The organism is Butyricicoccus porcorum (assembly GCF_002157465.1).
GTDB classification, from domain to species: Bacteria; Bacillota; Clostridia; order Oscillospirales; family Butyricicoccaceae; genus Butyricicoccus_A; species Butyricicoccus_A porcorum.
Genome location: NZ_NHOC01000005.1, coordinates 457,948 through 508,915 on the forward strand (window position 1 = coordinate 457,948; position 50,968 = coordinate 508,915).

Sequence of the window (50,968 nt, forward strand, 5' to 3'; positions counted from 1 at the left end):
TATAAACGATTCCTGGAGGGGGATTGCAACGATATGAACACACCTGCCGATATCTGGAAGGTCGTGCTGACGCTGCTGGAAAAACGGCTCCAGCCTGTCACCATCGACGCCTGGTTCGACGACCTGACCGCCGTTGAATTCAAAGACGACACTCTGCTCCTGCATACGCCGGACAAATTCAAAAAAGAAATCATCGACCAGCGCTACCTGAGCATCATCAAAGACGCACTACGCGATCTGTTTTCCGCTGACATCGATGTCATCATCACGACGGGCGAAGCACCTGCACCGATTGCACACAGCAATTATCCGGAGGACGAGTATACCTTTGAACAATTCATCGTCGGCTCATCCAACAAATTCGCACACGCCGCTGCGACCGCCGTCGCCAATAATCCGGCCAAAAACTACAACCCACTGTTTATTTACGGCCAGTCCGGTCTGGGAAAAACCCACCTTCTGTACGCCATCGCCTCCGTCGTGCGCCGCGACCATCCGTCATTCCGCATCGTCTATATCAAAGGCGAAGACTTCACCAACGAATTGATTAACGCCATCGGCGAAGGTCAGGTACAGGAATTCCGTGACAAATACCGCCTCGCAGATCTGTTCCTCGTCGACGATATCCAGTTCGTCGCAGGCAAAGACCGCACACAGGAGGAATTTTTCCACACCTTCAACGCATTATATGAAGCACACAAACAAATTGTCCTGACCTCAGACCGTCCGCCTAAGGAAATCCATACACTCGAAGACCGCCTGAAAACCCGCTTTGAATGGGGTCTTCTGGCAGACATCCAACCGCCGGACTACGAAACACGCATGGCCATCATCCATGTCAAGGCCGATTCGCTCGGCGTACACCTGCCGGATGAAGTCGTCGATTACATCGCAAAAACCATCACCTCCAACGTGCGGCAGCTGGAAGGCACCGTCAAAAAAATCAAGGCACTGCACGACCTGATGGAACGCGATATCGATCTCAGCCTCGCAAAAGAAGCCGTCACCGACATCTTCAAAGAAAATCCCGGCCTGAATCCAACACCGGAAATGATTATCCGCGAAGTCTCCCGCTATTACTGCATCCCGGTCGAAAAGCTACAGGGCAGCGGCCGCTCCAAAGATATGGTCCTCCCGCGACAGGTCGCCATGTACCTCGTGCGCGAAATGACCGACTACTCGCTGCCGGAAATCGGCAAGGTCTTCTCGCGCGACCACACGACTGTACTGCATTCCATCAACAAAATCGAAAATTACCTCAAGGAAACCAGCGAGATGGACAACATCATCAAAACGCTGAAGGCAAACATCCGCGGGTAACTGCATATCATCTGCATACTGCCTGCATAATTATTCAAATAAACATGCAGCTCAACCGGCGGAAATCCGTCATTTTCATCCACAAGTTCCTGTGTACTGTGGATGCACGACCTGTGGAAAACTTTTTATCCCCATCGTTTTCCAAAATTGCGCCCGAGTTTTCCACAGCTGGCTGAGGACGCCAAAATCCCCATCAGACGGGCATTTCAGCGGGTTTTCCACAGTTTCCCCGCCCCTACTACTATTACTAAAATATACTATTCTATTTTGTTAGATAGATCGATATAACTCATCAGACGTCCGATGTCCTTCCGTCATCCCAAGGTCATCAGATGTCATGTAAAAAAATTCGTTTGTTTTTCAAGGAGGCATTCCCATGCAATTCTCATGTGAAAAGTCCATTCTTCAGGAAGCCATCACAACAGCATCGCGCGCAGTCAGCAGCAAAAGCTCCATCGCGCTGCTGGAAGGCCTGCTCATCACCGCCGAAGGCGACGGTCATCTGACGCTGTGCGGCTACAATATGTCTATGGGAATCCGAGCCAACATCAGCGCCATGGTTTCCAAACCGGGCTCTGCCGTGCTCAACGCGCGCCTGTTCGGCGATATGATCCGCAAGCTGCCGGACGATGTTGTCTTCGTCGAAACCAACGACAACCTGCTCACCACCGTCCGGTGCGGCAAAGCGGTCTTCAATCTTGTGGCGTCTGACGCCAAAGAATTTCCGCAGCTGCCGGAGGTGGAAACCAGCAAAACACCGATCACATTGCCGCAGCATATGCTGAAATCCATGATCTCCCAGACCATTTTTGCGGTGTCTGACAACGAGACCAAGCCGGTACTCACCGGCTGCCTGTTTGAGCTGGAAGGCCAGCAGCTGAATGTCGCCGCTGTCGACGGCTACCGCCTGAGTGTACGCCGTGAAACGCTGGACAGCCCGGCAGAAGAAAACACCAAATTTGTCGTACCGGGCACGGCTCTGCGCGAAGTCGAGCGCATTCTCACTGAAACCGATGAAATAGCAGAAATTTATCCCGATGCGCGCCATATCCTGTTCCGTATCGGTGATACCGTCCTGATTACGCGCCTGCTGGAGGGCGAATTCCTCAATTACCGCGCGGCAATTCCGGCGGATGCCTCCGCAGTCATCACAGCTGATGTCCGGCAGCTGATTACCAGCATTGAACGCGTTTCGCTGATTGTCTCGGAAAAGCTCAAAAATCCGGTTCGCATGGAATTTGACGGCGATCTGCTCAAGCTGAGCTGTATCACTGCCATCGGCAAGTCCTATGATGAATACCAGTACAGCGGCGAAGTCGAGCATCTGGAAATCGGCTTCAACAACCGCTATCTGCTGGATGCGCTGCGCGCCTGCCCGAGCGATACGGTCAGAATTTCGCTCAAGGGCAGCCTGAACCCGATTGTCTTCACACCGGAAGAGGGCGATGCGTTCACATATCTCGTCCTGCCGGTTCGCCTGAAGGCAGAATAAGTTCCCATTGGCACCCGTTTGGGCTGCTTTTGACTGAATTTTTTCACTGGAAGGCCCAAAGGGAAAGACCCCGCGCCGGGTCTCTCCCTTTGGAATCCCTCTCTGGCGCCAAAGACCCAAAGGTTCTTTGGAATCTCCTTTTGTGAGCCGCGCCAAAATGAGCAGACACCACATATTTTGACGCGGCTGCGCTGCATGTCCCAACGGGATGGGGGACGGTGCATGCCGTTTCGACTGCTTTCCCGGTGGGCATATGCGGAATGATTTGCGCACGCCAACGGCTGTTTCGGACGATTGTATCCGTCGGGGCGGAGGGCGTCCGCACAATCTGGCTGCTTCTCGCAGGGATGCAATTCCTGTATCAAGTTGGCAGAGTTTCTGCTTCAGAGCGGGAAGCGCCGGTGTACGTCCCCACGCAAACGCGCTGTATCTATCATATGGAAAAAAGGAAACACGATAAATATGGAAGAAATTGAAATTACAACGGAATATATCAAGGCGGATGCCTTTCTGAAATTCGCGGGCGTGTGCGCGACAGGCGGACAGGCCAAGTGGATGATTGAAGAGGGGCAGGTTTCGGTCAATGGCGAAGTGTGCACCCAGCGCGGCAAAAAGCTGCACCGCGGCGACACGATTTCCATCGTCGGCGGCCCGACGTTCCGTATTGTATGAACATCGAACATCTGACCCTGCGCGATTTTCGCAACTATGCATCGGCGGAGCTGCCGCTCGCGCCCGGTGTCAATGTCTTCTGCGGAGAAAATGCACAGGGGAAAACCAACATTCTGGAGGCGGTCGGCCTGCTGTCCACGATGCGGCTGTTCCGTTCGGGGCAGAAACGCGATGCCATCCGTTTCGGCGCGCCGCAGGCGGAAGCAGAAGCGCAGTTTTTCGCGGAAAAGCGGGATATGACCATCCGCGCGGTCATTCCGTCCAGCGGGCGCGTCCAGCTGACGGTCAACGGTGTGCGGCAGAAACGGTTGTCTGACGGCGCGGGCATTCTGCGCTCCGTCCTGTTTTGTCCGGAGGATCTGATGCTGATCCGTGAAGGTGCCGCCGCCCGGCGGCGGTTTATGGACATCGCCCTCAGCCAGCTGCGGCCGAATTACGCACGCTACCTGGCGGAGTACGCGCGCCTGCACGAAAACAAAATCCGCATTCTGAAGGATTCCGAAGAGAAGCCTTCACTGCTTGACACGCTGGACGATTTTTCTTTCAGAATGTCCATGATAGGCGGACATATTGTGCGGTACCGCGCGTATTATCTGCGCGCGTTGATGCAGAAGGCGCGCGGCATCCACGCCTCGATTTCCGGCAGGGACGAACAGCTGGACTATGTCTACCGCACGGTTTCCACTGTGACCGACCCGTTTGCGTCTGCGAAAGACATCGGCACACAGCTGTGGGAGCATGCCTGCACGCACCGCGCCGCGGAAATTGCGGCAAAAAGCTGCCTGTCCGGCCCGCACAAAGACGATCTGGAGCTGACCATCGGCGGGAAAAGTGCAAAAGCCTTTGGGTCACAGGGACAGGTGCGCACCTGTGCATTGTCGCTCAAGCTGGCAGAGCGCGACATGTTTTTTGACGACAGCGGGGAATACCCGGTGCTGCTGCTCGACGATGTGCTCAGCGAGCTGGACGCAAAGCGGCAGGATTTCGTGCTCAACCGCATTGAAAACGGGCAGGTGCTCATCACGTGCTGTGAGCCGGAAAAGCTCGCACAGGTGGAGGGCGGCCGGCTGTTTGCTGTCGAAAATGGGACGGTGCGCGAAACGGGATAAGCACTGCCGGCGGGACAGCACAAGACACACCCCGACAAAACACAACAGATTTCGGCGAAACCGGCGGGAAAATCCGCGGTTTCGCCGTTTGTTTTTCCACGGGCGCGGGCGGTTTCGCAGAACTGCCGGTTTTGACGCAAAAAAGTAAGGAAAAAACGGCAAATGATTCAAAAATATTTGCAGAAATACGTGCAAAACTTCGCAAAAAGTGCTATAATAAATATCAGGACGCGGGTATGATTCCCGCGGCAGAAACGGCTGCGCGGAGACGGTATGATTCCGCGCAGCGGGAAGGCGGCTTTGCATGTATCTTCATCTCGGACAGGACGTGATCGTCCATACCGATTCCATTCTGGGGATTTACGACATGGATACCGCTACCTGGTCAAAGCACACCCGTGCCTTTATGTCCGCCATGGAGCGGTCCGGCAATGTGGTGCCGCTGTTTGAAGACCTCCCCAAGTCGTGCATTCTGTGCGAGGAGGGCGGCGTGCCGACGCTGTACCTCTCCCAGCTTTCCACCGCCACGCTGCTCAAGCGCAGCGGGCAGACCATACCGGAATAGACCGTTTTTTCATTCTTTTTGGAAGCAGGCAATCCCGTCGGACAAGCGGGATTGTTTCTTTCCGACTGAATTTTTTCCGACAGCAGCCGAAACCGGCGGCCGGCGCTGTCCAGACCTTCCACATCTGTGGCTTTTAACCGGCCCGCCGGAGAAATGGAACGATACTATATGAGCATGAGCGAAGAGATTCTCGACCTGACCGTCAAGGAAGCGTATGACGAAAACCAGATTCAGGTACTCGAAGGTCTGGAGGCCGTGCGCAAGCGCCCGGGCATGTATATCGGCTCGACGTCCGCACGCGGCCTGCATCATCTGGTGTATGAAATCGTCGATAACTCCATCGACGAGGCGCTGGCAGGCTACTGTACCCATATCGAGGTCACGCTTGAGCCGGACAGCGTGGTTTCCGTGCGCGACAACGGACGCGGCATCCCGGTCGGCATTCATCCGCAGATGGGCATTCCGACGCTGGAGGTTGTCCTGACCGTGCTGCATGCGGGCGGCAAGTTCGGCGGCGACGGCTACAAGGTCTCCGGCGGCCTGCATGGCGTCGGCTCGTCTGTCGTCAATGCGCTGTCCGAATGGCTGGAAGCGACGGTCTATGACGGCGAAAACAAATATTCCATGAAGTTTGCGCGCGGCAAGACGATTTCCCCGATGCGTTCCACGCCGTGCAGGCATGAGACCGGCACGACCATCCGCTTCAAGGCGGATGACCAGATTTTTGAAACGCTGGATTACGACTACGAAATTCTGGAAAACCGGTTGCAGGAGCAGGCGTTCCTCAATGGCGGCATCCGGATCACGCTGCGCGATGAGCGCGACCCGGACGACGATGTGCGCGAGGAGGTCATGCATTACGAGGGCGGCATCAAGCAGTTCGTCACATACTTAAACCGCAACAAGACGCCGCTGCATGCTGAACCGATCTATGTCGAGGGTTCGCGCGACGATTCCATGGCAGAAGTTGCCATGCAGTATACCGACGGCTACAATGAAAACCTGCTGTCGTTTGCCAACAACATCAACACGACGGAGGGCGGCACACATGAAACCGGCTTCAAGTCGGCGCTCACCAAGGTCATCAACGACTATGCCCGCAAGTTTGGCTTCCTCAAGGACAACGACAAGAATTTCTCCGGCGACGATGTGCGCGAGGGCCTGACCGCTGTCATTTCGGTCAAGCTGCGCGAGGCACAATTTGAGGGTCAGACCAAGACCAAGCTGGGCAATTCCGACATGCGCAATCTCGTCGAGACCATGCTGAGCGAAAAGCTGACAATTTTCTTTGAGGAAAACCCGTCGGTTGCAAAATCCATCATCGACAAGGCACAGACTGCGTCGCGCGCACGCGAGGCGGCGCGCAAGGCGCGTGAGCTGACGCGCCGCAAGAGCGCACTGGAATCCGGTTCGCTGCCGGGCAAGCTGGCGGACTGTCAGGAGCGCGACCCGCGCCTGACGGAAATTTATATCGTCGAGGGCGATTCCGCAGGCGGCTCCGCAAAGGAAGGCCGTGACCGCCGCTATCAGGCGATCCTGCCGCTGTGGGGCAAAATGCTGAACGTCGAAAAGGCGCGTCTGGATAAGGTTTACGGCAACGACAAGCTGACCCCGATGATTACCGCCTTCGGCGCGGGCTTCGGCGAGGATTTTGATCCGTCCAAGCTGCGCTACGGCAAAATCATTCTGATGGCGGATGCCGATGTCGATGGCAGCCATATCCGTACGTTGCTGCTGACGTTCTTCTTCCGGTATATGCGCCCGCTGATCGAACAGGGGCATGTCTATATCGCACAGCCGCCGCTGTTCAAGAACACCAAGGGCAAGACCGTGCGCTATACCTACACCGAGCAGGAACAGACTGCCGTGCTCGCGGAGATGGGACAGGGCGTCGATATCCAGCGCTACAAAGGTCTGGGCGAGATGGACCCGGAACAGCTGTGGGAGACCACGATGAACCCGGAAAACCGCACATTGCTTCAGGTCACGCTGGAGGATGCGTCGATGGCGGACGAAATCTTCACGCTGCTGATGGGCGAGAAGGTTGAGCCGCGCCGTGAATTCATCCAGAAAAACGCGAAATATGTGACCAATCTGGATATCTGATCGGTTAAAACGATAAAAGCAACTGATTCCGTTTTGCACTCTCAGCCCGCAAAATGAAATGGGCGTCAAAACGTTTGGCGTCAATTGGTTTTTGGCGCCCCCTCACGCTGGCGCAGGGCGGGAGAGATGCAAGGGAGGGTGCGCCCAAGCACCCTCCTTTGCGCCCTCCTATGAAGGGATACCGGAAAGGGAAGATGCTTCGGGCGGAAACAGAACAGCGCGGAGGAACGCTATGGATGATATCAAAAGACAACGCGTAAAGGCAGCCATGGAAACGCTGATGGCTGCGCATGATGAGCTGGTTGACCTGATGCCGGCAAAGAAGAAAAAAGCCTCAGAGGAGGATGCCATGCTGGGCGATGCAATGGATTCACTGGAGGAATCGATTTCCTGCCTGATGGAGCTGCTGGAAGAAGAGGTATAAAACTGTGAGTATTAGCTTTGAAAATCAGAAGATTATCCCGGTCGATCTCGAACGGGAAATGAAAAAATCGTACATCGATTATGCGATGTCCGTTATTGTCGGCCGTGCGCTGCCGGATGCGCGCGACGGTCTCAAGCCGGTACACCGCCGCATTCTGTACGCGATGTACGAAGACCACCTGACCTGTGACCGCCCCTATCGAAAGTCGGCGACTACTGTCGGTAACGTGCTCGGCCGGTATCATCCGCACGGCGATGCATCGGTTTACGATGCTCTTGTGCGCATGGCACAGCCGTTTTCCCTGCGCTATCCGATGATCGACGGTCACGGCAACTTCGGTTCCATCGACGGCGACCCTCCGGCAGCATATCGTTACACGGAGGCGCGCATGAGCAAGATGGCGGCCTATATGATGACCGACATCGAGAAGGAAACGGTCGATTTCATGCCGAACTTCGACGACAACCGCAAGGAGCCGAAGGTTCTGCCGTCCCGTTTCCCGGGCATGCTGGTCAATGGCTCGTCCGGTATCGCCGTCGGCATGGCAACCAATATGCCGCCCCACAACCTGACGGAGGTCATCAACGGCATCTGCTATGTCATCGACAACCCGGATGCACAGATGGAGGATATCTGTCAGTACATCAAGGGCCCGGATTTCCCGACCGGCGGCATTATCATGGGCCGCAGCGGGATCCGCGCGGCATATGCAACCGGACGCGGCAAAATCAAGGTGCGTGCCCGCACGGAAATTGAGGAGATGCACAACGGCCGTCAGCGCATTGTTGTCACGGAAATTCCGTATATGGTCAACAAGGCGCGTCTGGTGGAATCCATCGCCGACCTCGTCAAAAACAAGCGTGTGGAGGGCATTTCCGACCTGCGCGACGAATCCGACCGCGAGGGCATGCGCATTGTCGTCGAGCTCAAGCGGGAAGCAAATGCACAGGTCGTGCTCAACCAGCTGTTTAATTATACGCAGCTACAGGACACATTTTCGGTCAACAATCTGGCGCTGGTCAACAACCAGCCGCGCACGCTCAATCTGCGCGAGCTGATTGACCAGTATATCGAATTCCAGCGCGAGGTCATTGAGCGCCGCACGCGCTTTGACCTGAACAAGGCGGAGGGTCGTGCTCATATCCTCGAAGGCCTCAAGGTCGCAACCGACAACATTGACCGCATTATCGAAATTATCCGCGCATCGGCCAACGAGAGCGAAGCAAAAACCAACCTGATGGCAGAGCCTTTTATCATCAATCAGATTGCCCTGCTCGGCATTGTGGGCGGCAAGGAGAACTTTGAATTCCATCTGGATGAGCCGCAGGCACAGGCGATTGTCAACATGCGCCTCGGCCGCCTGTCCGGTCTGGAGCGTCAGAAGATCAACGACGAATACGACGAAATCGAATCGAAAATTCGCGGCTTAATGGAAGTTCTTGCGAGCCGCCATAACATGCTGGAAATCGTCAAAAAGGAACTGGTTGAGATCCGTGACAAATTCGGCGATGAACGCCGCACGCAGATCGAAGCAGTGGACAACGAAATCGATATCGAAGACCTGATTGAACGCGAGGACTGCACGTATACACTGACCCATTGCGGCTATATCAAGCGCACCACGACGGATACCTATCGTTCGCAGCGCCGCGGCGGGCGCGGTGTCAGCGCCATGGCGACGCGCGAGGAGGATTTTGCGGAAATTCTGTTCACTGCCTCGTCGCATGACAACATTCTGTTCTTCAGCAGTCTCGGAAAGGTCTACCGTCTGAAGGGCTATCAGATTCCGGAGACCAGCCGCACGGCAAAGGGAACCAATGTCGTCAATCTGCTCGCACTGGAAAACGGCGAGACCGTTTCCGCGATGTTCGCCATCAGCGACTATGACGAATCGCATTATCTGTTCTTCACGACGGAACAGGGTACCGTCAAGCGCGTCGCGCTGTCCGAACTGAAAAATATCCGCAAGGCGGGTCTGCGCGCGCTGTCGCTCAATGAGGGCGATCGTCTGGTTGACGTCCGCCTGACTGACGGCACACAGAATATGCTGATTGTCACGGCAAAGGGTCATGCGATCTGCTTCGATGAGAATGAAGTGCGTGCAATGGGACGTTCGGCAGTCGGTGTGCGCGGCATTACGCTGGAGGAAGGCGACCGCGTTATCGGCGGCGTCCGTGCACGTCCGGAGGGGGAAGTGCTCACCGTCACGGAAAACGGCTATGGCAAGCGCACCCCGGTCGGCGATTTCAGCATTCATCACCGCGGCGGCCGCGGCATTCTCGCGCATGCACTGAATGATAAGACCGGCAACATTGCGGGCACCGCAGTGGTTGACCTCGACAACGATGTCATGATTATCACCGATGACGGCGTACTCATCCGCACGGCAGTGGAGGATATCCGTCAGTGCGGCAGAAATACGCAGGGGGTCATTGTCATGCGTACCGGCGACGATGTTCATGTCAACGCCATCACACGGATTCAGAAGGAAGAGGACGAAGATCCCGCAGACATCGAAAATCCGGAAGAAACATCCGAAGCAGAGGTTGAACATGGCGGAGAACAAGAATAAACATGTCATAATTTACACCGATGGCGCCTGTTCCGGGAATCCCGGGCCAGGCGGCTTCGGTATTATCCTGCAATACGGTGAGCACCGCAAGGAAATCAGCAAGGGCTTTCCGGAGACAACAAACAACCGCATGGAGCTGCTCGGTGTGATTACCGCATTGGAGGCGCTGAAAACCCCGTGCACGGTCGATCTGTATTCCGACAGCAAATATGTCATCGATGCAATTCAGAAGGGCTGGGCGGTCAAATGGCGGAGCAAAAACTGGATGCGCACGCCAAAGGAGCCTGCCAAAAACCCGGATCTGTGGGAGCGCCTGCTGAACCTGCTGGAGGTGCACGACGTCACGTTCCATTGGGTCAAGGGACATGCGCAGAACGAGAACAACAACCGTTGTGACGAGCTTGCTGTCAACGCCTGGAAGCAATTCAAGTAATAACATTTCGTATATCTAAAAATATATATACGAATAGGAATATATTTATGTATAAATATATTTTAATTATACAGATAGTATAAATTTTAAGCGCCGGTTCACCGGCAGAATTTTCCCCGAAACGAGGAACACCACATGCGCCACACGGACAAATTATGGGACGGTTTTTCCCTGATTCAGGACGACCGCTTTTTTAAGCTGGGACAGGACAGCATGCTGCTGTCCGCGTTTGCGTCCCCACCGCCGCGGGCGAAGGTGCTCGATCTGGGCTGCGGCAACGGTGCGCTCGGCGTGCTGTTGTGCGCACGCTATCCGGGTCTCGATGTGACCGGATTGGAAATCCAGCCGGAGGTGGCGGAGCTGGCACAGGAAAATGTTGTATGGAATCGGTTGGATGCACGCATGCGCATTGTCTGCGGCGACCTGAAGCAGTATAAGCAGCTGTTTCCGACCGGTGCGTTTGAATATATCATCTGTAACCCGCCGTATTTTTCACAGGACAGCGGCTATGCGGCGAAAGGGAAAAACCGGCATACCGCGCGGCAGGAAACCGAATGCAGCGCGGCGGATGCCGTGCGGGCAGCGGCATATTTTGTCAAATACGGCGGGCGCGTCGCTTTTGTCTACCGTCCGGAACGCGTCTGTGAACTGATTTTTGACATGAAACAGTGCGGTCTGGAGCCGAAACGCCTGCGATTTGTGCACCAGCATGCCAAAGCTGTTCCATCGGCTGTCTTGGTGGAGGCGCGGCGCGGCAGTGCGCCGGGCGTGCAGGTACTGCCCCCGCTGCTTGTCTGCGGCGAGGATGGCACACAGACAGAGGAATACCGCATGATTTACCACAGGGAGGAATTTTGATATGGGCACCGGAACGCTCTATCTGGTCGGCACACCGATCGGAAATCTGGAAGATCTGACATACCGCGCCGTGCGCATATTGAAAGAGGCGGATTTTGTCGCGGCGGAGGATACGCGCGTCAGCGGAAAACTGCTGCATTATCTGGAAATCAGCAAGCCGCTGGTCAGCTATCATGAGCACAACCGCAAACAGCGCGGGCCGGAGCTGGTACAGCGCATGCTGGCCGGTGAAACCTGTGCACTTGTAACCGATGCGGGCATGCCTGCGGTCAGCGATCCGGGCGAAGACCTTGCAAATCTGTGCCATGAAGCGGGCATTCCGGTCATTCCGGTACCGGGTGCATGTGCGGCGGTCTGTGCCCTTGCGCAGAGCGGTCTTCCGTCAGGGAAATGGTGCTTTGAGGGCTTTTTGCCGCCGACAGGCAAGCAGCGCCGCGAACGGCTCGAGGTTTTGAAAACTGAGCCGCGCACCTGTATTGTCTATGAAGCGCCGCATCGCCTGCGCATGACGCTGCGCGACCTCGCTGAGACATTGGGTGACCGCCGCGTGAGCCTGGCGCGTGAGCTGACCAAGCTGCATGAGGAATGCCTGCGCATGACACTGCCGGAGGCAGCGGCATATTACGAGGAACAGGAACCGCGCGGCGAGTATGTTCTCGTCATCGAAGGAGCGCAGGACAATCCAGAACAGTCCGCTGCCAACCAGATGGCACAGGCGATTCAGCTGACAGAGGAGCTGACCGCTGCCGGACTGACCCTGCGCGACGCGGTCAAGCAGGCCGCAAAGCAGACCGGCGCGCGCAAAAACCAGCTGTATCAGACCATGTTGGCGCGCGAAAAGGGCGAGTAACGCAAAATACCTGTAAAAAACGCAGAAAAAAGCACTCCGAATGTTCGGAGTGCTTTTTGGTTTGTCAGAATATTGATTGCTCAGGCATCTGCCTTCCACAGGCCGTGCAGATTGCAGTAAGCGTAAGCAGAAACGACAGAATCACCGTCAGCCAGAGCAAAAACAGCCTTCGGCTCGCTGCCCGGCTGGAGGGTCTTGCGCTGGTTGCCCTGCGTGGTATGGATGGAAATCCACTCGATGAAGTGTTCCGGCAGCATCGGATGATCGACAGAGCCGACGGAAACGGTCACAGTATTGCCGTCAATGGCGATAACCGGTACATGCTTCTCCTGTGCGGCGTCAACCGAACCCGGTACGAGCTCCGTCATTTTCTGACCGCAGCACATAACCGGAACACCTTTATCTTCTACCATTGCGATCATGTTGCCGCAATGCTCACAGACAAAATAACGCTGTTCCATATGTCCTCCTTACTGTGCAGTGAAGTTGTCCTTATCCAGGCCGCAGATCGGGCAGACCCAATCAGCCGGAAGATCTTCAAATGCGGTGCCCGGAGCTACACCGTTATCCGGATCGCCCTTGGCCGGGTCATATTCGTAGCCACATACACACTTATAGATTGCCATAATCATTTTCTCCTTTCCCAAATGGGGAATGTGTTTTTCAACAACCCCAGTATATCATAAAAAAATGAAAATGAAACCCGTTTTCAGAAAAAAATTTCAGCTGGGCGGCATGACCGGGCAAAAACCGGTGCATGCTAACAGGAGCGAGGGATCTGACGGTGAAAATAAATTACAATTCGGATATTAAAAATATTATTATACTATTTTTAATCAATGTTTTGTTGATTGCCGCAGCACAGGCCTGAGTGCCGGCTGAAAAAGGGCAAGAGAAAAGCCGGATGTTGGGGGCATCCGGCTTTCCCTGTACAAAACTTAAAGGGGGGTAAAAAAGAGAGATAAAAGAAAAAATCTTTTATATAGCCATTCCTGACTACAATATATAGTATAGCGGGAGTTCGTGTAGATTCTGTGAACGAATCATTAAAAATTAGATTTTTTTGCGCTCTGCCGGTTCTGTCTGTTTGGAATCGGAAGCATCCTTCTGTATGGCGGGATCGGAACCGGGCGGAAGGGAACGGATATAGCTTGCGGTTGCGGTGGCAACGAGGCGGTCGGGATCATCCTCCATCCATGCCTGTGCGGAGGTGTGGAAAATTTTCCGACCCTGGAACACGATTTCCGAACGGACAATGAGCGAACCGCCAATGCGTCCGGGACGCAGATAATTCACCGTCATGGAGGCAGTCGGGCAGAGGGCAAAGCCGGCATTGTAATAGACCAGCAGACCCATGCCCATATCAAACATGGCACTGGTCACGCCGCCATGCAGCCAGCCCATTGGATTGCGCATTTCCGGTTTGAGTGCATAGCTGACCGTGCAGATTTTGCCATCATCGCTGCACGAAATGAACTGAGGCGGAATGCGGTCGTTGACCGAGCCCGGCTCGGCATGGGTACGGCGGTAAATGGCAGCGCGCAGACGCTGCTCATGGTAATCCTTTGGCTGTGACATTGTGCGATCATCCTCTTTTTTTCTCTTTTTTTTCCGTGTTGACATCAGTGTAGCACATCTTTGAAATCGATGTCAAATCGGTGACAGGGAAAAAACTTCCGGTATGGTTTCTGTATTTTGCCGCAGAATGGAAGTTCTGCTGCATTTGACAGGGAGAAACCGTAACATTCCGTGCCGCTGGGAAGCGACGGAAAAACAGAAAATATTTTACCTATTTTAATTGGAATGGTTGAAATGCATACCGGTTTGGTGTATATTATGGATGGACAAGATAAGACAGGCGGCTTTGAAGCGGCCTGATCCGGAATATATTACTCTCTTTTTCAGGAGGATCAATCATATGGAACGTGTTGTTTATTCGGATAATGCGGCAACTACACCGATTTCCAAGAATGTATACAATGCTATGCTGCCATACCTGACCACAGGCTATGGCAACCCGTCCAGCCTGTATTCGCTGGCGCGTGAGGAGAAGAAGGCGGTCGATCAGGCACGCACCTATGCGGCGGAATGCCTGAATTGCGAGCCGGATGAAATCATCTTCACCTCCGGCGGCTCGGAGGCGGACAACCTCGCACTCAAGGGACTGCTGTTCGGCAAGAATTTCCCGAAGAACAAGCACCACATCATCACCAGTACGATTGAGCATCACGCCATTCTGCATACCTGTGAATTCCTTGAGCGCATCGGCTATGAGGTCACCTATGTCGGCGTCGATGAGCAGGGTCACATCAAGATGGACGAGCTGGAGCAGGCGATTACGGAAAACACCGCACTGGTTTCCATCATGGCGGCGAACAATGAAATTGGCACGATTCAGGATCTGAAGGCAATTGCAGAGCTGTGCCACAGCAAGGGCACGCTGTTTCACACCGATGCTGTACAGGCAGTCGGTCATATGAAAATTGACGTAAAGGAAATGGGCATTGATATGCTGTCGCTGTCCGGTCACAAGATCCGCGGCCCGAAGGGTACCGGCGCATTGTACTGCCGCAAGGGGATTGTACTTGAGCCGTTGATTCACGGCGGCGGACAGGAGCGCGGAAAGCGCAGCGGCACGGAAAATGTCGCAGGCATTGTCGGTCTCGGCGAAGCCATGCATTATGCACATGAGCATATGGATGAATATCTGCCGTATGTCGCATCCCTGCGTGACCGCCTGATTGAAGGCGTGCTCAAGATTCCGTACACGCAGCTGACCGGTGACCCGGTCAATCGTCTGCCGGGCACGGCGAGCTTCGTCATCGAGTGCATCGAAGGTGAGAGCCTGGTTCTGCGCCTCGACCTCGCAGGCATTGCGACGTCCACCGGTTCGGCATGCTCGACCGGTTCGCTCGACCCGTCGCATGTTCTGATGGCAATCGGCCTGCCGCATGAGATTGCGCATGGTTCCCTGCGTGTCACGCTCGGCGAGCAGAACACGGTTGAAGATGTAGATTATCTCATCGAAAAGATCACCTATGTCGTCAAGACCCTGCGCGACATGTCGCCGGTATGGGATGAAAAGATGAGCGGTCAGCCGATGCTGAAATTATTCGACAAGTAAAAATCATCACAGTGTGATAAAATATAAAAGGAGTTTTAATTACCATGGAATACAGCGAAAAGGTAATGGATCATTTCGCCAACCCGCGCAACGTCGGCGTCATTGAGGATGCGGACGCAGTCGGTGAGGTAGGCAACGCCAAGTGCGGCGATATCATGAAGATGTACCTCAAGATCAGCGATGACGGTGTTATCACCGACATCAAGTTCAAGACCTTCGGCTGCGGCGCAGCGGTTGCAACCAGCTCGATGGCAACCGAGATGGTCAAGGGCAAGACGATCAACGAGGCACTCCAGTTGACCAACAAGGCAGTTGCAGAGGCTCTGGACGGACTGCCCCCGGTCAAGATGCATTGCTCTGTTCTCGCAGAGGAGGCCATTCATGCAGCTATTGCGGATTATTACAAGCGCAAGGGTCTGAATCCGGAAGAATTCATGGGCACCTGTGACATGAACTGCGAGAGCTGCGGCAAACACTGACTTTTCTTTCTCGGGGAAAGAAAAGTCAGCAAAAGAAAGCCCAAGCGGTGCGCTCCCGCGCACAGCAAACAGGTCGGACGGAAGGTCCGCCCGTTTGCCCCAACGCCGCGAAGATGGGATTTTGCAGTTTATTTTGTTCATTCCACGACCAAAAAATCAAAAAAATTTGCCGAAACAAGCCGCATGCGTTGAGCATGCGGCCTTTCGGCGTGTTACGGTTTGTATGTATTCTTATTCCACCAGACAGGAGGAGCATCTTTCCATATGGAACGAATTACGCAGCTTATCACCGATTTAACTGAATATGATGCGATTGCAGAGGGCATCCGCGGCGGCAAAACGCCGGTGGAGGTCACCGGCCTGTCGCCCATCCACAAGGCAAATCTTGCCGCAGCACTGGCGGGTCAGCTGCACCGTCAGGCAGTTATCATCTGTGCCGATGACCTCGCCTGTGACCGCATGGCGCGCGATCTGGAGGCATTTTCCGACCGCCCGGCTGTTGTCCTGCCCTCGCGCGAGTTTGTGTTCCACAACATCGAATCCTCCTCGCGTGAATATGAGCACAGACGCATTTCCGTCCTGCGCGATCTGGCAGCGGGAAAAAAGACGGTCATTGTCTCTGTACCTGCCCTGCTGATGGCAACCATGCCGCCGGACAGCATGCAGAAGGCGACCTTTCCCATCAATTTCAGCGGCGAATATGACACGGATGAGCTTGTTTTGAAGCTGATACAGGCGGGTTATCGCCGCTGTATGCAGGTCGAAGGCGAGGGACAGTTTTCCCTGCGCGGTGGTATTCTGGATATCTTTGCGCCGGGTGAACCAAATCCGGTGCGCATTGAATTTTTCGGCACGGAGGTCGACACGATGTCCTATTTTGACATCGGTTCCCAGCGCCGCACGCGCTCACTCGAACAGCTTGTCTGTCTGCCGAATATGGAAGCCCTGCCGACCCTCGCGCCCGGCGGAACGGAAGGACTGCTCAAACAGATTGAAAAAATTATCGCATCCAAGGCGAAAAAGCATCCGGATCTCAACAAAAACCTGCGCCGCGATGCAGAACGCCTGAGCAATGACGGCATTTTCCCGGCGGCAGACAAATATCTTCCGTTTATTTATCCGGAGCTGGCGACGGCGGCGGATTATATCCCGACGGACGCGATGGTCTTTGTCGATGATTTCCGCGCGGTGCGCGAGGCGGCGCGCGTCTTCCAGGTGCGCATGAAGGAGGATGTCGAGGCGCTGCTCGAGCGCGGCCTGCTGTATGGCAAAAATGCGGTCTATCTGGACACCCTGGAGCAGACGGTTTCCAAGCTGGCGGCGCATCCGATGGTGTATCTGGAGACCTTTTTGAGCTCTGTTCCGGAATGTCCGCCCAGAACACTAACGGATATTACGGCAAAACAGCTGCCGCCGTATTCTGGCAATGTCACCGCAGCGGCCGCAGATATCCGGTCGTATCAGGACATGAATTACCGCGTGATTGTGCTGTGCTCCGGCGAGATGCGCCGCACCACGATGAAGGAAATGCTGGAGGGCGAGGGCGTGACGGCAAAGGTCACAGACCGATTGCCCGGCCCGGGGCGTGTTCATATTCTGGATGGCAGCCTGTCTGCCGGCATGGAATATCCGTCGCTCAAAACAGCCGTGCTCACCGAGGGACAGATGCTCGCCGCGCGCAAAAAATCTGCGTCAAAAAAGAAAAAATCCAGCCGCGACCATGTCAAGAGCTATACCGACCTGACACCGGGCGATCTGGTCGTGCATGAGCACCATGGCATCGGCCGTTTTATCGGCATGGAGCGCATGCGCGTCGAGGGTACGTATCAGGATTTTGTCAAAATCGCGTTTGCGGGCACGGATTTTCTGTATGTCCCGGCGACCAGTCTCGATTTGATTTCCAAATACATCGGCGCGGGCAGCGAAGCAGCCGGCGGGCATGTCCGGCTGAACAAGCTGGGCGGCACGGAATGGCAGAAAACGCGCTACAAGGCGAAAGCGGCGGCGAAGGAGCTGGCGGGCGAGCTGATCCAGCTGTATGCCGAGCGCGAGCGCAAAAAAGGGTTTGCCTTCCCGAAGGATGACAGCTGGCAGAAGGAATTTGAAGCCGCGTTTGAATATGAGGAAACAGAAGATCAGCTACGCTGTGTCGGAGAAATTAAGGCGGATATGGAATCTGATCGGCCGATGGATCGTTTGCTGTGCGGCGATGTCGGCTTCGGCAAGACGGAAGTCGCGCTGCGCGCCGTCATGAAATGCGTCCTCGGCGGCAAGCAGGCCGCCATTCTTGTGCCGACGACCGTGCTCGCGCGGCAGCACTATTTAACCTGTCTGACGCGCTTTTCCGGCTGGCCGGTGCGCATTGAAATGCTCAGCCGCTTCAAAACCGCAAAAGAGCAGAAGATGATACTGGAAAAGGTGAAACAGGGACAGATTGACCTGCTGATCGGCACACATAAGCTGTTCAACAAGGGCATGAAGTTCAAAGATCTGGGTCTGCTGGTCGTGGATGAGGAACAGCGCTTTGGTGTCACGCACAAGGAAAAATTAAAAGAGCTGTCGCGGCAGGTGGATGTGCTGACGCTGTCCGCGACGCCGATTCCGCGCACGCTCAATATGGCATTGTCCGGTATCCGCGATATGTCCGTTCTGGAGGAACCGCCGCAGGACAGGCACCCGGTACAGACCTATGTCATGGAATATGACGAAGGTGTTGTGGCAGAAGCGATGCGGCGTGAATTTTACCGCGGCGGACAGACCTATTATTTGCACAATGCGGTGGAGTCCATTGATACCTGTGCGGCACGGCTCAAACAGCTGCTGCCCGATGCGGAAATCGGTGTGGCGCACGGCAAGATGAGCCAGCGTGAGCTGTCGCGCATTATGACGCGCATGAGTGACGGAGACATTGATATTCTGGTCTGTACGACCATTATTGAGACCGGCATTGACATTCCGAACGTCAACACATTGATTATCGAGGACGCTGACCGCATGGGTCTGTCCCAGCTGCACCAGCTGCGCGGGCGTGTCGGGCGTTCGGCGCGTCATGCGTTCGCCTATTTCACATTCCGGCGCGGCAAAACGCTGTCGGATATCTCACAGAAGCGGCTGAATGCGGTGCGCGAATTCGCAGAATTCGGTTCGGGCTTTAAAATCGCCATGCGTGATTTGGAAATCCGCGGTGCGGGAAACGTGCTCGGCGCGGAGCAGTCGGGCCACATGATGAACGTCGGCTATGACCTGTATCTCAAGCTGCTGGAAGAAGCTGTGCTGGAGGAGAAGGGTGAGAAGCCGCGTCAGCGCACGGAATGTGCGGCAGAGCTTGCGGTTTCTGCAAATCTGCCGGAAAAATATGTCGAGGACGCGGGGCAGCGTGTGGATTTGTACCGCCGCATTGCCGCCATTCGCACGCCGGATGACCGCGCCGACCTGCTCGACGAGATGATTGACCGCTTTGGTGAGCCGCCGGCTTCTGCCGTCGCATTGTGTGACATTGCACTGCTGCGCGCGAAGGCGGCGGAACAGGGCATTCTGGAAATCAAACAGAGCGATGGCCGCTTGCTTGTGACCTGGGCAGATGACTGCACCGACCTGCGCCGGCTGGCGGCGCTGTGCGGCGCGCCGCAGTTCAAAGGGCGTCTGCTGCTCAATGCCGGCTCACCGCCATATGTCTCGCTGCGCATGAAGCCGAGGGAAAAGGCACTTGAGCTGGCAAACCAGCTGGTTGCGGCATATGCCGAAACAGAGAAGCAATGACAGGAGAGAGGGGCGCGCCGGATGGCCTTCCCCCTCTGTTTTTCTCCCCGATTTGAAAAAAATTCACGTGATTCCGTGTTTTTCTGTCAAAAATCAGCACATTGCTACTTGGTACACACGGAACAGTATGCTATACTGATACTGTATAAGAAGAAAAACTGATTTGAAAGAAGATAAAGGAGCAACCTTAAAAACTATGGAATTTCGTGATTTGGGCATTGATGCCGAGCTGCTGCATGCGCTCGACGACGCCGGCTATACTGTCCCGACGCCGATTCAGGAGCAGGCAATTCCTGCCGCTGTCAGCGGGCGCGATGTGCTCGGCCTGGCGCAGACCGGTACCGGCAAGACCTGTGCCTTTGCCATTCCGATTTTACAGAAGCTGAAAAATGAGGAACGCCTGCCCGGTTTCCCGCCCATCCGTTCCCTCATCCTCACGCCGACGCGTGAGCTGGCCATTCAGATTTATGACAGCTTTGTTGCCTATGCAAAATATACCGATATCCGCTGTGCGCTCGTCTATGGCGGCGTATCGCAGTACAACCAGACGGAGGCGCTGAGTGCGGGTGTCGATGTCCTGATTGCCACGCCGGGCCGCCTGAATGACCTGTGCGGACAGGGGTACATCGATCTGGAGGACATTGAGCTGTTTGTGCTCGATGAGGCTGACCGCATGCTGGATATGGGCTTTATCGACGATGTCGAGCGCATTCTCAAGCGCATGGGTGACCGCAAGATGCAGACATTGCTGTTTTCCGCGACCATGCCGCAGTCGGTGCAGAAGCTGGTCAAGCGCCTGCTGAATGAAGATTTTGAAAAGGTTGAGGTCACACCGGTGTCCACAACGGTGGAAGCCATCGACCAGTCGGTCTATTTTGTCGACCGCGAAAATAAAAAGAAGCTGCTGCTGTATACGCTGCGCGATCCGGCACTCGACCGCGCGCTGGTGTTTGTGCGCACCAAATCGGGCGCGGACAAGGTGGCACATGATCTCGCCCGTGCCCATGTCGGCGCGAGTGCGATTCACGGCGATAAGTCCCAGATTGACCGTCAGAATGCACTCAATCGCTTCAAAGAGGGCAAAATCCGCGTACTGGTTGCGACGGATATTGCGGCGCGCGGTCTGGATATCAGCGAGCTGTCGCATGTCATCAATTATGATGTGCCCAATGAGCCGGAAAACTATGTGCACCGCATCGGCCGTACCGGCAGAGCCGGACACGGCGGTATCGCCATTACCTTCTGTCAGGCGGATGAGGTGCCCTACCTGCGCCGCATTGAAAAGCTGATTGACAAAGAGGTTCCGGTGCGTGAGGACAACCCGTACCCGATGCAGGAGAAGCCGCACGAAGGCCATTCCTCCGGCGGGCGCTCCCGTTCGCGCCGCGGTGGGCGCGGCAGACGCGGCCTGAACAACAACAAGCCGCAGGGCGAACAGACTGCACCGGTGCAGAACAGTACATCAGCAGCCGGCAGTGAGGAGAAGCGTGCAAACACCTCCCGCCGTCCGCGCAGACGCCGCCGCAGACCGTCCGGCAACACGGGAAATGCGCCGGCAAACGAAGGATGAACCGCTTTTGCCCGCAAAAATCCACTTTGTATGAATTTGCAGAAATCCCACGGGAAAACACCTGTTTCCCGTGGGATTCTGTTGCTTTTCGGACAAAAACAGCACAAAACTGCGGTTGACAATGTGCGCCGCGGCTCCTATTATATCAGGCAGACAGCTCATAGATTCTGATACAAAGGGGGCTTTTTTGCCTTGTCCAACCCCACGATTGCGAGCGCGGCGATTTCTGCGCTCGAGCACCCCATTTCTGCACTGGACGACCGCCCGGCACTGGCGGCGGATGACCTCAAGGCGTATTTTGATGCCGATCCGCAGCAGCTGTGCGAGGCACACAACACCCTTGTCAGCGCGCTGACCGCACCGGAGGGTGCCTCCGGGGTCGGCTTTCTCGCCTCGGATACCATTTCCGCCAATACTGTGCAGGATGCGCTGGAAAATGTACACAAGCAGATGACCGGACTGACGCTCGGCTCCGTCCCGGATGGCTCCATCAATTCCGACAAGCTGGACAGCTCGCTCAAGAACCAGCTGAACAAAATTGATACGCTGGAGAGCGCTGTCACCGAATTACAGCAGGCAGTGAATTCGCTGCACCCATCCGGTGCACAATATCCGCTGATGGTGCTCGCCCTGTCGGAAAACTGCCCGAGCACGCTGACCGACGAGATGGCGACTGCCGCACTCGGCGCACATTTCGAGTCGGAGGTCTATGACCTCGGCATCCAGCTCGCATGGCTGTGCCGCTGGAAAAACAGCACGCTGCCGTCCACAACCTTCCGTTCCAAGCAGACCATCGACGAGATTTTTGCCGATGTGAACACGCTTTCCGAAATTGAACAGCTCACCCCGGTGCGCAGTCTGATTTCCCTCTCTGCGGAAATCTCGCGCGCCTATCGCACGGCGATGGACGAAGCCGGTCTGTAAACCATGCCGCCAAAAAGGGCGCGTGCCATGTGCACGCGCCCTTTGTTTCTGTATCACAGCGAGTTAGTCTTTCTTTTCCTTTCGTTTTTCCTTCTTTTTGGGCACTTCCGGGTCGGGGAAGCACTGCTCGGTGATCGCAGCGGCAAAGTTGGACAGTGTATCCGTGATATCGGTCAGCGTCAGGAGGAATGACAGCGCATCTTCCGGCGTGTCCAGTTTCATGTCGGTCTCCTGTATGATTTGCAGCATGCAGGTGGTCAGCTGCTGCCCGATGGTATCGCGGCGGGAGAGCTGGGTGTCGAAGCACTGTGCCAGCTCTTTTTCATGCACGCCGCAGGCGGATGCGCCGTTGAGCACGCGCTTGACCTGTGCAATCGACAGCGTATTTTTGAGCGAATAAATCGCCAGCATCTGCAAAATATGTTCCTTTGTATATTTTTTGCCTTTGACGGGCGCAATCAGCCCCGCCTTGCTGTAGTTGTGGATCATCGTGCGCGTCAGCGGCTCGCGCTCGCCTTCTCCGCCGAGATGAGCGCTCATCAGCGCAATGATCTGATCCATATATAAATCCAGCGCTGGGATGTCATCCGGGTGCAGCGCCTTGTTTTTTTCGCTGTTTTCCAGCAGCTTCTGCGCGTCTATCATCGTTTATTCCTCTTTTCCATAGGAATGCAAGTATAGTATAAGCCCTTTTTTCAAAAAAATCAAGAAATTTAGTTGCAAAAAATGTTTTACGTGCTATACTATATACATAACATGGTTTTGAAAACCAGATATAAAACTTTTTGATACGATTTTGGAATGAGGTGTTATATATGAAACAGTATGAACATCATGGGCTGTACGGTATCTTTACCCGCCGCGCCCGCGACCCGATGAGCAGCTTTACTCATCTGCTGGCAGCCATCGGCTCGGTTTGTGTTGCGCTGGCACTCGCCATCTATTCCCACCGGATCGGCGGAACGCTGCTGCAAACGATATCGGTCATCGTATTCGGCCTGTCGCTGACGGCATTATATACGGCAAGCTCGGTCTTTCATTTTTATAACAGAGGCAATTCCGGCATCCAGCTGCGCCTGCGCAAGCTCGACCATTCGATGATTTATGTGCTCATCGCGGGATCGTATACGCCGTTCCTCATCTGTGCGCTCGGCGCAGCCGCGTGGAAGAGCCTTGCGGTGATCTGGGGCATTGCGCTCGCGGGCATTGTCATCAAGCTGGTCTGGATGGATGCGCCGCGCTGGCTGTCCACAGCGTTTTACCTCGCGCTCGGCTGGTGCATTGTCGCCATCCCGGAGGCCATCCACAGCATGCCGCTGCCGGTTCTGGTGCTGACGGCGCTGGGCGGCGTGGCATATTCCGCAGGCGCGGTCATCTACGCGACCAAAAAGCCGAATTTCGGTTCGGTCTGGGGATTTCATGAAATCTTCCATCTGTTTACCATGCTCGGTTCGATTTTGCAGGTCATTGCGGTGTTCCTGTTCCTCGCCGTGCGCTGATTTTTTTGCCTGAACCAATCTAAATAAAATCAACACCGGAGGGTCAGCTCAAAACAGGGCTGACCCTCCGGTGTTTTTCCGGTAGTTCGGACGCCTTTATCCGGAGAGAGCCGTCCGGACTGCGTGAACCGACGGTTTGTTTACTCTGTCTCCTTCGGCAGCGACAGGTAAAATTCCACGCCGTCCTCTGTATTTCGCACGCCGCAGCCGCCGGCATGTGCCGTCAGGATGGCGCGGACAATCGACAGGCCGATGCCGGAACCGCCGCCGCTGACGCGCGTGCGCGATTTGTCCAGCTTGTAAAACTTGTCCCAGATTTTGTCCATTTCCTCCTGCGCGAGCTGGCAGCCCTGGTTGCGCACGCTCATGACAATGTGGCGCGTGTCCTCCGAGGTGGAGATGTGAATCTGTCCGCCCTCCGGCGTGTGATCGATGGCATTGGTCATGTAGTTGAGCAGGGCGCGCTCCATCATGTCGTAATCGGCGTGCAGCACCTGGGCACCGACACCGGACAGGTCGACATGCAGATGCTTTTCCTGCCACATGACTTGTGTCTTGCCGGCAACCGCCTCTGCCAGCTCATAGGCGTCAAAATCCGTCTTGTTCGGCACGGTGTTGCCCAGCTCAAGGCGCGACAGATCGAGCAGCTGGCGCACCAGATGGTTCATACGCTTTGCTTCGTCGATGATAATGTCACAGTAGTAATTTTTGTCTTCTTCCGATTCGTTGATGCCGACACGCAGACCTTCGGCATAGCCCTGAATCAGCGCAATCGGCGTTTTCAGGTCGTGCGAGACATTGATGATGAATTCTTTTCGCATGTCGTCGATGCGCTGTTTTTCCTCGATTTCCTTATGCAGCTGTTCGTTCATCTGCTGCATGTCGCGGATCGCGGATTCCAGATACTCCGACATCTGGTTGATGCTTTGTCCCAGCTCACCCAGTTCGTCGGGGTCTGTTCCGGTGTATTTTTTGGAGAAATCCAGCCGGGCAACGGAGTTAGCTACCTCCGTCATCTGGATTACCGGGCGGGTGAAGTGCCCGCCGATGAAAAAGCCCGCAATCAGGCAGGCGAGCAGCGCGAGCAGGCCGGAAATCATCAGGAAGATAAAGTTGACCGACTGATTTTCCCGCAGCGCCGCAGTCGGCACGCGCAGCAGAATGGTATCGCCGGTGCGCAGAATGCCGATGAGCGCAACATAGGCGGTACTGCCGTCTGCATCATTCAGCGTGGAAAACGTATAGCCTTTGCGCTCCAGCTCCCGGCTGTCGTACACATACAGCATTTCCCCGAATGGGTTTTGCATCATAGAGTCCAGGAATGCTGTCGAGCGGTCATGCGCAAAGATGGTATCATAAATATACGTTCCGTAATTATTTAAGATGCTGATTCGGATGTTGTTATTATTCTCCATCTGTTTTAAGTTATCTTGCAGTATAGAAATATCTCCATTATACTGTTCGTTGATGGAGTTGTAGGCGTGTACCAGGCTGTTCTTTTTTTGCAGCAGATAAAAGCTGTGGAAGAACAGCACGTTGAGCACAAGCATGACGCCGATAAACACCGCGGCCGCGAATGCGACAGCGGAAAAAAAGCGAAAGCGCAGCGACTGCCGTCCGCGGCGCTTGGGGCGCGCGTTCATGTCTTGTCACCTTCAAACCGGTAGCCAAAGCCGCGTACCGTTTCAATCATGGTGCCGCAGGGGCCGAGCTTGGCGCGCAGCTTTTTGACATGCGTGTCTACGGTGCGCAGGTCGCCGAAGTAGTCATAGCCCCATACGGCGTTGAGGATGTTCTCACGCGAGGCGGCAATGTTCTGGTTGTTTTTAAAATAAATCAGAAGCTCATATTCCTTCGGCGTCAGGTCGACGGTTTTGCCGTCCACACAGACCTCCCGGCGCACCTCGTTGATGGACAGCGCACCCGACTGGAATATGCCCTCATCGCGCTGATGGCGGCGCTTTTCAATCGCGCGCACGCGCGCGGAAAGCACGATCGGAGAAAATGGCTTGGTAATATAGTCATCTGCCCCCAGATCAAAGCCAAAGACTTCGTCATTTTCCTCCGTGCGTGCGGTCAGCATCATGACGGGTACTTCTTTGTTTTTGGAGCGGATATGGCGCAGGACGCTCCAGCCGTCATAGACCGGCATCATGACATCGAGGATAATCAGGTCGATGGTGTTCAGGCGCTGGTCGATCAGCTCCATTGCCTGTCCGCCGTCGGCTGCCTGTAGGACGGTATAGCCATCCCGGCGCAGGAAATCGGACACCAGTCGGCGGATGCGTTCCTCATCGTCTGCGATCAATATGGTGAACATAGCAGTAGCTCCTCTCTGATTCCGTTTGATTGTTTTTATTTTACGATAATTATGTGAACAAGATGTGACCAAATAGCAACGGAATGGTTTCTTTGTCAGTCGAGCGGGAATGCCTGCGGGGACAGCACGGAAATTTCCGGGAATGTCGCAGCTGTGCGTTGGAATTCACGGATGAAGCCGGTGAGCACAGGCCCGGTGTGGCGCTGGTCTGTCAGGATGGCGTAGCAGGTGCGCGGTTCCGGCGCATCGCGCAGCGGGACGGTGCGGCAGCCGCCTTTGCCGGACAGCGTCTGCGCGACGGTAGCGGGCACAATGGCCCAGGCATCCGGCAGCCGGAGCAGCTGCTCGAGCAGTGACATGTTGTCCAGTGCGACGCGGAGCTGCGGGCTGCTGCCGAACCAATAGTCATGCCACATCAGGAAGGGATTGCTCCAAGGGATATAGATTTCATCGGCGCTGTCCAGTGCGGATGGATCGATCGAATCGTGATAGTTTGCATCTGTTCCACAGATAAATGCCATATTTTCCCGAAACAGTGGAATTGTCTGCACTTTTTTAAAGAAATGTGGGTTGGTAATGAAACCGAGGTCGATTTCGCGGTTTTCCACTGCGCTGTAGGAGACATTGGAGCGCATGGTGACAAGGCTCAGCCGACAGGATGGATTTTTTTTCAGAAAGCCGGAGACCACCTGCGGCATGAAAAACAGGTTCAAGCTGTCCACATTGGACATGCGGAACGGTGCTGCGGGCTGCTCCTCACTGAGTTTCTGTGTTTCCTGCCACAGCTGTTCCCATTTTTTCGCAATCGGAACAAATCGCTGTCCCGCGTCGGTCAGTTCAATGGCACGAATGCCCCGGTGCCGTACAACCAGCTCCGCGCCGACCTCGTGTTCCAGTGCGGACAGGCGGTGGCTGAGCGCAGGCTGGGATACGTACAGCGCTTCCGCCGCTTTGGACAGCGACGGGCTGGAAACAATCATGAGAAAGGTCTGAATGTCGAGATGGTTCATGCGCTGTCCTCCATAATAGAAATATTATTTATATTATATAGATGAAATATCAAATTTACAATATAATTCAAACGGAGTATAATGGCAGGCAGAATACAAAATGGATGGAATGGAATATGAAACAATGCAATGACAGAGAACGGTGGATCCATCAGAATATGGCGGTGATTGGCGGCTTTATGGGCGGCTATGCGATTTTGAATCATCACGAGCTGTTTGGCTCGGCGCAGACCGCGAACATGATTTCGATTGCCATGGATGCCGCCGGGCGGCTGGATGCGGATTTTGCGGTGCGTGTCCTCGGCCTGCTGGTTTATATGGCGGGACTGGCGAGCACAGTCATCCTGCCAAAGCTCAATTTGAACCTGAAGCTGTTCAGCGTCTGTCTGGACGCGGCGGCACTGGTACTCGTCGGGTTGTTGCCCGATGATCTGAATGACTTTATCGCACTGTACCCGCTGTTTTTTGCCTCGTCGGTGCAGTGGTGCTCGTTTAAGGGCGCGGATGGCTTTGTCAGCGCGAGCATTTTTTCGACCAACAATCTGCGTCAGTTTACGACTTCGTTTACAGAGTATATTTGCAGCCGCGACAGGGAAGCGCTGCGCAAGGGAAAATTTTACGGCAAGGTGCTCCTTTTCTTCCATTCCGGCGTGGCGGCGGCATTCCTGTCCTGTCAGGCGTTCGGATTAAAAGGCGCATGGGTCGGCATTGTCCCGGTCTGCACGGCATTTGCTCAGGTGTGCATCGACTGCTATGGCGGCGCCTGTGAGACAGAGGAGCTGGCAGCGCAATAAAAACGAACAAAAGAAAAACCGGCAAAAGCCGGTTTTTTTGTGTCGTTTTTGCGGATTTATCGCACTTCGTCGAGCGATTTTGAGACATCATGGCGGATCGGCTTCCATTCCACCTTCTTGAATACCGATGCGACAGCGATCGGGAAATAGGTGAGCTGGAAGAACGGGAAGGTAAATGTGTACAGGATGCGCTTGTGCAGCGGGCAGTTGATCTTTTTGCGCTCCGTAATCATTGTCAGCGCACCCATGAGGAACAGGGAGCCGTAATACCCGCTGAGCCAGAACGTAAGCGAGCTGAACATGGTTTCCATCAGGTGCGGCATGTATGTATTGCCGAGCAGTGCAAACAGCAGCAATGCCAGATCACTGATGAGCACGCAGACCGTCAGCAGCATGCACGGCATGACCGTCATAAACAGGTCATAGCAGGCAAACGGATTTTTGCGGCGGTTTTTGATAATGCCGCCGCCCAGACGGGTGCCATAGTTGCCCGCAACCTGATAAAAGCCCTTGCTCCAGCGCATGCGCTGGTTCCACGACTGGTCGAAGCGGGTCGGCTGTTCGTCATACAGCATGGCGCCGGCACAGTAGCCGATGGTCTCGCCGCGGATGACGGTATCAACCGTGAACTCAATGTCCTCGGTCAGCAGGTGGTAATTCCAGCCGCCGCGCTCGCGGATGACCTCACTGGAAACCAGAAAGCCGGTGCCGGAAACCGCACAGCTCGTGCCGAGCATCATGCGGGCATTGTTGAGGAATTTTGCCTCACGCAGGAACCACAGCGAATAGCCAGCGGAAATCCAGTTGGTGCCGAAGTTTTTGGAATTGCGGTAGCTGGTGATAATGCGGTAGCCCTTTGAGAACGTCTTGTTCATCTCGGCGAAATAGTTTTCATCGAGCAGGTTGTCCGCGTCAATGATGACATAGGCGTCATAATAGCTGTCGCCAAAATCCTCCGCGATATGCTGGAAGGCATAATTCAGGGCAAAGCCCTTGCCGACCTTTTCCTGATTGAAGCGTTCATAAACAATGGCGCCATGGTCGCGGGCGACCTGCGCGGTATCGTCGGTGCAGTTGTCCGCGATAATAATCGCGTCGAGCATTTCCGACGGGTAATTCTGTTGTTTGATGGTGTCGACAAGCTGGCCGATGACGGCAGATTCATTGCGCGCCGAAATAATTGCCGCAAACCGGTGCAGCGTCACCGGAGGCTCGGCATGCTTTTTGGCTTTGCGCTTCTGCCGCCACTCCCCGACGAAGACGACGACAATATAAAACATCTGATAGACATATAAAGCCGATATGACCGTAATGACAACTGCATTGATATTGACAAGCAAATTCACGGCATGAGCCTCCTTATATAAATCTCTTCCATCGCTGTCTTTTTCAAAAGATATCACTTTTTGCGGCTTATTTCAAGGAATTTTTCAACAGTTCACAGGATGTTCTTAATTTTCTACAGTGTATACAAATTGTGACGGAAGCCCTGTCGGATTTCTGCACACTTTTCTCGCGCACATTTGACCGCGTACAAAAGACAAGCCGCCTGCACAAACTGTGCAGGCGGCGGATGGTTTGCAGTTAAAAAGGCGGAATCAGGCAGCGGAGCCATTCGCGGAGATTGAAGCAGAACCCGAACCGGATACCAGTGCGTCCGATGCAAACGGCAGATAGGTATTGACGTTATATGCCGTGATCTTGTCGTACTCGTCGGTGGTTTCGACCTCCAGCGACTCAATGATTTCATCCAGCTTGTCGCTGACAATGGTCTCGCCGATGGCAGTCTTGATGGTGCTGTCGTCGCCGTCGCCGGTGTTGTTCAGATAGGCAGAGGTGTCAGTCAGTGCATCTTCCTTCAGTTCCATCTTCTTGATGATGAACCAGCCGTAGCCTTCGTGATAGACCAGCTCGTCGTTGATGGAATCGACGTCCATGTCCTTGATGGCGTTGTAGTATTCATCGACCATGTCGCCTTCGGTGAAGTAATAGCCGTCATCGCTCTGTGCGGTATCGGCGTTGTTTTCTTCCCACAGCGTGTCGAAATCATCCGGATTTGCCTTTGCCTTGTCCAGAATATCCTGAGCCTTCTTCTTGGCAGCTTCCAGTGCGTCGCCGGTCAGGGCATTGCCGTCATCGTCGGTATCTGCAATCAGGATGGACTTGGCGTGCAGATAGGTGTTGTTGAACTTTTCGGTAATCACACCGTCATCATAATACTTGTCGATGATATCCTGCTCGAGCTGCATGGTCTCACAGTTTTTGTCGTACAGCGCTTCGGTGTAGCCATAGCTGTTGAGGTAGGTGACAAACGGATCTTCATCGCCCTTGACCGAATATTTCAGCCAGCGGGTAAAGCTGCCGGTCTTGGAGCCGAGGGACTCACGGTTGGTGTTCTTGTTTTCCTCCAGCTTTTCCTTGGATTCCTTGCTGAGGGTGACACCTTCCTGCTCGGCGAGCTTGTCAATTGCGCGGTACTGGATGACCTGGTTTTTGCAGCCTTCCTTGATGCTGTCGAAAATGGTCTCTTCGGCCAGCTGGCTGACATCCATGCCGAAATAGTTTTCATAGTACATCATATTATAGACAATGTACGCCGCCAACTCACTGGACTGTACATCCTCACCGTCGACGGTCATGACAACCGGGGTCGAGTCCTTGGACGAGCCGCAGCCCGCCAGCATGCCGACGCACAGGACACTGGCCATCAGCATGGATAAAAATCGCTTCAGCTTCATATACATTCGTTCTCCTGTTCTGGTAATACATATAATACATAAGTCCGTCCATGCCGCAGATTCTCTTTGATGCATCCCCGCTGCGGCATCTGGTCTCACCTGTTCATTATATCACCAACGGACAGGCAGTACAACGGATAAAACCGTAAATTTTGTGTGTACATCGTGTGAATTTCACCGGGGTTTTGGACGTTTTTACCAGCTGCGATCTGTCATTTTACAGAAAGACCGCTGTTTTTCCGGTATTCGCGCGGGGAACAGCCGACTTTTTTGAGGAACAGGTTGCTCAGGCTGCTGCCGCTCTCGTATCCGACGGCATAGGCGATGTCGGCGACCGGCATGGTTGTTTGCAGAAGCAGCATTTTGGCTTTTTCCAGGCGGGTATTGATGATGTATTCCGTCGGAGAAAAGCCAGTCTGCCGTTTGAATTCATGCGAATAGTGGAATGCGCTCAGATGTGCCATGTCCGCCAGTTCCTGCAACGAGATGGCCTCGCCGACATGCGCGCGGATATAGAGGACAGTCTGGGTGATCGGGTTGTCGCGCTGTACGAGGCTGCGCGGCGGCATGGCGAGCTGCATGAGCATCTGATAAATGCGGAGCGAATCCAGCGCTTCGGTTTCAATGCCGCGGCGGCGGTACGCCTGTACCAGCTCGAACAACTGCTCTCCGATGGAAATATTCTCCTCACGCCGCAGCAGCGGGCCTTGTTCCGCAATGGCATGCGCCAGCGCATGGGCACCTGTGCCGTCGAAATGCAGGTAGAGAAATTCCACACCGGTTTTCTCCGCAGTATAACGATGCGGCTGGTCGCAGTCGAGCAGGACAATGTCACCCTTTTCCGCACGGTATTCCTGCCCGCCGTACTGCACGCGCAGTGCGCCGCTGCGGAGAAACAGCAGCAGTGGGTTGTCATAGTGGTCACGGACGACCTGATAGGCTCCGTCACAGAAATAATGCCCGCACAGGACGGGGTAAAAATACAGCGCCTGTGCGTGTGCTGTCGGTGTCAGCGGAACGCACAGGGAATTGGGCAGGATGCCCGGGCCGAGTTCATACACAGGTTTTTCTCCTTTTCGCAAAATCGATTAAGTTCTTCGCAGATTCAATTATTTACGTCCTGACACTGGTAGTATATAATACAGACAACGAAACGGAAAGGCGGGAAATAAACAAAAATATTCGCAATTTTTTGTCGATTTTAGCCAATTTCAATGCGAAAAAGTTCAAAAATAAAATCGCAGAAAAATATCTTCCGTGTCGCAAATCCAAGCATGTTGTTGTAAAAGAAAACAAAATTATTCAGTCAAAAACCAAAGAGAAGTTACTGAGAGAAAGGAAGTACTAGTATGCAGATCGGTGAAAAGAAAATTGAGCGCCCCTTCCGTTGGGGCATCGTAGGCGGCGGCAAGACCTCTCAGGTCGGCTATAAGCATCGTCTGGGCGCAATGCGCGACAACACTTCGTTCGTTCTGACTGCTGCGGCATTCGACGTTGACTTCGATCGCTGCAAGGAGTTCGGCAAGAACCTGTGCATGGATGAGGATCGTCTGTATCCGGATTATCAGACCATGTTCGCAGAAGAGGCAAAGCGCGAGGACGGCATTGAGGCTGTTGACATTGCTACCCCGAACTTCCTGCATTACGAAGCAACCAAGGCAGCTCTGGAAGCTGGCCTGCACGTCATCTGCGAGAAGCCGCTGTTTTTCGAGGTTGAGCAGGGCGAGGAGATCAAGAGACTGGCAGAAGAGAAGGGCAAGATCGTTTGTGTTACCTATGGCTTCTCCGGCTTCGAGCTGCTCCAGCAGATGCGTTCGATGGTTACCTCCGGCATGCTGGGCAAGATCAACATGATCGACCTGCGCTATGCACATGGCTTCGGCTGTGATCCGGAAGGCGACGTCAAGTCCGAAGGCCAGAAGTGGCGTGTTGACCCGTCCAAGGTAGGACGCGCATTCGTTCTGGGCGATCTGTCCACCCATACCTACTACATGTCCCAGATGATCTGCCCGGATCAGAAGCTGAAGCAGGTTCTGTGTGACCGTCAGGCATTTGTCGGCTCCCGTTATCCGCTGGAGGACAATGCATATGTCCTGATGCGTTATGAAGACGGTGCGGTTGGCCGTATGTGGTGCTCCTGCGTCAACGCCGGCGACATGAGCTCCCAGCACATCCGCATCGTTGGCTCCAAGGCTTCCCTGGAGTGGAACGATATGCATCCGGACGAACTGCACTATCAGCCGCAGGGCCAGCCGGAGCAGATTCTGTACCGTGGCATGGGTTACCTCTCTCCGGAGGCACAGGAAGACGAGCGTCTGGGTGCGCTGCACTACACCGGCCTCATCGAGTCCTGGTCCAACCTGTACGGCCGCTTCGCTGTTGCAATGGACGCAAAGAACCGCGGCGACGAAGAAACCCTCAAGAACCTGGTTTACCCGGATCTGGAGCACGGCATCGACGGCATCAAGTGGATCAATGCATGCGCAGAGTCCGCTGACAAGGGTGCTGTCTGGGTTGACGTAAAGTAAGATAAACACCTTACATTTCTCAAACTCAATATATTCCAAAAAGGGAAACCGCCGGTCTCATAAGAGATCGGCGGTTTTCTGTGTTTATGGGGAAATCGGGGGGATATTTCTATTTATCTGTTGGGTTGCAGTCCTCAGAGCTGCCGCCGGCACGGTAGCCTTCTTGAATCCACCCATCTTCCTGCATACAGCGGTCAATATAGAGCTGCTGGCAGCTCAGTTGTACTTCACAGATCAGGCGCATGGCGGCTTCGGTTTGCTGAATCATAGTGTGGTACATCTTTCTGTAATCCAACGGTTCATCGTCACGCATGGCGGCAGCCTCCTTTGTGATAAACATATTTTAGATATATTTTGCATCTATTTCCAACAATATAACACAGTCAGCTCATACAATAGACAGAAATAGACATAAAATATGTTTATTCTGGGGTGAAAATATGGCTGTGAAAAGTCTTTCTGTCAGAATTGAAGAAAAGATGCTGAATAAGCTGCACGTGGTCGCGGGTTACGAAGGGCGTTCCGCCAACAGCCAGATTCTGATTCTCATCCGCGACTGCATCGAACAGTACGAAGCCGCGCATGGGAAAATCGAACTGGAGACAAAATAAAACGCGCCGCTTGACAGGCAAGGGACGCGATGGTAAAATGAAGATAACGAAAAGGCACACTGGTAGACGGTGCGCCCGCTATGAAGACGTAACCGCCTGATAGTTTTGGGAGACTCAGGCGGTTACTTTCGTTTTTGCTGGCAGGTTCTCTTTTTGTCCAACTGACAGAAAGGGACTTTTTTTCTGCCTGCATTTCCCGAGCAGTGCGTTTCATTGCGATCGATTTTAGCACTCTCGAACTTAGAGTGCTAAAATTAACATTTTCTTAACAACTATCCCCTTGTATTTCCTTCCAGCCGGAATTATAATGCAATCGTTAGGAAATCCTGGACGGATGTATCAATACACAGACCGTCCACGCCAAGGGAGGTAGTTATTCTATGAACGCTCAGAAATTTACACAAAAGTCACTGGAATCCATTCAGAGCGCCCAGTCATTGTACAATGAATACGGCAATGCCGAGATGGGACAGGAGCACCTGCTGCTCGCACTGTTACAGCAGGATGGCGGCCTGATTTCCCAGCTGATGACCAAGATGGGCATTGATGCAGCTGCCATGCAGACGCAGACCATGCGTGCACTGGAAAAGCTGCCGCGCATCTCCGGCGGGCGCGATGCCAGCCGCCTGTATGTCACGGCGGATATGCAGAAAACGCTCAATCAGGCCGAGCAGGTCGCAGATCAGATGAAGGATGATTTTGTTTCCGTCGAGCATCTGTTCCTCGCTCTGATTGATACCGCAGGCGGCGCAGTCCGGGAACTGTTCCGTACCTTCGGTATCGAGAAAAATAAATTTTTACAGGCGCTGTCCACCGTGCGCGGCAATCAGCGTGTCACCACCGATTCCCCGGAGGATACCTATGACGCACTGAAAAAATACGGCACGGATTTGGTCGAGCGCGCGAGACAGAAAAAAATGGACCCGGTCATCGGCCGTGATGATGAGATCAGAAATGTGATTCGGATTCTGTCGCGCAAAACCAAGAACAATCCGGTTCTGATCGGTGAGCCGGGTGTCGGCAAGACTGCCATCGCCGAGGGACTTGCACAGCGCATTGTGCGCGGCGATGTCCCGGGTACGCTGAAAGACAAGACGATTTTCTCGCTGGATATGGGCTCGCTCGTCGCAGGTGCAAAATACCGCGGCGAATTTGAGGAACGCCTGAAGGCTGTCCTCAATGAGGTCAAAAAGAGCGAGGGCAATATTATTCTGTTCATCGATGAGCTGCATACCATTGTCGGCGCGGGCAAAACCGACGGCGCTATGGATGCAGGCAATCTGCTCAAGCCAATGCTGGCGCGCGGTGAGCTGCACTGCATCGGTGCAACCACGCTGAACGAGTACCGCCAGTATATTGAAAAAGATCCGGCACTGGAACGCCGTTTCCAACCGGTCATGGTCGGTGAACCGACTGTGGAGGACACCATCGCCATTCTCCGCGGCCTGAAGGAACGCTATGAAGTTTATCACGGCGTAAAAATTCAGGATTCTGCACTGATTGCAGCAGCAACCCTGTCCAATCGATATATTTCCGACCGTTTCTTGCCTGACAAAGCAATTGACCTCGTCGATGAAGCGTGCGCGATGATCCGCACGGAAATCGATTCCATGCCGACCGAACTGGATGTCATCCAGCGCAAAATCATTCAGCATGAGATCGAAGAGGCTGCCCTCAAGAAGGAAGATGACCAGCTGTCCAAAGAGCATCTGGCGGAAATCCAGAAGGAACTCGCGGAAATGCGCGAGCAGTTCAACTCTATGAAAGCGCGCTGGGACAATGAAAAGAATGCCATCGGCAAGGTACAGAAGCTGCGTGCGGATATCGAACAGATGAATGCCGATATTGAACGCGCGGAAGACAGCTATGACCTAAATAAGGCAGCTGAGCTGAAATATGGCCGCCTGCCTGAGCTGAAAAAGCAGCTGGAAGAGGAAGAAGCACGTGCCGAAGAAACCGAAGGCAAGCATACTCTGCTGCGTGATAAGGTTACAGATGAGGAAATTGCACGCATCATTGAGCGTTGGACCGGTATTCCGGTTGCCCGCCTGATGGAGGGTGAGCGCGAAAAGCTGCTGCATCTGGAGGATACGCTGCATGAGCGCGTCATCGGACAGGATGAAGCAGTCAAGCGTGTCTCCGAAGCCATCCTGCGTTCGCGTGCAGGCATTCAGGACCCGAACCGTCCCATCGGTTCGTTCCTGTTCCTCGGCCCGACCGGTGTCGGCAAAACCGAGCTGGCAAAGACACTGGCAGCGACCTTGTTTGATGACGAGAAAAATCTGATCCGCATCGATATGTCGGAATATATGGAAAAATATTCGGTATCTCGCCTGATCGGTGCGCCTCCCGGATATGTCGGATATGAAGAAGGCGGTCAGCTGACCGAAGCTGTCCGCAGACAGCCATATTCTGTTGTCCTGTTCGATGAAATCGAAAAGGCACACCCGGATGTCTTCAATGTCCTGTTGCAGGTACTCGATGACGGCCGAATTACCGACTCGCAGGGACGTACCGTCGATTTTAAAAATACCATTATTATCCTGACATCCAACCTCGGCTCGTCTGCTCTGCTTGAGGGCATTGACGAGAACGGTGAAATCCGTGAGGAGGCAAAGGCGCAGGTCAATGACCTGCTGCGCCATTCGTTCCGTCCGGAATTCCTCAACCGTCTGGATGAAATTGTATTCTATAAGCCGCTCACCAAGGAAAATATTACCGGTATCATCGACCTGCTGATCGAGGCACTCGGCAAGCGCCTGGAAGACAAGCAGCTGTCTGTCAAGCTGACCGATGCCGCAAAGCAGTATGTCATTGACAACGGCTATGATCCGGTTTACGGTGCACGCCCGCTCAAGCGCTTCTTGCAGCGCAATGTCGAGACCTTGCTCGGACGTGAGATCATTGCCGGAGACCTGTCCGCCGGAACAACACTTCAGGTCGACGTACAGGACGGCCGGCTGGTGGTCATACCGATTTCCATACAGAACGCATAATATGCTCATTTACAGCCCCTGTTTGACAGGGGCTGTTTGTGATATATAGAGAAAAAGCGAGAATAACTTGACATCTGCTTAGAGGTGATTTATCATAAAGCAATGAAGTTGCAGAAATGTGTCCGGTGCAGGATTTGCCTGTATTGGGGAACATCTGCGGCCTCATACTTATCTATATCATATATATCATAAAATGGGGATACGGATTATGCAATGGGGGAACAAACCATTTGACTTTGTGGATATCCGCATGGAGGATATCGAGCAGGAGCTTCAGGAAACCGGGGATGAACCGTTGATACAGATGATGCAGCGGCTTTCGGAGGGTGATGATGAGGCGCTGGAATTTGTCGGCACGGCTTATCTGCGCGGCAGCAATGGACTGCACGCGGATTTTGATAAAGCGGTGCTTTTCCTCCAGCTCGCCGCGGAATGTGGCAGCACGACGGCACAGCTGTATATTGCCGACTGCTATGCATATGGCATCGGCATGACGCCCGATCTGGATGCAGCGCGCAATTATTACCGTCTCGCTGCACAGAGCCAGACACCGTCCGTCCGGGATGCCGCATGCGGGCAGCTGGAGCGGCTGAAAAACGCGGAACAATGAAAAAAGCACCAGTCGTTTGAGACTGGTGCTTTTTTGCGCCCGAAATGCCCCGCATACCGTCCATTTGACGGCTTTTCAACCGTTTTCCCGGCGGAAGGGAGCACCGGTTTGTGCCAGTTCCATGGCTCGCGCATCGGGAACACCATGCGGCGGTTTCCCGATGCTGTACGGTTGATACAAATCCGTGGTTTTATTTCTTTTTCCCACAGGTCCCGCAGTTGCGGCAGGCGGAGCAGTCCCCACAGCATTTGCCGCGGTTTTTCCAGCAGTGCCGCACGGCCAGCACAAACAGAACTGCCAGGACGGCGAGAATCAGGAGATCTGCGGCGCTCATACCAGCAGCACCGCGATGTGATAGACAACAAACGAGAACACCCATGCCATAATGCACTGGAGTGCGGCGATGCCTGCGGCGGCGCGCGCACTGCGCAGTTCATTTTTCACTGCCGTGACTGCTGCGATACACGGCGTATACAGCAGAATAAAGGTCAGGAAGGAGGCTGCCGAAGCGGTGGTCAGCATGCTGGACAGGCTGCCGCCGGTCAGAACGGTGAGGGTGGAAACAACTGCTTCCTTTGCAGAGAAGCCCGCAATCAGTGCGGTAGCGGCGCGCCAGTCGCCGAAGCCGAGCGGTGTGAAGATCGGCGCGAGGAACGAGCCGAGCACAGCGAGAATGCTGTCCGACGTGTTTGCCGCGACATTCAGGCGCGGGTCAAAGGTTTGCAGGAACCAGATAATGACGGTTGCAACAAAGATAATCGTAAATGCACGTTCCAGAAAATCGCGTGCCTTGTCCCACAGCAGCATGCCGACATTGCGCGGGCTGGGCATGCGGTAATTTGGCAGCTCCATGACGAACGGCACCGGCTGACCCTGGAAGGAGGTATTCTTGAGCACGAGCGCAGTCAGAATGCCGACTGCCATGCCGCCGATGTACAGCAGGATCATCGCAACAGCGGCATAATGCGGGAAAAATGCCATGGAAATGACCGAATAGACCGGCAGCTTGGCCGAGCACGACATAAACGGTGTCAGCATGATGGTCATGCGGCGGTCGCGCTCACTCGACAGCGTGCGCGTCGCCATGATGGCGGGCACAGAGCAGCCGAAGCCGATGAGCATCGGGACAAAGGAACGGCCGGACAGACCGATTTTGCGCAGCAGCTTGTCCATGACAAACGCGACACGCGCCATATAACCGCTGTCTTCCAGAATGGAGAGGAAGAAGAACAGCACGACAATGGTCGGCAGGAATGACAGAACGGCACCGACACCGTTGCAAATGCCGTCGATGACGAGCGAATGCACAACCGGATTGATGCCATAGGCAGTCAGGCCGCGGTCAATCAGGTTTGTGGCGGCTTCGATGACAGATTCAAACGCACCGCTGAGCGTTGCGCCGACAACACCAAAGGTCAGCCAGAAAATCAGCATCATGATGCCGAGGAAAATCGGAATACCAAAGTATTTGTGCGTCAGTACGCTGTCGATGCGCACCGAGCGCAGATAGCCCTTGCTCTCGCCGCGTCGTGTGACAGCGGTTTTGCAGGCGCCTTCAATAAAGGTGTACCGCATGTCTGCGAGCGCCGCCTCGCGGTCGGTATCACATTCATGCTCCATCTCGATGACGAAATGTTCAATTGTGTCAATTTCATTCTGCGACAGGCGCAGCTTTTGCAGCATCGGCTCATCGCCTTCGATCAGCTTGGCAGCAGCAAAATGCGGCGGGATGCCGGCGGCTTCCGCGTGATCTTCGACCATGTGGCTGACCGCATGGATGGCGCGGTGCACCGGGCCGGTACAGAAATCCTGTCGGCGCGGTTTCTGCTTACTGGATGCGACATCCAGCAGGACATGCACCAGTTCGCTGATGCCTTCGCCCTTGCTCGCGGAAATCGGGACGACAGGGACGCCGAGCGCTTCCGACAGCGCAGGCAGATCGATGCTCATGCCGTTGGCGCGCACCTCATCCATCATATTGACCGCGATGACGGTCGGTGTGCCCAGCTCAAGCAGCTGGAGCGTTAAGTACAGATTGCGTTCGATGTTGGTGCCGTCGATGATGTTGATGATGCCATCCGGATGGTTTTCGAGGATAAAGTCACGCGTGACAATTTCCTCCGAAGTATAAGGGGAGAGGGAATAGATGCCCGGCAGATCGACGACCGTATCGTTTTCCGTGCCGCGGATTTTGCCCTCCTTGCGTTCAACGGTGACGCCGGGGAAATTGCCGACGTGCTGATTGGAACCGGTCAGCTGGTTGAACAGCGTGGTTTTGCCACAGTTTTGATTTCCCGCAAGTGCAAATATCATGAATTGACCTCCAGCGGTTCGACCTCAATATTTTTTGCGTCATCCAGACGGATGGTGAGCTGATAGCCGCGCAGGAACAGCTCAATGGGGTCGCCCATCGGGGCTGTTTTGCGGATGCATACCGTGGTGTGCGGTGTCAGGCCCATGTCCAGCAGATGACGGCGCAGCGCTCCCTGTCCGCCGACAGCGGTAATGCGTGCGTTTTTTCCAATCGGAAGCTGATCGAGTGTCATACAGTTTCCTCCTTCTGAAAAATGTTAGTTTCTGCTGACTTTTAGTATAAATACATTGGAGCATCCTGTCAATGCCATTGGTGGGAAAAAACGGAAATCATACAGAAAAAATACAGACGCACGGCAACCCGTCCAAAAGATTTGTTACAATCCGATAACTTTGGGGGAGGGGAACGGTGCCCCTGCCGCTTGCCGCGGGACAAAAAGGCTGGTATACTGGATATACTGGAATAAACAGAAAGGATGATTGGCATGAAAACCGGACTGGTGCTCGAAGGCGGCGGCATGCGCGGCCTGTATACCATCGGCGTGCTCGACGCCATGATGGAATATGATATCTGGACGGATTATGTAATTGGTGTCTCGGCGGGCGCCTGCAACGGAGCTTCTTATGTATCCAGACAGCAGTACCGCAATTACCGCATCGATGAACAATACTTGAAGGATAAAAGATATATAAGTATACAGAATTTTATCAAAACTCGATCGCTGTTCGGTATGGATTTTATTTTTTCTGAGATTCCGAACCAGTTGGATGTATTCGACCAGCAGGCATTTTTGGACAATCCGGTGGAATTTGTCGTCGGCGTGACCGATATGGAAACCGGAAAGCCGGTGTATTTCGGCAAGCAGGAGAGCTGTGAAGACGAGTGCATGGTGATCCGCGCCTCCTCGTCCATCCCGATGTTTTCCCCTCCGGTTGCATTCCACGGCAGAAAGTATCTGGACGGCGGCACCTCTGACCCCATTCCGTTTAAAAAGGCGCTGCTGGATGGCTGTGAAAAGCTGGTGATTGTGCGCACACGTGACCGCACCTATACCAAATCGCCGGAGGGCGGGCGCGCCGTTTACAGCCGCAGCTTCCGCAGTACGCCCGGCATGATCGACTGCATTGACCGCCGTCATGAGGTCTATAACCAGCAGGTGCGCTGCTGTGCGCGCATGGAACAGGCGGGACAGGCGATGATCCTCGCGCCGGAAAAGCCGATCACCATCAGCCGCTTTGAAAATGATATCAGAAAGCTGGATGTGCTGTACCGCGAAGGCTGGCAGGCGGTTGAGACACAGCTGGATGAACTGCGGTCATTTATCGGCAAATGAATGCCCGAAATGATTGCTGTATATCATTGACAGATATACCGGAGACAACGATGATAGAGGCAATCATCCATACAGACACAGCGAACCCCCAAAAGTTGCAGCTTCTGGGGGTTCTTTTCGTCTATCATACGATTTTGCGTTTTCTCATCCATTGCACAGCAGGCAGCCGGAGAGCGGTGCGAGCTTCACATGCCCGCTGACATTGCCCTCATTGACAATGCCGCTGCCGGAATACTGCTGGTCGTCCGTGTTGATGAGCTCATGCCACTGTCCGGTCACAGCCGGGAGATTGACCTGCGCGGGATTCAGGCCGAAATTCATGACACAGGCGATGGTCTGCTGTCCGTCGGCAGAGCGGCGGGCAAAGGCAAATACCGTCTGCTGGCTGCCCGGTGTGTCCAGCCAGCGGAACGCGCGCGGGTCATATTCCGTGTCATACAGTGCGCGCTGCTCCAGCCCGATTTTGTGCAGGCGGCGGCAATAGCGGTTGAATGCATCGTGCACCGGATAGGTCATGAGGTTCCAGCCGAGTTCCTTGTTTTCATCCCATTCGCGGAATTCTGCCAGCTCGTTGCCCATGAAGTTGAGCACCTTGCCCGGATGTGCACACATATATAAATATAACAGGCGGGTCTGGCTGAATTTCTGCTCATAGTTGCCCCACATCTTGTCCACAATGGTGTGCTTGCCGTGGACAACCTCATCGTGCGACAGCGGCAGGATAAAAATATCGTTGTAAAAATACGCCATGGAGAACATCAGCAGGTGACGGGAATAATTGCGGTCATTCGGATGCAGTGACAGGTATTCCAGCGTGTCGTTCATCCAGCCGAGATCCCATTTGTAGTCGAAGCCGAGTCCGCCGTACTGTGGCGCGGCAGTGACCTTGATGTAATTGGAGGAATCCTCGGCAATCAGCATGACGTCGGGATAGGTCTGCTGTAAATAGTAGTTGGTATTTTTGAGGAACCAGATACCGGGGTCATTTTCCGCCGCATTGGGATCTCCGTGCTGGAAAATCAGCTGCGAGACCGCGTCATAGCGCAGGCCATCCACATGATAATAATTGATCCAGAAATCAAACGACGATTTCATAAACGAGATGACATGCGGCTTGGTGTAGTCGAACAGCACCGTGCCCCATTCGGTACAGCGTTCCGCTTCATTGGCGGATTCATAGACAAAGCCGCCGTCAAACTGGTGCAGACCGAAGAAATCGGTGACGAAGTGCAGCGGCACGACATCGAGAATGACACCGATGTGTGCCTGGTGGCAGCGGTCAATCAGCTCCATCAGCCCATAGGGATCCCCATAGCGGCTGGTTGCGGAGAAATAACCGGTTGCCTGATAGCCCCAGGAGCCGTCAAACGGGTGCTCAGTCAGCGGCATCAGTTCAATATGGGAAAAGCCCTGTTCCTTAATATAGGGGATCAGCCGGTCTGCCAGCTCGCGGTAGGTGAGCATGCGGCCGTTTTCGCGCTCCTCCGGTGTGGACGCGGTTTCCTTGTTCTCGAAATCGCGCTGCCAGGAGCCGGCATGCAGCTCATAGATGCTCATCGGGCTGTTGTATCTTTTATAATCCCTGCCGCGTTCCGCCATCCATGCGCCGTCGTTCCAATGATAATGGTCGATGTCATACACGACCGATGCAGTAGACGGGCGCAGCTCGGAATAAAACGCAAACGGGTCGGCGCGGTCAATGACGCGCCCTTCCTGTGTGGTGGTGCGGTATTTATACAATGCGCCCTGTGGGATGTCCTTACAGAAAATGGTCCATACACCGTCATCCCGGCGGTCCATCTGCCAGCCTTCCCAGCCGGTGAAGTCACCGATGAGCTGCATGTTTGCGGCATAGGGCGCATAAACCCGGAATTCTGTGCCGTCCTGTCCGAATTTATGCGCTGAATGTGCGCCAAAGACATGGTATGCCTTGGCACTCTGTCCGGTGAGATACTGGCGAATCTGCGTGTCCAGATTCATAAAAAGCGCCTCCTCTGTCGATGCGGAAAATCTTTGCTTCTCATTATAACATTGTTGCAATTTGCAGGCAAGTATTAAAAGACAGATGGCACTATATTGAACCTATTCGCCTGAAAATGTCTAAAAATATATGCAACAGATTGGAGTGACAAACCCATATCAATACGGTATAATAAGGCTGAACAGAACTAAGGCGTATCGGAAAAGTCGAAAATTTTGACTATTTCTACAAATGCGGGTCGCTTCCTCGTTAAAAACACTTGAAATCCAAACGGATTCCTGTGTGCTTTTGTCTGGAATCGACTTCGCCTTTGCGAACTGTTCGTCATTTTCGTGGTTTTCCGATAGCGCCCAGACCATCCTCGAAAAGGAGGAGGATACAATGAAACGATACAAACGGGTCATATGTGCGCTGCTGGCAGGTGTGCTGCTGTGCGGCGCGCTGTCGCTTGCTGCGCCGCAGGAGGGCGGCAGCCCGGAAACACAGGCAGAAATTCCGCAGCTCCTGTTGAACCCGGAGGAGGCCGTGGAATACGGCATGAAGGTGAATGACCGGGTTCAGCTGCGCGCGCCGGACAGCACAGAGACAACGGAAGAACCGGACAATCCGGCTGAACCGGGCAGCGGCTCGAGCGAGCAGCCCGAAGCGGATGAAATTCTCTGGCGGTCGGACAATCCGGATGTAGTATCCGTGACGGAAGACGGACTTGTGACAGCACTCGCGCAGACAGAAACGCCGGTCGAGGTCGCAGGACGGCGGGAAAACGGCGAGGTGCTGGTGTGCCGGATTACCGTATCCGGATACGCCGTCACAGGCCTGACGCTGAAGCCGGAACGCAGTACGATGCAGGTCGGCGAAACCCAGACGATTTCGGCGGACATTGAGCCGGAGCAGGCGGCAGATGCCGCGCTGACCTGGCGTTCGGCTGACGAAGACATTCTGACCGTCACACAGGACGGCACCGTGACGGCGGTCGGCGAGGGAACCACCGATCTGTTCGCCGAGGCGGAAAACGGCCTGTCGGCCAAATGTACCATCACCGTATCCGGCTGGCTGCTGACCGGGTTTTCGCTGGAGCCGTCTGCGGTACAGCTGAAGGTCGGTGAGACAAAACAGCTGGCGGCAAAGCCGCAGCCGGAGGGCGCGGCGCTCGGAACTCTGCGTTGGACATCCGGCTCACCGTCAGTCGCATCGGTCGCGCAGGACGGCACCGTGACGGCAAAGGCTGCCGGCACGGCGGTCATCACAGCCGCGAATGCGGACGGCAAAACGGCAGCCAGCACCGTCACCGTCACCGGAACAGGAACCGGGGAAGACAAAGTGACGGCGATTACACTGAACCGCAAAACGCTGACCTTGACGGTCGGCGGCGCGGAAACCCTCAAGGCGACCATTACTCCCAAACAGCTGCAAAACACGCCGATTACGTGGAAATCGAGCAATGCAGCGGTGGCACGTGTCGATAAAAACGGCAAGGTGACCGCACTCAAGGCAGGCTCAGCTGTGGTAACGGCCTCGGCGGGCGGCGTCAGCGCACAGTGTACGGTCACGGTAAAGAAGAAAACCGTTTCGGGCGGAATTCCTTCGGGCGGTACAACAACACCGACGGTACCGGGCAATCCCGGCAGCATATCCGTGCCGACCGGCGTGACGGGTGTGACCGGCGTGACGGGCGGCGCAGGCATTCTGTACCTGCCGGGGACATTGATTCCGGCGGATTCCGTGCGTCAGTACACCATGCCGCAGTACATCCCGGATACGGTTTTTCTGACGATTGACAGCGACATGAGTTCCAATATCGTGTCCATTCTGAGCGTGCTGGAGAGCGCGGGCGTGCGCGCCACCTTCTTTGTACCGGTGGAAAATCTGTATGCTTCGGACGACCTGCTGCGCCATATTGCGGGCGATGGACACAGCATCGGCCTGCTGCTGACGCGCACACAGGCGGAGGCAAATCCGGTGGAGCTGTTGAACAGCGCAAATGAAACGCTTTCCGTCATCACAGGTACGCCGACGCGGCTGGTGCGCATCGCGGGCGGCAGTGCGGGCAATCTGAACAGCGCTGCGGCGCAGGCCATCCGGGCGGGCGGTTACCGCCTGTGGGATTGGAGCACGGCACCGCGCTCGTATGAGGCGGCAGTCAGCGCAATCAACCGCACGGGCAGCGTGACGGTGCGCTTTGACAGCAGTGCAAACACCGCTTCGGTGCTCCAGCAGCTCATGCCATACATGAAATACTGCGGCATTCCGGCGCGCGGCATTGGCGCGGGCGATACGCCGATCTGCCAGACGCCGTAACTGCGTCCCGCGATGTAATTGGGCGCACCGCAGCCGGAGATAAATGCATATGCATCGATTGCCAACGGAGGCACCTGCGGGTGCCTCCTGTTTTTTTCACAGCATCTTTCCGCGCGGCGAAAAACCTGCTATACTATATAATAATGTAAGGACAGGGAAAAACCACTGGGAGGTATCGCGATATGGACACCGGAAAATTGCTGACCGAGAAGGTCGCAGATGATATTGTACGCACGATCATCGGCAAGGAACTGAAGCCGGGCGACAAGCTGCCGAATGAATTTGAACTGGCGGCGAAGCTGGGCGTCGGGCGCAGCACGGTGCGTGAAGCGATCAAGGCACTGGTCAGCCGCAACGTGGTTGAGATCCGGCGCGGCGCAGGTACGTTTGTCTCGGATCGCAGCGGCGTGAGCGAGGATCCGCTGGGCTTGCAGTTCCTGGGGGATACGGCGCGTGTGGCGACCGACCTGCTCGAGCTGCGGTTTATGATGGAGCCGCGGCTGGCTTCGCTTGCGGCGGGCAACAGCACGCCCGAGCAGATTGCGGAGATGATGCAGCTGTGCGATGCCTGTGAGCGCAAAATGCTGGATGGCGAGGATTTTTCTGAGGAAAATACCCGGTTTCATGCGGCAATTGCACGCGCGTCGGGCAATGTAGTTGTGCCCAATCTTGCGGTCATCCTGTGCGGCCCGCCGTCGATGATGCCGGGTACCCCGTCCGGACAGGCACGGGAAGAGCTGGTGCGCACGCACCGGGAAATCCTGTCGGCGATTGCCGCGCGCGACGGCATGGCCGCGTATGATGCGATGCTGCTGCATCTGGCACAGTGCCGCCGCAGCGTTGCGGAGCAGTCGCTCAAATAATAAGCCAACAACAGACTGAAACAGCCTGTGGAAGATCATATATATTAGGAGGGATTCCACATGGAACTCAAGGACATTGAATTACAGACGAAAGAAGCGGTTCTGGAGGTGCTGGAACAGGCAAAGCTCCAGATGGGTGATGTTTTTGTCATCGGCTGCTCGACCAGCGAGGTCGGCGGAGAAAAAATCGGTTCGGCGTCTTCGATGGATATCGCGGACGCGATTTACCGCGGCGCGCATGCGGCGCTTCAGCCGCGCGGCATTTTCCTCGCAGCACAGTGCTGTGAACATCTGAACCGTGCCATTATTCTGGAGCGCGAAGCGGCGGAGGCGTATGGCTGGGAGCCGGTTAACGTGCTGCCGCAGCCGAAGGCAGGCGGCTCGTTTGCCACAACCTGCTGGCAAAATTTTGCTGAGCCGGTCGCGGTGGAGCACATCCGCGCCCATGCGGGCATGGATATCGGCGGCACGCTCATCGGTATGCATCTGCGCGAGGTAGCCGTTCCGGTGCGCATCGCACAGAAGACCATCGGCGAAGCCATTGTCCTGTGCGCGAGAACACGCCTGAAATTCATCGGCGGTGTACGTGCACATTATCAGGAGGACAAGTTGTAAGCACGGCAAAAGAAAGGGCGGCGGAAATTTTCGCAGGAAAATTTTCCGCCGCCCTTTGTATAGTTTGACGGAAAATAAGCCAGAATAAGGGAGTACAAAAGGAAGCAGACGGCAGTTTAGTACGGTGAAATGGTGAAAATACTGTGGAACATTGCCGTCAAAGCACCGGGAGACCCCGGTGAGTACCTGTGCACTTTGCTGAAGCGGAAAGAAATTTCAAATTTTCTGAAAGTTTTTGTTGACATCACGTGCTCAGGGTGGTATTATATACAGGCACTCAACGAGAGCGACACGAAAAACCGAAGAATTTGTTGAGATTACTGGCCGGGAGGCAAAAAAGTGCTTGACAAAGTGGTTTGAATGTGTTAAACTAAATGAGTTGCCGCTGAGAGATCGGCGAAACAATCGAATCAAGTTTGAAAAAAGAAATGAAAAAAGTTCTTGACAAACCTCTGGTGAGATGATATAATAACTAAGCTGCTACGCTGAAAGGCGAACAGCGAAAAGCATTGTACCTTGTAAATTAAACAACGCAAGTTTGAACGAATTACAAACCTGAAATTCTTTTGAAGTTTATACTCAGAAGACCACCGGAAGCTGTAACTTCGGTATAAAAAACAACAGCAAGCCAGCTTAAAGCTGAAATTTGATTATAACGGGCTTTGCTCGTGATAATACAATTTTTAGAGAGTTTGATCCTGGCTCAGGATGAACGCTGGCGGCGTGCCTAACACATGCAAGTCGAACGGAGCACTGAGACTTCGGTTTTTGTGCTTAGTGGCGGACGGGTGAGTAACGCGTGAGCAATCTGCCTTTCAGAGGGGGATAACGACTGGAAACGGTCGCTAATACCGCATAACGTATTTTGCAGGCATCTGCGAGATACCAAAGGAGCAATCCGCTGAAAGATGAGCTCGCGTCTGATTAGATAGTTGGTGAGGTAACGGCCCACCAAGTCGACGATCAGTAGCCGGACTGAGAGGTTGAACGGCCACATTGGGACTGAGACACGGCCCAGACTCCTACGGGAGGCAGCAGTGGGGAATATTGCGCAATGGGGGAAACCCTGACGCAGCAACGCCGCGTGATCGAAGAAGGTCTTCGGATTGTAAAGATCTTTTATCAGGGACGAAGAAAGTGACGGTACCTGATGAATAAGCTCCGGCTAACTACGTGCCAGCAGCCGCGGTAATACGTAGGGAGCGAGCGTTATCCGGATTTACTGGGTGTAAAGGGCGAGTAGGCGGGCTGGTAAGTTGGAAGTGAAATGTCGGGGCTTAACCCCGGAACTGCTTTCAAAACTGCTGGTCTTGAGTGATGGAGAGGCAGGCGGAATTCCTAGTGTAGCGGTGAAATGCGTAGATATTAGGAGGAACACCAGTGGCGAAGGCGGCCTGCTGGACATTAACTGACGCTGAGGAGCGAAAGCGTGGGGAGCAAACAGGATTAGATACCCTGGTAGTCCACGCCGTAAACGATGGATACTAGGTGTGGGAGGTATTGACCCCTTCCGTGCCGCAGTTAACACAATAAGTATCCCACCTGGGGAGTACGACCGCAAGGTTGAAACTCAAAGGAATTGACGGGGGCCCGCACAAGCAGTGGAGTATGTGGTTTAATTCGAAGCAACGCGAAGAACCTTACCTGGTCTTGACATCCCGGTGACCGGCATAGAGATATGCCTTTTCCTTCGGGGACAGCGGTGACAGGTGGTGCATGGTTGTCGTCAGCTCGTGTCGTGAGATGTTGGGTTAAGTCCCGCAACGAGCGCAACCCTTATTGTTAGTTGATACATTTAGTTGATCACTCTAGCGAGACTGCCGTTGACAAAACGGAGGAAGGTGGGGACGACGTCAAATCATCATGCCCCTTATGACCAGGGCTACACACGTACTACAATGGCAGACATACAGAGGGAAGCAAAGCTGTGAGGCAGAGCAAATCCCTAAAAGCTGTCCCAGTTCAGATTGCAGGCTGCAACCCGCCTGCATGAAGTCGGAATTGCTAGTAATCGCGGATCAGCATGCCGCGGTGAATACGTTCCCGGGCCTTGTACACACCGCCCGTCACACCATGAGAGCCGGTAATGCCCGAAGTCCGTAGTCTAACCGTAAGGAGGACGCGGCCGAAGGCAGGACTGGTAATTAGGGTGAAGTCGTAACAAGGTAGCCGTATCGGAAGGTGCGGCTGGATCACCTCCTTTCTAAGGAGACCATGGAGCTTGAAACAGAGCTTTGTAAATTCCTAGGTCAATTCAGGAATGAGTCATTCAAACGAACGTTGTTTAATTTAGAGGGCATAATGCCTTCTACACTGCACCTTGAAAACTGAACAGCGAGAAAACGACAAAGCAACAATAGGAAATTAAAATTGTTATTCTGGGAAATTGCGAAAAGCAAACTGAAATAAAAGGTTTTAACGATCCAATTGTGGCGAAAGTACGAAAGTACTACTACAAATTAGCTATAACAAAAGATAACCGAGATTACTCACAATCTTAAGTTACTAAAATAATTCCTGATCTGACCGGATCAGGTCTTACAGCTGGTCAAGCTGTAAAGGGCGCAAGGGGAATGCCTTGGCACCAGGAGCCGATGAAGGACGTGACAAGCTGCGATAAGCTTGGGGGAGCTGCAAATAAGCATTGATCCCAAGATTTCCGAATGGGGAAACCCGCATGAGAGAAGCTCATGCAGCTCATACTGAATCAAATAGGTATGAGTGGGGAASSGCCTGAACTGAAACATCTAAGTAGGGCGAGGAAGAGACATCAACAGAGATTCCGCTAGTAGTGGCGAGCGAACGCGGAAGAGGCCAAACCTGAGGTAGCAATATCTCAGGGGTTCGGACTGCAATATGTAGTGTGAAAGATAGCTGAACGCTTTGGGAAGAGCGGCGAAACAGGGTGACAGCCCCGTAAGCGACATCGGAAGCACGCTAGCAGTATCCAGAGTACCACAGGACACGAGGAACCCTGTGGGAAGACGGGTGGACCATCATCCAAGCCTAAATACTACCTGGTGACCGATAGCGAAGCAGTACCGTGAGGGAAAGGTGAAAAGGACCCCGGGAGGGGAGTGAAAGAGAACCTGAAACCTTGTGCCTACAAGCACCGAGAGCACGTTCATGTGTGATCGGGTACTTTTTGTAGAACGGTCCGGCGAGTTAATGTATGTAGCAAGGTTAAGTGACTGGAGTCACGGAGCCGCAGCGAGAGCGAGTCTGAACAGGGCGAATTAGTTACATGTATTAGACCCGAAACCGGGTGACCTATCCATGAGCAGGCTGAAGTTGCGGTAAGACGCAATGGAGGGCCGCACCCACGTCCGTTGAAAGGCCGGGGATGACTTGTGGATAGCGAGAAATTCCAATCGAACTCGGATATAGCTGGTTCTCCCCGAAATAGCTTTAGGGCTAGCGTTATGATAGATTACCGGAGGTAGAGCACTGAATGGGCTAGGGGCCGCGAGGTTACTGAACCCTATCAAACTTCGAATGCCGGATAATTGGTTCATGGCAGTCAGACCATGTGAGATAAGTCGCATGGTCAAAAGGGAAACAGCCCAGATCCGCAGCTAAGGTCCCAAATGAATACTAAGTGGAAAATGATGTGAAATTGCTAAGACAACCAGGATGTTGGCTTAGAAGCAGCCACTCATTCAAAGAGTGCGTAATAGCTCACTGGTCGAGTGATTTTGCGCAGAAAATTTAACGGGGCTAAGTATTCAACCGAAGCTCGGGCAATGTTTGAAACATTGGGTAGGGAGCGTCGTATGCGGGTGAAGCGTGATCGGAAGGACATGTGGACTTCATACGAGTGAGAATGCCGGAATAAGTAGCGAGAATTATGTGAGAATCATAATGGCCGAAAATCTAAGGTTTCTTGGGAAGGTTCGTCCGCCAAGGTTAGTCGGGAGCTAAGGCGAGGCCTAACGGCGTAGTCGATGCACATACGGTTGATATTCCGTAACCACCGAAGATGTTAAGCTGAGGGACACTTTCATTAAGTCTGACCCGGGCGATGGTTGCCCCGGGCGTAAGGGACCGAATATAGTAGGGAAGCAGATGGCGTGAGAGGCGAGAAAAGCTCAGTGTATTGTCCAGGTGCCCGTACCGCAAACCGACACAGGTAGATGGGATGAGTATTCTAAGGCCAACGGGATGGTTGTTAAGGAACTCGGCAAATTGGCCCGTAACTTCG

42 protein-coding genes and 2 rRNA genes are annotated in these 50,968 nt (G+C 54.3%); 29 read left to right on the top strand and 15 right to left on the bottom strand.

Annotated features, from left to right (window positions below):
• Positions 1–33 precede the first annotated feature (33 nt).
• The 11 genes from dnaA to rsmI all read left to right on the top strand — a co-directional run bounded on the left by dnaA (position 34) and on the right by rsmI (position 12,401).
• Positions 34–1,320, top strand: coding sequence for a chromosomal replication initiator protein DnaA (dnaA, locus tag CBW42_RS07990; protein WP_087019627.1), 1,287 nt, complete (start codon positions 34–36; stop codon positions 1,318–1,320).
• 376 nt (positions 1,321–1,696) lie between these two features.
• Positions 1,697–2,812 (top strand): DNA polymerase III subunit beta, encoded by a 1,116-nt coding sequence (gene dnaN, locus CBW42_RS07995; RefSeq protein ID WP_087019630.1) that lies wholly within the window; start codon positions 1,697–1,699, stop codon positions 2,810–2,812.
• A gap of 462 nt (positions 2,813–3,274) precedes the next feature.
• Entirely contained in the window at positions 3,275–3,484 is a 210-nt protein-coding gene (gene yaaA / locus CBW42_RS08000; RefSeq protein ID WP_087019633.1) for a S4 domain-containing protein YaaA, read from the top strand.
• Complete coding sequence (gene recF / locus CBW42_RS08005; protein ID WP_087019636.1) at positions 3,481–4,593, top strand: DNA replication/repair protein RecF; 1,113 nt, start codon at positions 3,481–3,483, stop codon at positions 4,591–4,593. Before yaaA ends, recF begins: the two co-directional genes overlap by 4 nt.
• A gap of 304 nt (positions 4,594–4,897) precedes the next feature.
• Positions 4,898–5,158 carry an extracellular matrix regulator RemB gene (gene remB / locus CBW42_RS08010; RefSeq protein ID WP_087019639.1) on the top strand — a complete coding sequence of 87 codons (261 nt, stop codon included), beginning with the start codon at positions 4,898–4,900 and terminating at the stop codon, positions 5,156–5,158.
• Between the two features lie 153 nt (positions 5,159–5,311).
• Positions 5,312–7,264, top strand: coding sequence for a DNA topoisomerase (ATP-hydrolyzing) subunit B (gene gyrB, locus CBW42_RS08015; RefSeq protein WP_330395846.1), 1,953 nt, complete (start codon positions 5,312–5,314; stop codon positions 7,262–7,264).
• A 232-nt stretch (positions 7,265–7,496) separates the two neighbouring features.
• Positions 7,497–7,688 carry a hypothetical protein gene (locus tag CBW42_RS08020; RefSeq protein WP_087019645.1) on the top strand — a complete coding sequence of 64 codons (192 nt, stop codon included), beginning with the start codon at positions 7,497–7,499 and terminating at the stop codon, positions 7,686–7,688.
• 4 nt (positions 7,689–7,692) lie between these two features.
• Positions 7,693–10,260, top strand: a complete 2,568-nt coding sequence (gyrA, locus tag CBW42_RS08025) for a DNA gyrase subunit A (protein ID WP_087019650.1) — start codon at positions 7,693–7,695, stop codon at positions 10,258–10,260.
• Positions 10,241–10,693, top strand: a complete 453-nt coding sequence (rnhA, locus tag CBW42_RS08030) for a ribonuclease HI (RefSeq protein WP_087019653.1) — start codon at positions 10,241–10,243, stop codon at positions 10,691–10,693. Before gyrA ends, rnhA begins: the two co-directional genes overlap by 20 nt.
• A 135-nt stretch (positions 10,694–10,828) precedes the next feature.
• Positions 10,829–11,551, top strand: coding sequence for a tRNA1(Val) (adenine(37)-N6)-methyltransferase (locus tag CBW42_RS08035; protein WP_087019656.1), 723 nt, complete (start codon positions 10,829–10,831; stop codon positions 11,549–11,551).
• 1 nt (position 11,552) lies between these two features.
• Positions 11,553–12,401, top strand: coding sequence for a 16S rRNA (cytidine(1402)-2'-O)-methyltransferase (gene rsmI, locus CBW42_RS08040; protein ID WP_087019659.1), 849 nt, complete (start codon positions 11,553–11,555; stop codon positions 12,399–12,401).
• 80 nt (positions 12,402–12,481) lie between these two features.
• Here the strand turns inward: rsmI and CBW42_RS08045 are convergent, their stop codons facing one another.
• The 3 genes from CBW42_RS08045 to CBW42_RS08055 all read right to left on the bottom strand — a co-directional run bounded on the left by CBW42_RS08045 (position 12,482) and on the right by CBW42_RS08055 (position 13,979).
• Complete coding sequence (locus CBW42_RS08045) at positions 12,482–12,862, bottom strand: desulfoferrodoxin family protein (protein ID WP_087019662.1); 381 nt, start codon at positions 12,860–12,862, stop codon at positions 12,482–12,484.
• 9 nt (positions 12,863–12,871) lie between these two features.
• Positions 12,872–13,027, bottom strand: a complete 156-nt coding sequence (rd, locus tag CBW42_RS08050; protein ID WP_087019665.1) for a rubredoxin — start codon at positions 13,025–13,027, stop codon at positions 12,872–12,874.
• Between the two features lie 427 nt (positions 13,028–13,454).
• The gene (locus CBW42_RS08055) at positions 13,455–13,979 is read right to left on the bottom strand and encodes a PaaI family thioesterase (protein WP_165761103.1); all 525 of its coding nucleotides are present in this window, start codon (positions 13,977–13,979) and stop codon (positions 13,455–13,457) included.
• Positions 13,980–14,150: 171 nt separating this feature from the next.
• On the opposite strand from CBW42_RS08055, the gene CBW42_RS15160 reads away from it, so the two are divergent.
• The 6 genes from CBW42_RS15160 to CBW42_RS08080 all read left to right on the top strand — a co-directional run bounded on the left by CBW42_RS15160 (position 14,151) and on the right by CBW42_RS08080 (position 22,257).
• Entirely contained in the window at positions 14,151–14,279 is a 129-nt protein-coding gene (locus CBW42_RS15160; protein ID WP_273349738.1) for a hypothetical protein, read from the top strand.
• Between the two features lie 40 nt (positions 14,280–14,319).
• Positions 14,320–15,525: a cysteine desulfurase NifS gene (gene nifS / locus CBW42_RS08060; protein WP_087019670.1), complete on the top strand. Its 1,206-nt coding sequence runs from the start codon at positions 14,320–14,322 to the stop codon at positions 15,523–15,525.
• Positions 15,526–15,569: 44 nt separating this feature from the next.
• The gene (gene nifU, locus CBW42_RS08065) at positions 15,570–16,004 is read left to right on the top strand and encodes a Fe-S cluster assembly scaffold protein NifU (protein WP_087019673.1); all 435 of its coding nucleotides are present in this window, start codon (positions 15,570–15,572) and stop codon (positions 16,002–16,004) included.
• 264 nt (positions 16,005–16,268) lie between these two features.
• A complete protein-coding gene (mfd, locus tag CBW42_RS08070; protein ID WP_087019677.1) occupies positions 16,269–19,763 on the top strand; it encodes a transcription-repair coupling factor in 3,495 nt (1,164 codons plus the stop codon).
• Positions 19,764–19,959: 196 nt separating this feature from the next.
• Entirely contained in the window at positions 19,960–21,333 is a 1,374-nt protein-coding gene (locus CBW42_RS08075; protein WP_087019680.1) for a DEAD/DEAH box helicase, read from the top strand.
• A gap of 192 nt (positions 21,334–21,525) precedes the next feature.
• Positions 21,526–22,257, top strand: a complete 732-nt coding sequence (locus tag CBW42_RS08080) for a hypothetical protein (RefSeq protein WP_087019683.1) — start codon at positions 21,526–21,528, stop codon at positions 22,255–22,257.
• Positions 22,258–22,320: 63 nt separating this feature from the next.
• Here CBW42_RS08080 and CBW42_RS08085 read toward each other — a convergent pair whose 3' ends face one another.
• Complete coding sequence (locus CBW42_RS08085; RefSeq protein WP_087019686.1) at positions 22,321–22,902, bottom strand: DUF1836 domain-containing protein; 582 nt, start codon at positions 22,900–22,902, stop codon at positions 22,321–22,323.
• 170 nt (positions 22,903–23,072) lie between these two features.
• On the opposite strand from CBW42_RS08085, the gene trhA reads away from it, so the two are divergent.
• Entirely contained in the window at positions 23,073–23,756 is a 684-nt protein-coding gene (gene trhA / locus CBW42_RS08090) for a PAQR family membrane homeostasis protein TrhA (protein WP_087019689.1), read from the top strand.
• A 140-nt stretch (positions 23,757–23,896) separates the two neighbouring features.
• Here the strand turns inward: trhA and CBW42_RS08095 are convergent, their stop codons facing one another.
• The 3 genes from CBW42_RS08095 to CBW42_RS08105 form a co-directional block, all read right to left on the bottom strand.
• Positions 23,897–25,399, bottom strand: a complete 1,503-nt coding sequence (locus tag CBW42_RS08095; protein WP_087019692.1) for a sensor histidine kinase — start codon at positions 25,397–25,399, stop codon at positions 23,897–23,899.
• Positions 25,396–26,076 (bottom strand): response regulator transcription factor, encoded by a 681-nt coding sequence (locus CBW42_RS08100; RefSeq protein ID WP_087019695.1) that lies wholly within the window; start codon positions 26,074–26,076, stop codon positions 25,396–25,398. Before CBW42_RS08100 ends, CBW42_RS08095 begins: the two co-directional genes overlap by 4 nt.
• Before the next feature lie 95 nt (positions 26,077–26,171).
• The gene (locus CBW42_RS08105) at positions 26,172–27,086 is read right to left on the bottom strand and encodes a LysR family transcriptional regulator (RefSeq protein WP_087019698.1); all 915 of its coding nucleotides are present in this window, start codon (positions 27,084–27,086) and stop codon (positions 26,172–26,174) included.
• Positions 27,087–27,202: 116 nt separating this feature from the next.
• On the opposite strand from CBW42_RS08105, the gene CBW42_RS08110 reads away from it, so the two are divergent.
• The gene (locus CBW42_RS08110; RefSeq protein ID WP_087019702.1) at positions 27,203–27,880 is read left to right on the top strand and encodes a YoaK family protein; all 678 of its coding nucleotides are present in this window, start codon (positions 27,203–27,205) and stop codon (positions 27,878–27,880) included.
• A gap of 56 nt (positions 27,881–27,936) precedes the next feature.
• On the opposite strand, the gene CBW42_RS08115 is transcribed toward CBW42_RS08110, so the two are convergent.
• The 3 genes from CBW42_RS08115 to CBW42_RS08125 all read right to left on the bottom strand — a co-directional run bounded on the left by CBW42_RS08115 (position 27,937) and on the right by CBW42_RS08125 (position 31,679).
• Positions 27,937–29,226 carry a glycosyltransferase family 2 protein gene (locus tag CBW42_RS08115; protein ID WP_242969825.1) on the bottom strand — a complete coding sequence of 430 codons (1,290 nt, stop codon included), beginning with the start codon at positions 29,224–29,226 and terminating at the stop codon, positions 27,937–27,939.
• A 252-nt stretch (positions 29,227–29,478) separates the two neighbouring features.
• Complete coding sequence (locus CBW42_RS08120) at positions 29,479–30,618, bottom strand: peptidylprolyl isomerase (protein WP_165761104.1); 1,140 nt, start codon at positions 30,616–30,618, stop codon at positions 29,479–29,481.
• Positions 30,619–30,830: 212 nt separating this feature from the next.
• A complete protein-coding gene (locus CBW42_RS08125) occupies positions 30,831–31,679 on the bottom strand; it encodes an AraC family transcriptional regulator (protein WP_133058280.1) in 849 nt (282 codons plus the stop codon).
• Between the two features lie 288 nt (positions 31,680–31,967).
• Here CBW42_RS08125 and CBW42_RS08130 point away from each other — a divergent pair, with 288 nt between their 5' ends.
• Positions 31,968–33,146, top strand: coding sequence for a Gfo/Idh/MocA family protein (locus tag CBW42_RS08130; RefSeq protein ID WP_087019711.1), 1,179 nt, complete (start codon positions 31,968–31,970; stop codon positions 33,144–33,146).
• 109 nt (positions 33,147–33,255) lie between these two features.
• Here the strand turns inward: CBW42_RS08130 and CBW42_RS08135 are convergent, their stop codons facing one another.
• On the bottom strand, positions 33,256–33,459 hold the full coding sequence (locus CBW42_RS08135) for a hypothetical protein (protein ID WP_087019714.1): 204 nt from the start codon (positions 33,457–33,459) through the stop codon (positions 33,256–33,258).
• 127 nt (positions 33,460–33,586) lie between these two features.
• On the opposite strand from CBW42_RS08135, the gene CBW42_RS14355 reads away from it, so the two are divergent.
• From CBW42_RS14355 to CBW42_RS08145, 3 genes are all read left to right on the top strand, one after another.
• A complete protein-coding gene (locus tag CBW42_RS14355) occupies positions 33,587–33,757 on the top strand; it encodes an Arc family DNA-binding protein (RefSeq protein ID WP_108721052.1) in 171 nt (56 codons plus the stop codon).
• A gap of 380 nt (positions 33,758–34,137) precedes the next feature.
• Positions 34,138–36,753, top strand: coding sequence for an ATP-dependent chaperone ClpB (gene clpB / locus CBW42_RS08140; RefSeq protein WP_087019717.1), 2,616 nt, complete (start codon positions 34,138–34,140; stop codon positions 36,751–36,753).
• Between the two features lie 208 nt (positions 36,754–36,961).
• Entirely contained in the window at positions 36,962–37,363 is a 402-nt protein-coding gene (locus tag CBW42_RS08145; RefSeq protein ID WP_087019720.1) for a tetratricopeptide repeat protein, read from the top strand.
• A 190-nt stretch (positions 37,364–37,553) separates the two neighbouring features.
• Here the strand turns inward: CBW42_RS08145 and CBW42_RS14650 are convergent, their stop codons facing one another.
• Genes CBW42_RS14650 through CBW42_RS08155 form a run of 3 tightly spaced genes read right to left on the bottom strand, consistent with a single transcriptional unit; the run spans position 37,554 to position 39,909 of the window.
• Entirely contained in the window at positions 37,554–37,697 is a 144-nt protein-coding gene (locus tag CBW42_RS14650; protein WP_165761105.1) for a hypothetical protein, read from the bottom strand.
• Positions 37,694–39,676 carry a ferrous iron transport protein B gene (feoB, locus tag CBW42_RS08150; RefSeq protein ID WP_087019723.1) on the bottom strand — a complete coding sequence of 661 codons (1,983 nt, stop codon included), beginning with the start codon at positions 39,674–39,676 and terminating at the stop codon, positions 37,694–37,696. The genes CBW42_RS14650 and feoB overlap by 4 nt, the downstream gene beginning before the upstream one ends.
• Positions 39,673–39,909 (bottom strand): FeoA family protein, encoded by a 237-nt coding sequence (locus tag CBW42_RS08155; RefSeq protein WP_087019726.1) that lies wholly within the window; start codon positions 39,907–39,909, stop codon positions 39,673–39,675. The genes feoB and CBW42_RS08155 overlap by 4 nt, the downstream gene beginning before the upstream one ends.
• Positions 39,910–40,161: 252 nt before the next feature.
• On the opposite strand from CBW42_RS08155, the gene CBW42_RS08160 reads away from it, so the two are divergent.
• Positions 40,162–41,010 carry a patatin-like phospholipase family protein gene (locus CBW42_RS08160; protein WP_087019730.1) on the top strand — a complete coding sequence of 283 codons (849 nt, stop codon included), beginning with the start codon at positions 40,162–40,164 and terminating at the stop codon, positions 41,008–41,010.
• A gap of 144 nt (positions 41,011–41,154) precedes the next feature.
• On the opposite strand, the gene glgB is transcribed toward CBW42_RS08160, so the two are convergent.
• Positions 41,155–42,990, bottom strand: a complete 1,836-nt coding sequence (glgB, locus tag CBW42_RS08165; protein WP_087019732.1) for a 1,4-alpha-glucan branching protein GlgB — start codon at positions 42,988–42,990, stop codon at positions 41,155–41,157.
• 382 nt (positions 42,991–43,372) lie between these two features.
• On the opposite strand from glgB, the gene CBW42_RS08170 reads away from it, so the two are divergent.
• From CBW42_RS08170 to CBW42_RS08195, 5 genes are all read left to right on the top strand, one after another.
• Entirely contained in the window at positions 43,373–45,289 is a 1,917-nt protein-coding gene (locus CBW42_RS08170) for an Ig-like domain-containing protein (RefSeq protein WP_165761106.1), read from the top strand.
• Between the two features lie 182 nt (positions 45,290–45,471).
• A complete protein-coding gene (locus CBW42_RS08175; protein WP_087019738.1) occupies positions 45,472–46,152 on the top strand; it encodes a FadR/GntR family transcriptional regulator in 681 nt (226 codons plus the stop codon).
• 60 nt (positions 46,153–46,212) lie between these two features.
• Complete coding sequence (locus CBW42_RS08180) at positions 46,213–46,767, top strand: TIGR01440 family protein (RefSeq protein WP_087019741.1); 555 nt, start codon at positions 46,213–46,215, stop codon at positions 46,765–46,767.
• 680 nt (positions 46,768–47,447) lie between these two features.
• Positions 47,448–48,970, top strand: a 16S ribosomal RNA gene (locus CBW42_RS08190).
• 343 nt (positions 48,971–49,313) lie between these two features.
• Positions 49,314–50,968 (top strand): 23S ribosomal RNA (locus CBW42_RS08195); the annotation flags it as partial.

Coding starts and splice junctions, on each gene's coding strand:
- CBW42_RS14650 (WP_165761105.1), bottom strand. CDS start 37,697: ATGAGCGCCGCAGATCTCCTGATTCTCGCCGTCCTGGCAGTTCTGTTT.
- CBW42_RS08175 (WP_087019738.1), top strand. CDS start 45,472: ATGGACACCGGAAAATTGCTGACCGAGAAGGTCGCAGATGATATTGTA.
- CBW42_RS08055 (WP_165761103.1), bottom strand. CDS start 13,979: ATGTCACAGCCAAAGGATTACCATGAGCAGCGTCTGCGCGCTGCCATT.
- yaaA (WP_087019633.1), top strand. CDS start 3,275: ATGGAAGAAATTGAAATTACAACGGAATATATCAAGGCGGATGCCTTT.
- CBW42_RS08105 (WP_087019698.1), bottom strand. CDS start 27,086: ATGAACCATCTCGACATTCAGACCTTTCTCATGATTGTTTCCAGCCCG.
- glgB (WP_087019732.1), bottom strand. CDS start 42,990: ATGAATCTGGACACGCAGATTCGCCAGTATCTCACCGGACAGAGTGCC.
- CBW42_RS08170 (WP_165761106.1), top strand. CDS start 43,373: ATGAAACGATACAAACGGGTCATATGTGCGCTGCTGGCAGGTGTGCTG.
- CBW42_RS08160 (WP_087019730.1), top strand. CDS start 40,162: ATGAAAACCGGACTGGTGCTCGAAGGCGGCGGCATGCGCGGCCTGTAT.
- CBW42_RS08085 (WP_087019686.1), bottom strand. CDS start 22,902: ATGATAGACGCGCAGAAGCTGCTGGAAAACAGCGAAAAAAACAAGGCG.
- rsmI (WP_087019659.1), top strand. CDS start 11,553: ATGGGCACCGGAACGCTCTATCTGGTCGGCACACCGATCGGAAATCTG.
- CBW42_RS08135 (WP_087019714.1), bottom strand. CDS start 33,459: ATGCGTGACGATGAACCGTTGGATTACAGAAAGATGTACCACACTATG.
- rnhA (WP_087019653.1), top strand. CDS start 10,241: ATGGCGGAGAACAAGAATAAACATGTCATAATTTACACCGATGGCGCC.
- CBW42_RS08045 (WP_087019662.1), bottom strand. CDS start 12,862: ATGGAACAGCGTTATTTTGTCTGTGAGCATTGCGGCAACATGATCGCA.
- recF (WP_087019636.1), top strand. CDS start 3,481: ATGAACATCGAACATCTGACCCTGCGCGATTTTCGCAACTATGCATCG.
- rd (WP_087019665.1), bottom strand. CDS start 13,027: ATGGCAATCTATAAGTGTGTATGTGGCTACGAATATGACCCGGCCAAG.
- CBW42_RS08020 (WP_087019645.1), top strand. CDS start 7,497: ATGGATGATATCAAAAGACAACGCGTAAAGGCAGCCATGGAAACGCTG.
- nifU (WP_087019673.1), top strand. CDS start 15,570: ATGGAATACAGCGAAAAGGTAATGGATCATTTCGCCAACCCGCGCAAC.
- CBW42_RS14355 (WP_108721052.1), top strand. CDS start 33,587: ATGGCTGTGAAAAGTCTTTCTGTCAGAATTGAAGAAAAGATGCTGAAT.
- CBW42_RS08075 (WP_087019680.1), top strand. CDS start 19,960: ATGGAATTTCGTGATTTGGGCATTGATGCCGAGCTGCTGCATGCGCTC.
- CBW42_RS08035 (WP_087019656.1), top strand. CDS start 10,829: ATGCGCCACACGGACAAATTATGGGACGGTTTTTCCCTGATTCAGGAC.
- clpB (WP_087019717.1), top strand. CDS start 34,138: ATGAACGCTCAGAAATTTACACAAAAGTCACTGGAATCCATTCAGAGC.
- feoB (WP_087019723.1), bottom strand. CDS start 39,676: ATGATATTTGCACTTGCGGGAAATCAAAACTGTGGCAAAACCACGCTG.
- CBW42_RS08120 (WP_165761104.1), bottom strand. CDS start 30,618: ATGAAGCTGAAGCGATTTTTATCCATGCTGATGGCCAGTGTCCTGTGC.
- mfd (WP_087019677.1), top strand. CDS start 16,269: ATGGAACGAATTACGCAGCTTATCACCGATTTAACTGAATATGATGCG.
- gyrB (WP_330395846.1), top strand. CDS start 5,312: ATGGAACGATACTATATGAGCATGAGCGAAGAGATTCTCGACCTGACC.
- CBW42_RS08145 (WP_087019720.1), top strand. CDS start 36,962: ATGCAATGGGGGAACAAACCATTTGACTTTGTGGATATCCGCATGGAG.
- CBW42_RS08155 (WP_087019726.1), bottom strand. CDS start 39,909: ATGACACTCGATCAGCTTCCGATTGGAAAAAACGCACGCATTACCGCT.
- CBW42_RS08110 (WP_087019702.1), top strand. CDS start 27,203: ATGAAACAATGCAATGACAGAGAACGGTGGATCCATCAGAATATGGCG.
- CBW42_RS08180 (WP_087019741.1), top strand. CDS start 46,213: ATGGAACTCAAGGACATTGAATTACAGACGAAAGAAGCGGTTCTGGAG.
- trhA (WP_087019689.1), top strand. CDS start 23,073: ATGAAACAGTATGAACATCATGGGCTGTACGGTATCTTTACCCGCCGC.
- remB (WP_087019639.1), top strand. CDS start 4,898: ATGTATCTTCATCTCGGACAGGACGTGATCGTCCATACCGATTCCATT.
- dnaN (WP_087019630.1), top strand. CDS start 1,697: ATGCAATTCTCATGTGAAAAGTCCATTCTTCAGGAAGCCATCACAACA.
- CBW42_RS08130 (WP_087019711.1), top strand. CDS start 31,968: ATGCAGATCGGTGAAAAGAAAATTGAGCGCCCCTTCCGTTGGGGCATC.
- dnaA (WP_087019627.1), top strand. CDS start 34: ATGAACACACCTGCCGATATCTGGAAGGTCGTGCTGACGCTGCTGGAA.
- nifS (WP_087019670.1), top strand. CDS start 14,320: ATGGAACGTGTTGTTTATTCGGATAATGCGGCAACTACACCGATTTCC.
- CBW42_RS08100 (WP_087019695.1), bottom strand. CDS start 26,076: ATGTTCACCATATTGATCGCAGACGATGAGGAACGCATCCGCCGACTG.
- CBW42_RS08095 (WP_087019692.1), bottom strand. CDS start 25,399: ATGAACGCGCGCCCCAAGCGCCGCGGACGGCAGTCGCTGCGCTTTCGC.